At 73.4% G+C, this 56,145-nt stretch carries 53 protein-coding genes and 1 pseudogene (1 of these 54 cut by a window edge); 31 read left to right on the top strand and 23 right to left on the bottom strand.

The annotated features are described in order from the left end of the window. The first annotated feature begins 305 nt into the window (after positions 1–305). The 20 genes from AB0912_RS03815 (at position 306) to AB0912_RS03910 (ending at position 19,201) form a co-directional block, all read left to right on the top strand. Entirely contained in the window at positions 306–1,592 is a 1,287-nt protein-coding gene (locus AB0912_RS03815) for a LuxR C-terminal-related transcriptional regulator (RefSeq protein WP_366696323.1), read from the top strand. Positions 1,593–1,955: 363 nt separating this feature from the next. Continuing rightward, on the top strand, positions 1,956–2,468 hold the full coding sequence (locus AB0912_RS03820; RefSeq protein WP_366696324.1) for a nuclear transport factor 2 family protein: 513 nt from the start codon (positions 1,956–1,958) through the stop codon (positions 2,466–2,468). A gap of 11 nt (positions 2,469–2,479) precedes the next feature. Beyond that, positions 2,480–2,905, top strand: coding sequence for a hypothetical protein (locus AB0912_RS03825; RefSeq protein WP_366696325.1), 426 nt, complete (start codon positions 2,480–2,482; stop codon positions 2,903–2,905). A gap of 73 nt (positions 2,906–2,978) precedes the next feature. Continuing rightward, positions 2,979–4,160, top strand: a complete 1,182-nt coding sequence (locus AB0912_RS03830) for an acyl-CoA dehydrogenase family protein (protein WP_366696326.1) — start codon at positions 2,979–2,981, stop codon at positions 4,158–4,160. 40 nt (positions 4,161–4,200) lie between these two features. After that, positions 4,201–5,664, top strand: coding sequence for an FAD-dependent monooxygenase (locus tag AB0912_RS03835; protein WP_366696327.1), 1,464 nt, complete (start codon positions 4,201–4,203; stop codon positions 5,662–5,664). A gap of 34 nt (positions 5,665–5,698) precedes the next feature. Further along, a complete protein-coding gene (locus tag AB0912_RS03840) occupies positions 5,699–6,022 on the top strand; it encodes a TcmI family type II polyketide cyclase (RefSeq protein ID WP_366696328.1) in 324 nt (107 codons plus the stop codon). Continuing rightward, entirely contained in the window at positions 6,022–7,302 is a 1,281-nt protein-coding gene (locus AB0912_RS03845) for a beta-ketoacyl-[acyl-carrier-protein] synthase family protein (RefSeq protein ID WP_366696329.1), read from the top strand. The genes AB0912_RS03840 and AB0912_RS03845 overlap by 1 nt, the downstream gene beginning before the upstream one ends. Further along, complete coding sequence (locus AB0912_RS03850) at positions 7,299–8,543, top strand: ketosynthase chain-length factor (RefSeq protein WP_366696330.1); 1,245 nt, start codon at positions 7,299–7,301, stop codon at positions 8,541–8,543. The genes AB0912_RS03845 and AB0912_RS03850 overlap by 4 nt, the downstream gene beginning before the upstream one ends. Before the next feature lies 1 nt (position 8,544). Beyond that, positions 8,545–8,817, top strand: coding sequence for an acyl carrier protein (locus tag AB0912_RS03855; protein WP_366696331.1), 273 nt, complete (start codon positions 8,545–8,547; stop codon positions 8,815–8,817). A gap of 102 nt (positions 8,818–8,919) precedes the next feature. Then, the gene (gene fabG / locus AB0912_RS03860; RefSeq protein ID WP_366696332.1) at positions 8,920–9,705 is read left to right on the top strand and encodes a 3-oxoacyl-ACP reductase FabG; all 786 of its coding nucleotides are present in this window, start codon (positions 8,920–8,922) and stop codon (positions 9,703–9,705) included. 33 nt (positions 9,706–9,738) lie between these two features. Beyond that, entirely contained in the window at positions 9,739–10,677 is a 939-nt protein-coding gene (locus tag AB0912_RS03865; RefSeq protein WP_366696333.1) for an aromatase/cyclase, read from the top strand. Continuing rightward, a complete protein-coding gene (locus AB0912_RS03870) occupies positions 10,674–12,596 on the top strand; it encodes an SDR family oxidoreductase (RefSeq protein ID WP_366696334.1) in 1,923 nt (640 codons plus the stop codon). Before AB0912_RS03865 ends, AB0912_RS03870 begins: the two co-directional genes overlap by 4 nt. Before the next feature lie 36 nt (positions 12,597–12,632). After that, positions 12,633–12,833, top strand: a complete 201-nt coding sequence (locus AB0912_RS03875) for a hypothetical protein (protein WP_366696335.1) — start codon at positions 12,633–12,635, stop codon at positions 12,831–12,833. Positions 12,834–12,835: 2 nt separating this feature from the next. Beyond that, positions 12,836–13,849 carry an LLM class flavin-dependent oxidoreductase gene (locus tag AB0912_RS03880; protein WP_366696336.1) on the top strand — a complete coding sequence of 338 codons (1,014 nt, stop codon included), beginning with the start codon at positions 12,836–12,838 and terminating at the stop codon, positions 13,847–13,849. Then, positions 13,842–15,053 (top strand): MFS transporter, encoded by a 1,212-nt coding sequence (locus AB0912_RS03885; protein WP_366696337.1) that lies wholly within the window; start codon positions 13,842–13,844, stop codon positions 15,051–15,053. Before AB0912_RS03880 ends, AB0912_RS03885 begins: the two co-directional genes overlap by 8 nt. After that, a complete protein-coding gene (locus AB0912_RS03890; RefSeq protein WP_366696338.1) occupies positions 15,050–15,658 on the top strand; it encodes an NAD(P)H-dependent oxidoreductase in 609 nt (202 codons plus the stop codon). The genes AB0912_RS03885 and AB0912_RS03890 overlap by 4 nt, the downstream gene beginning before the upstream one ends. A gap of 31 nt (positions 15,659–15,689) precedes the next feature. Next, positions 15,690–16,577, top strand: a complete 888-nt coding sequence (locus AB0912_RS03895; RefSeq protein WP_366696339.1) for a TIGR03621 family F420-dependent LLM class oxidoreductase — start codon at positions 15,690–15,692, stop codon at positions 16,575–16,577. Between the two features lie 26 nt (positions 16,578–16,603). Further along, a complete protein-coding gene (locus tag AB0912_RS03900; protein WP_366696542.1) occupies positions 16,604–16,807 on the top strand; it encodes a ferredoxin in 204 nt (67 codons plus the stop codon). Beyond that, the gene (locus AB0912_RS03905) at positions 16,792–17,997 is read left to right on the top strand and encodes an FAD-dependent oxidoreductase (RefSeq protein ID WP_366696340.1); all 1,206 of its coding nucleotides are present in this window, start codon (positions 16,792–16,794) and stop codon (positions 17,995–17,997) included. The genes AB0912_RS03900 and AB0912_RS03905 overlap by 16 nt, the downstream gene beginning before the upstream one ends. Positions 17,998–18,007: 10 nt before the next feature. Further along, positions 18,008–19,201, top strand: coding sequence for a cytochrome P450 (locus tag AB0912_RS03910; protein ID WP_366696341.1), 1,194 nt, complete (start codon positions 18,008–18,010; stop codon positions 19,199–19,201). Between the two features lie 193 nt (positions 19,202–19,394). Here the strand turns inward: AB0912_RS03910 and AB0912_RS03915 are convergent, their stop codons facing one another. Then, positions 19,395–19,844 carry a leucine zipper domain-containing protein gene (locus AB0912_RS03915; RefSeq protein WP_366696342.1) on the bottom strand — a complete coding sequence of 150 codons (450 nt, stop codon included), beginning with the start codon at positions 19,842–19,844 and terminating at the stop codon, positions 19,395–19,397. A gap of 13 nt (positions 19,845–19,857) precedes the next feature. Next, entirely contained in the window at positions 19,858–21,330 is a 1,473-nt protein-coding gene (locus AB0912_RS03920) for an MDR family MFS transporter (protein WP_366696343.1), read from the bottom strand. A 201-nt stretch (positions 21,331–21,531) separates the two neighbouring features. Here AB0912_RS03920 and AB0912_RS03925 point away from each other — a divergent pair, with 201 nt between their 5' ends. After that, positions 21,532–22,179, top strand: coding sequence for a TetR/AcrR family transcriptional regulator (locus tag AB0912_RS03925; RefSeq protein ID WP_366696344.1), 648 nt, complete (start codon positions 21,532–21,534; stop codon positions 22,177–22,179). Positions 22,180–22,182: 3 nt separating this feature from the next. On the opposite strand, the gene AB0912_RS03930 is transcribed toward AB0912_RS03925, so the two are convergent. Further along, positions 22,183–23,061: an SDR family NAD(P)-dependent oxidoreductase gene (locus tag AB0912_RS03930; protein WP_366696345.1), complete on the bottom strand. Its 879-nt coding sequence runs from the start codon at positions 23,059–23,061 to the stop codon at positions 22,183–22,185. A 189-nt stretch (positions 23,062–23,250) separates the two neighbouring features. Continuing rightward, the gene (locus AB0912_RS03935; protein ID WP_366696346.1) at positions 23,251–23,679 is read right to left on the bottom strand and encodes a DUF6299 family protein; all 429 of its coding nucleotides are present in this window, start codon (positions 23,677–23,679) and stop codon (positions 23,251–23,253) included. A 264-nt stretch (positions 23,680–23,943) separates the two neighbouring features. Here AB0912_RS03935 and AB0912_RS03940 point away from each other — a divergent pair, with 264 nt between their 5' ends. Further along, a complete protein-coding gene (locus tag AB0912_RS03940) occupies positions 23,944–24,138 on the top strand; it encodes a DUF5999 family protein (protein WP_366696347.1) in 195 nt (64 codons plus the stop codon). Between the two features lie 25 nt (positions 24,139–24,163). Here the strand turns inward: AB0912_RS03940 and AB0912_RS03945 are convergent, their stop codons facing one another. Then, positions 24,164–24,598: a RidA family protein gene (locus AB0912_RS03945; protein WP_366696348.1), complete on the bottom strand. Its 435-nt coding sequence runs from the start codon at positions 24,596–24,598 to the stop codon at positions 24,164–24,166. Next, the gene (locus AB0912_RS03950; RefSeq protein ID WP_366696349.1) at positions 24,595–25,821 is read right to left on the bottom strand and encodes an acyl-CoA dehydrogenase family protein; all 1,227 of its coding nucleotides are present in this window, start codon (positions 25,819–25,821) and stop codon (positions 24,595–24,597) included. The genes AB0912_RS03945 and AB0912_RS03950 overlap by 4 nt, the downstream gene beginning before the upstream one ends. 138 nt (positions 25,822–25,959) lie before the next feature. Between AB0912_RS03950 and AB0912_RS03955 the strand changes: the two genes are divergently transcribed. After that, the gene (locus AB0912_RS03955; protein WP_366696350.1) at positions 25,960–27,681 is read left to right on the top strand and encodes an AMP-binding protein; all 1,722 of its coding nucleotides are present in this window, start codon (positions 25,960–25,962) and stop codon (positions 27,679–27,681) included. Positions 27,682–27,696: 15 nt separating this feature from the next. After that, positions 27,697–28,539, top strand: a complete 843-nt coding sequence (locus AB0912_RS03960) for a PaaX family transcriptional regulator C-terminal domain-containing protein (RefSeq protein WP_366696351.1) — start codon at positions 27,697–27,699, stop codon at positions 28,537–28,539. A gap of 28 nt (positions 28,540–28,567) precedes the next feature. Here AB0912_RS03960 and AB0912_RS03965 read toward each other — a convergent pair whose 3' ends face one another. Together AB0912_RS03965 and AB0912_RS03970 are read right to left on the bottom strand one after the other, a co-directional pair. Then, positions 28,568–31,015, bottom strand: a complete 2,448-nt coding sequence (locus tag AB0912_RS03965) for a bifunctional salicylyl-CoA 5-hydroxylase/oxidoreductase (RefSeq protein WP_366696352.1) — start codon at positions 31,013–31,015, stop codon at positions 28,568–28,570. Between the two features lie 7 nt (positions 31,016–31,022). Continuing rightward, complete coding sequence (locus tag AB0912_RS03970) at positions 31,023–31,850, bottom strand: enoyl-CoA hydratase family protein (RefSeq protein WP_366696353.1); 828 nt, start codon at positions 31,848–31,850, stop codon at positions 31,023–31,025. Between the two features lie 529 nt (positions 31,851–32,379). Between AB0912_RS03970 and AB0912_RS03975 the strand changes: the two genes are divergently transcribed. Then, the gene (locus AB0912_RS03975) at positions 32,380–32,832 is read left to right on the top strand and encodes an ATP-binding protein (RefSeq protein WP_366696354.1); all 453 of its coding nucleotides are present in this window, start codon (positions 32,380–32,382) and stop codon (positions 32,830–32,832) included. On the opposite strand, the gene AB0912_RS03980 is transcribed toward AB0912_RS03975, so the two are convergent. From AB0912_RS03980 to AB0912_RS03990, 3 genes are all read right to left on the bottom strand, one after another. Further along, positions 32,789–34,258 (bottom strand): amino acid permease, encoded by a 1,470-nt coding sequence (locus tag AB0912_RS03980; RefSeq protein WP_366696355.1) that lies wholly within the window; start codon positions 34,256–34,258, stop codon positions 32,789–32,791. The two genes, AB0912_RS03975 and AB0912_RS03980, sit on opposite strands and share 44 nt — an antisense overlap. A 105-nt stretch (positions 34,259–34,363) precedes the next feature. Next, entirely contained in the window at positions 34,364–35,371 is a 1,008-nt protein-coding gene (gene argF / locus AB0912_RS03985) for an ornithine carbamoyltransferase (protein ID WP_366696356.1), read from the bottom strand. Positions 35,372–35,598: 227 nt separating this feature from the next. Continuing rightward, a complete protein-coding gene (locus tag AB0912_RS03990) occupies positions 35,599–36,822 on the bottom strand; it encodes an arginine deiminase (protein WP_366696357.1) in 1,224 nt (407 codons plus the stop codon). 164 nt (positions 36,823–36,986) lie between these two features. Between AB0912_RS03990 and AB0912_RS03995 the strand changes: the two genes are divergently transcribed. Together AB0912_RS03995 and AB0912_RS04000 are read left to right on the top strand one after the other, a co-directional pair. Next, positions 36,987–38,066: an SPFH domain-containing protein gene (locus tag AB0912_RS03995; RefSeq protein WP_366696358.1), complete on the top strand. Its 1,080-nt coding sequence runs from the start codon at positions 36,987–36,989 to the stop codon at positions 38,064–38,066. Continuing rightward, positions 38,063–38,956, top strand: coding sequence for a hypothetical protein (locus AB0912_RS04000; protein WP_366696359.1), 894 nt, complete (start codon positions 38,063–38,065; stop codon positions 38,954–38,956). Before AB0912_RS03995 ends, AB0912_RS04000 begins: the two co-directional genes overlap by 4 nt. A gap of 367 nt (positions 38,957–39,323) precedes the next feature. Here AB0912_RS04000 and AB0912_RS04005 read toward each other — a convergent pair whose 3' ends face one another. The 3 genes from AB0912_RS04005 to AB0912_RS04015 form a co-directional block, all read right to left on the bottom strand. After that, positions 39,324–41,873 carry a polynucleotide kinase-phosphatase gene (locus AB0912_RS04005; RefSeq protein ID WP_366696360.1) on the bottom strand — a complete coding sequence of 850 codons (2,550 nt, stop codon included), beginning with the start codon at positions 41,871–41,873 and terminating at the stop codon, positions 39,324–39,326. After that, positions 41,870–43,447, bottom strand: a complete 1,578-nt coding sequence (locus AB0912_RS04010; RefSeq protein WP_366696361.1) for a 3' terminal RNA ribose 2'-O-methyltransferase Hen1 — start codon at positions 43,445–43,447, stop codon at positions 41,870–41,872. The genes AB0912_RS04005 and AB0912_RS04010 overlap by 4 nt, the downstream gene beginning before the upstream one ends. 343 nt (positions 43,448–43,790) lie before the next feature. Next, positions 43,791–44,480 carry a TetR/AcrR family transcriptional regulator gene (locus AB0912_RS04015; protein ID WP_366696362.1) on the bottom strand — a complete coding sequence of 230 codons (690 nt, stop codon included), beginning with the start codon at positions 44,478–44,480 and terminating at the stop codon, positions 43,791–43,793. A gap of 98 nt (positions 44,481–44,578) precedes the next feature. Between AB0912_RS04015 and AB0912_RS04020 the strand changes: the two genes are divergently transcribed. After that, positions 44,579–45,292, top strand: coding sequence for an SDR family oxidoreductase (locus AB0912_RS04020; RefSeq protein WP_366696363.1), 714 nt, complete (start codon positions 44,579–44,581; stop codon positions 45,290–45,292). A gap of 206 nt (positions 45,293–45,498) precedes the next feature. On the opposite strand, the gene AB0912_RS04025 is transcribed toward AB0912_RS04020, so the two are convergent. After that, positions 45,499–46,488: an alpha/beta hydrolase gene (locus AB0912_RS04025; protein WP_366696364.1), complete on the bottom strand. Its 990-nt coding sequence runs from the start codon at positions 46,486–46,488 to the stop codon at positions 45,499–45,501. Positions 46,489–46,808: 320 nt separating this feature from the next. On the opposite strand from AB0912_RS04025, the gene AB0912_RS04030 reads away from it, so the two are divergent. After that, positions 46,809–47,732 carry an LLM class F420-dependent oxidoreductase gene (locus tag AB0912_RS04030; protein ID WP_366696365.1) on the top strand — a complete coding sequence of 308 codons (924 nt, stop codon included), beginning with the start codon at positions 46,809–46,811 and terminating at the stop codon, positions 47,730–47,732. Between the two features lie 217 nt (positions 47,733–47,949). Here the strand turns inward: AB0912_RS04030 and AB0912_RS04035 are convergent, their stop codons facing one another. The 4 genes from AB0912_RS04035 to AB0912_RS04050 form a co-directional block, all read right to left on the bottom strand. Beyond that, a complete protein-coding gene (locus AB0912_RS04035) occupies positions 47,950–48,429 on the bottom strand; it encodes a DUF6099 family protein (RefSeq protein WP_366696366.1) in 480 nt (159 codons plus the stop codon). Positions 48,430–48,756: 327 nt separating this feature from the next. Continuing rightward, entirely contained in the window at positions 48,757–49,089 is a 333-nt protein-coding gene (locus AB0912_RS04040) for a nucleotide pyrophosphohydrolase (RefSeq protein WP_366696367.1), read from the bottom strand. Further along, a complete protein-coding gene (locus AB0912_RS04045; protein ID WP_366696368.1) occupies positions 49,086–50,285 on the bottom strand; it encodes an ATP-binding protein in 1,200 nt (399 codons plus the stop codon). Before AB0912_RS04045 ends, AB0912_RS04040 begins: the two co-directional genes overlap by 4 nt. A 184-nt stretch (positions 50,286–50,469) precedes the next feature. Beyond that, on the bottom strand, positions 50,470–50,859 hold the full coding sequence (locus AB0912_RS04050) for a cell division protein SepF (RefSeq protein ID WP_081219895.1): 390 nt from the start codon (positions 50,857–50,859) through the stop codon (positions 50,470–50,472). Between the two features lie 308 nt (positions 50,860–51,167). Between AB0912_RS04050 and AB0912_RS04055 the strand changes: the two genes are divergently transcribed. After that, a complete protein-coding gene (locus tag AB0912_RS04055; RefSeq protein ID WP_366696369.1) occupies positions 51,168–51,947 on the top strand; it encodes an SDR family NAD(P)-dependent oxidoreductase in 780 nt (259 codons plus the stop codon). Between the two features lie 316 nt (positions 51,948–52,263). On the opposite strand, the gene AB0912_RS04060 is transcribed toward AB0912_RS04055, so the two are convergent. The 3 genes from AB0912_RS04060 to AB0912_RS04070 form a co-directional block, all read right to left on the bottom strand. Beyond that, complete coding sequence (locus tag AB0912_RS04060) at positions 52,264–53,673, bottom strand: hypothetical protein (RefSeq protein WP_366696370.1); 1,410 nt, start codon at positions 53,671–53,673, stop codon at positions 52,264–52,266. Positions 53,674–53,940: 267 nt separating this feature from the next. Further along, complete coding sequence (locus AB0912_RS04065; RefSeq protein ID WP_366696371.1) at positions 53,941–54,522, bottom strand: hypothetical protein; 582 nt, start codon at positions 54,520–54,522, stop codon at positions 53,941–53,943. A 311-nt stretch (positions 54,523–54,833) separates the two neighbouring features. Next, the gene (locus tag AB0912_RS04070) at positions 54,834–55,475 is read right to left on the bottom strand and encodes a superoxide dismutase (RefSeq protein ID WP_366696372.1); all 642 of its coding nucleotides are present in this window, start codon (positions 55,473–55,475) and stop codon (positions 54,834–54,836) included. 63 nt (positions 55,476–55,538) lie between these two features. Between AB0912_RS04070 and AB0912_RS04075 the strand changes: the two are divergent. Then, a pseudogene (locus AB0912_RS04075) lies at positions 55,539–55,974 on the top strand (GNAT family N-acetyltransferase); the annotation flags it as partial. A 46-nt stretch (positions 55,975–56,020) separates the two neighbouring features. Here AB0912_RS04075 and AB0912_RS04080 read toward each other — a convergent pair. Next, positions 56,021–56,145, bottom strand: the 3' end of a protein-coding gene (locus AB0912_RS04080) for an endo-1,3-alpha-glucanase family glycosylhydrolase (protein WP_366696373.1). 1,384 nt of this gene lie beyond the right edge of the window; only the last 125 of its 1,509 coding nucleotides appear in the window; the start codon falls outside the window, past its right edge — the gene reads right to left on this strand; the stop codon is at positions 56,021–56,023.

Below are 56,145 nucleotides of genomic sequence, written 5' to 3' on the forward strand. Positions count from 1 at the left end.
GGCCAAGCACGTGACAATGCGGCAATATTGGCCGTGTACGGTCGATTCTGGTTCTGCCGCGAGCGTGTATCCCTTCTCGCTGTGCCCTTCCTCGCCCGATCAGGTCCGCCCGGACAGCGCCGTCCGTGTGCGACCCGACGGGATTCCCCGCGCCGGCGCACACCGCCGTGCGTCGGTCGCCACGGGACAGCCCGCCCCGCCCTCGTCCGAGCGCGCCGGGACGGCCTGCCCACCTGCACCGCACCGCCCGCCAGCGCGGACGGACACGCGCACCGGACGTCCGTATCCGATCCAGTGGGGGAATGATGAGCGAGACGGCACATCCGACCGAGTGGCCGGGGACCGGCGCGAGGCCCTTCCGGGAGGGATCCGCCGTCTACGTGCCGGGACGCCAGGAGGACGGCGAGCGGGTTCCCCCCGACGAGGTCTGCCTGTCCCTGCACAGCCTCGAACTCGCCAACCTGGGGGTGCGCCGCGCGCTCGTCCACGAACAGGTGGAGACGATCCTGGAGCCGCCCGACCGGCGCGGCCACCCGTACTGCATGTGGCTGGCGGTGCTCACGCTCCTCTACACCGGGGACCTGGTCTCCGCCCACACCACCTGCCGCCAACTGGCCATGGACCCGCGCTGGTCGGCGTCGCCACGCCACCGCGACCTCCTGACGCTCATGCGCTCCAGGATCAGCCTGCTGGCCGGCGACGGCGTCAAGGCGGCGGCGCTGCTCACCGAGGCGCTCGCCCGGGGACTGCCGCCGTCGCTGACCCCGCTCGCCGCGGCGTGGCTCGTGGAGGCCCGCGTGCTGTCCGGCGAGACGGAGAGGGCCGGTGAGGTCCTGCTGGCCCAGGGGCTCGCGGGGCAGCTCGACCCCACGCTTCCCGACGCCGCCCACGTCCTGACGGCCCGTGGCGCGCTGCACATGGCGGGCGGCCGGTTCCGGCAGGCGCTGGGCGACTTCATCGCCTGCGGGCGGGTGCTGACGGCGCAGAGCGTCGCCAACCCCGCGGTGATCCCATGGCGTTCGCGCGCCGCCTTCGCCGCGCTCGCCGTCCGGCGGTACGACCTGGCGCTCGCGCTGGCCAACGACGAACTGACCGCGGCGCGCACCTGGGGCGCGCCGCGCGGGATCGGTCTGGCCCTGCACGCCGTCGCCATGGCCGGCCGCGGAAAGGACGCCGAGGCGCTGCTGGAGGAGGCGGTGGAACTCCTCGGCGTCGGGCACGCGCACGGCGAACTCATCCATGCCCTCCACGACCTCGCCGTGCTCGGGGACGGGCGGGGCGATCCCTCCGTGGCCCGTGCCCGGCTGGAGACGGCCGCCGCGGTGGCGCGGGACAGCCGCAACGGCCTGTGGCGGGACCGGCTCGCCGGGGCTCTCGACCGGCCCGGCCAACCGGCTCTCACCAGCCAGGAGGTTCGCATCAGCGAACTCGCCCGTGCCGGGTACAGCAACCGGCAGATCGCGGAGACCTTGTTCCTGGCCGTGCGAACGGTCGAGTTCCACCTGTCCAGCGTGTACCGCAAACTCGGGGTGTCCGGCCGGCGGGAACTGCGCTCCACGCCGGGTTCGGCTTCGGGGTCCTCGCCCGCGTAATCACCCGCCGATTTCCGCGCACCGTTTCGAGGAACCACCGGACGGCGCGCCGTAAAGCGCCGCCGTAAAGCACAGCCGCACAGCACCGCCGTAAAGCACCGCCGCACAGCACCGCCGTAAAACGCCTCCGCGCAGCGCCGTTCCCCCTCGTCGGGGAGCGGCGCTTTCACGTTTCCGCGTACCCGCCCGCGTTTCCGTGTACCACCGCGGTGGACCCGCAGGAAACCCTACGGGCCGACCGTAGTTCGGCGGGGCAGACCTTGAAAGCGGGGGGAACGGTCTGCGACGGTCGTGGGGCGGGACGGCGCTCGCCGAATTCCCGCCCGGACGACCGACCCTGGACGGAAAGGGGCCTCTCCTGCCATGCCCGAGCAGACGGACCTCGCGGAACTCGTGAAATCGCTCGCCGAGCGCGTGCACACACTCGAAGACGTCCGGGAACTGACCCGACTGCGCGCCGAGTTGCCGCGCCGCGTCAACGACGGCCGGTGGGAGCGGGTGGGTGAGCTGTTCTCCCCGGACGCCCGTCTCGACTACCAGCACCTGGGACAGGCGACCGGACGGCCCGCCATCCAGGAGTACTTCGCGTCCCTGCCCGGCCTCATCCAGCAGGACCATCCCGAATCGGCGCTGCTGGTCAAGCAGTTCACGCACGGCCACGAGGTCGAGGTCGCCGGCGACCGGGCCACCGGCGTCTCCTTCTTCGAGGAGCGGGTCGTCTTCGACCACGAGAGCGCGATGGTGGCCGGCAAGTTCACCGACACCTATGTCCGCGAAAACGGCCGCTGGCTCTTCGAGCGGGTCGAACTCGACCTGTACTGGGTTCTCCCCCACCACGAGGGACTTGTCCGCACGGCACCGGCCGAGAAAGTCTGAGGTGTTTTCCCGTGCTCCAGAAGAACACGACGAAACGGCTCGGATACTGGCTTCTTCTTCTGCACCGCCTTTTCGACGAGGCGACCGGACGGGCGCTGGCCGAGGAGAATCTCGACCGGCGCCAGTGGCAGGTGCTGCACGCGATCAGCATCGGCCTTTCCGAAGTCTCCGAGATCGACGCCGCGTTCGCGCCCTTTCTGGCCGTGGACCGGGAGACCTCCTATCGTCCGGTGGCCGACGAATTCACCGCGCGGGGCTGGGTCGTGACGAACGGGGAGCACATCGTCCTCACCGAGTCCGGGCACGCCGCGCACGACCGCGCGGAGAAGCTCGTGAACGCGCACGCCGCCCGCTCCCTCGACGGCATCACCGAGGCGGAGTTCCTCGCCGCCAACGACGTCCTGGCCCGGATCGCGGCAAATCTCGAAAGCGAATGAGGAACGCCATGCGCGCCCGGACGAAGGGCGACGACGCGCTCTCGGCCACCGGCCGCCGACCCAGGAGGACCCGATGACGTCCACCACCGCGCCCACCCGCGACGAACTCGTCGCGGCCGCGGCGAAACTGGTGCCCCTGCTCCGCTCCCGCTCCCTGTGGATCGACGAGCACCGCAGGCTCCCGCAGGACGTCCTCACCGCGATCGAGGAGTCCGGCCTGCTGCGGATGCAGGTCCCCCGGCAGTACGGCGGATACGAGTCGGACGCCCGCTCGTTCGTGGACGTCCTCGCGGAGATCGCCAAGGGCAACGGCTCGGCCGCCTTCTGCCTCTCCGTCTACGCCTCCCTCGGCTGGATGGCCGCGCTCTGGCCCGACCGGGCACTGGACGAGGTCTTCGCCGAACCGCACGTACGGATCAGCGGGACCACCGCGGCGACCGGACGGGCCCGCCGGGCGGACGGCGGCTGGGTCCTCAACGGGAGCTGGGGTTTCAACAGCGGTGTCCTGCACAGCCATTGGAAGATCAACGTCGCCCTGCCCGAGGACCCCGCGGACGGCACGGTCCCGCTGTTCTGCCTCGTGCCGGTCAGCGACCTGCGGATCGTGGACGACTGGCACACCATCGGTCTTCAGGGCTCGGGCAGCGTCACCACGGTCGCCGAGGACGTCTTCGTCCCCGCCCACCGGGTCATCACCGGCGCCGACTTCTACCAGAACGTGTCCAAGTCCCGTGTCAACGCGCCCAAACCGCACTACCGCGTGCCGGTGCTCGTCACCACCAACGCGATCCAGAGCGGCCAGCTCGTGGGCGCCGCGCGCTACGCGCTGTCCAGCTTCCTCGAACGCCTCCCCGGCCGGCCGCTCACCTACACCGACTACCCCAGCCAGCGCGAGGCACCGCTGACCCACCTCCAGGTCGGCGAGGCCGCGCTGCTCGTCGAGGACGCCGAACAGCGCGCCCACCGCTTCGCCGGCCGTATCGCGGACAAGACCGCCCGCGACGAGCCGTGGACCCCGGACGAACGGGTCGCGGCCCGGGTGCAGATCGGCTGGATCGCCCGGCAGAGCAAGGCCGCCGTGGACATCCTCGCGGCGGCGAGCGGCGGTTCCTCGATCCACCGCGAGGTCCCCGTCACCCGGATCCAGCGCGATCTGCACGCGGCCACCCTGCACGCCATGATCACGCCCGGCGTCAACGTCGAGCTGTACGGCCGGTCCCTGTGCGGGCTCGCCCCCAACACGGCCTACCTCTGAGCCCACCCCATCCGGCACCACCGCGAGGAAGGGAACACGTATGGACGCCTCCGTCATCGTCGTCGGCGCCGGACCCGCCGGACTCATGCTGGCCGGGGAACTGCGCCTGGCCGGTGCCGACGTCCTCGTCCTCGAACGACGGGACCGGCCGAGCGGCGAGTCCCGCGGCATCGGGTTCACCATCCGCACGATGGAGGTTTTCGACCAGCGCGGACTGCTCCCCCGGTTCGGTGCCGTCGAGACCTCCGAGGCCGGTCACTTCGGCGGGCTGCCGCTGGACCTCGGTGTCCTCGGCGCCGGGCACGGCGCCGCCCGTACGGTCCCCCAGTCCCGTACCGAAGCCGTCCTGGAGGCGTGGGCGCGGGACCTGGGCGTGACCGTCCGGCGCGGGCAGGACGTCGTCGCGGTGACCGAGGACGCCCACGGCGTGAGTGTGAGCGTGCGCGGGTCCGAACAGGCGCTCAGGGCACGGTTCGTGGTCGGCTGCGACGGGGGACGCAGCACGGTCCGCCGGCTCGCGGGCTTCGACTTCCCCGGCACCCCCGCGACGACCGAGCTGTTCCTCGCGGACGTGCGGGGCGTGGACCTGCCGCCGAAGATGACCGCCGACCCGTCCGCGGGCGGGCTGGTGATGGTCGCCCCGCTGCCCGGCGGGATCACCCGGGTCATCGCCGGTGAGCGCGGCGCGCCGCCGGTCCGCCGGACCGGGCCTCCCGAGTTCCGGGAGGTGGCCGATGTCTTCAAGCGCCTGACGGACACCGACATCTCCGGCGCCGAACCGGTCTGGGTCAGCGCCTTCACCGACGCGGCCCGCCAGGTCACGGCCTACCGGCGCGGCCGGATCCTGCTCGCCGGGGACGCGGCGCACATCCATCTGCCGGCCGGCGGACAGGGCATGAACACCTCCGTCCAGGACGCGTTCAACCTCGGCTGGAAGCTGGCCGCCGTGCTGCGCGGCACGGCGCCGGAGGACCTTCTCGACACCTACCACGACGAGCGGCACCCGGTCGGCCGCCGGCTGCTGGCCGGCACGCGGGCGCAGAGCCTGCTCATCCTCGGCGGCGAGGAGGTCGCCCCGGTACGGGAGATCCTCACCGAACTGCTCGCCCACACCGAGGTGGCCCGGCATCTCGCCGCCCGGGTCAGCGGACTCGACATCCGCTACGACGTCGGCGGCGGCCGGCACCCGCTGCTCGGCGCCCGGCTGCCCGGACTCGCCCTGGACCGCGCCGGCCGGACCGTCACCAGTACCGCCCTGCTGCGCTCCGGGCGCGGCCTGCTCCTCGACCTCACGGACAACGCCACCCTGCGACGGCGCGCGCACGGCTGGAGCGACCGCGTCGACCTCGTCACGGCCGCCGCCCGCGACCTGCCCGCGGACAGTCCGGCGAACGCCACCACGGCCGTGCTGGTCCGGCCGGACGGCCATGTCGCCTGGGCGGCCCCCGGCAGCCACCACGACCTGCCGACCACGCTGGAGCGTTGGTTCGGCCCGGCCCGCTGAGCCGGCCCCGTCCCACCGACCACCAAGGAGAACGATGCACAGCACGCTGATCGTCGCCCGGATGGCGCCCGCCTCGGCGGCGCGGGTCGCCGGGCTCTTCGACGCCTTCGACCACACCGACATGCCGGACCGGATGGGCACCCGGCGCCGCCAGTTGTTCGAGTACCGCGGGCTCTACTTCCACCTCCAGGACTTCGACGAGGACGACGGCGCCGGGCGTATAGACGGGGCCAAGACCGACCCCCGGTTCGTCGCCATCAGCGAGGACCTGAAGCCGTACATCGAGGCGTACGACCCGCTGACCTGGCGTTCGCCGGCCGACGCGATGGCCCGCCGGTTCTACGAGTGGAGCGCCTGATGTCCGGCACCCCGCGACAGCGTGTCGTCATCACCGGCGTCGGGGTGACCGCGCCCGGCGGACAGGGCGCCAAGGCGTTCTGGAACCTGATCACCGACGGCCGTACCGCCACCCGGCGCATCTCCCTCTTCGACCCCGCGCCGTTCCGCTCCCAGGTTGCGGCCGAGGCCGACTTCGACCCCGAGCTGTCCGGCCTCACCCCCCAGGAGATCCGGCGGATGGACCGGGCCGCGCAGTTCGCGGTGGTCACCGCCCGCGAGGCGGTCGCCGACAGCGGGCCGGCCTTCGAGGACCTCGACCCGCGCCGCGCCGGTGTGACCATCGGCAGCGCGGTCGGCGCCACCATGGGCCTGGACCGGGAGTACCGCACGGTCTCCGACGGCGGCCGGCTCGAACTCGTCGACCACACCTACGCCGTACCGCACCTGTACGGCTACATGGTGCCCAGCTCCTTCGCGACGGAGGTCGCGTGGGCGGTCGGCGCGGAGGGCCCGGCCACCGTCGTCTCGACCGGCTGCACCTCCGGTCTCGACGCCGTCGGCTACGCCGCCGACCTGATCCGCGAGGGCACGGTCGACGTCATGGTGGCCGGCGCCTCCGACGCCCCCATCTCACCGATCACCGTGGCCTGCTTCGACGCCATCAAGGCCACCACCCCCCGCAACGACGACCCCGAACACGCCTCGCGGCCCTTCGACGCCTCCCGCAACGGTTTCGTCCTCGGGGAGGGGTCGGCCGTGTTCGTGCTGGAGAGCCTGGAGCGGGCCCGCGCGCGGGGCGCCCGGATCTACGCCGAGGTCGCCGGCTTCGCCACCCGCTCCAACGCCTTCCACATGACCGGGCTGCGCCCCGACGGCAAGGAGATGGCGGAGGCGATCCGGGTCGCCCTCGACGAGGCCCGGCTCAACCCCGAGGACCTCGACTACATCAACGCCCACGGCTCCGGCACCAAGCAGAACGACCGGCACGAGACCGCCGCGTTCAAGCGCAGCCTCGGCGAGCACGCCTACCGGACCCCGGTCAGCTCCATCAAGTCGATGGTCGGGCACTCGCTGGGCGCCATCGGCTCCATCGAGATCGCCGCCTCCGTGCTCGCCATGGTCAACGACGTGGTGCCGCCGACCGCGAACCTGCACACCCCCGACCCCGAGTGCGATCTCGACTACGTGCCCCTGACCGCCCGCGACCAGCTCACGGACGCCGTGCTGTCGGTGGGCAGCGGGTTCGGCGGGTTCCAGAGCGCGATCGTGCTGGCCACCCCCGACCGGAGGGCCCGATGACCGGGCGCACCCTCGTCACCGGCCTCGGCGTGGTCGCGCCCACCGGTCTCGGCGTCGAGGAGTACTGGGCCGCCACGCTCGCCGGGCGCAGCGCGATCCGGCCGATCACCCGCTTCGACGCCGGGCGGTATCCGGCGCGGCTGGCCGGTGAGATCACCGGCTTCGACGCGGCGGAGCATCTGCCGGGCCGGCTGCTGCCGCAGACCGACCGGATGACCCGGCTGGCGCTGGTCGCCGCGGACTGGGCGTTCGCGGACGCGGGCCTGGTCCCGGCCGAACTGCCCGACTACGACGTGGGGGTCATCACGGCCGGCCACTCCGGCGGCTTCGAGTTCGGGCAGAACGAACTCAGGGCGCTGTGGAGCAAGGGCGGCCAGCACGTGAGCGCGTACCAGTCGTTCGCCTGGTTCTACGCCGTCAACAGCGGCCAGATCTCCATCCGCGGCGGGCTGCGCGGGCCCAGCAGTGTGCTGGTCAGCGACCAGGCGGGCGGGCTGGACGCGCTCGCCCAGGCCCGCCGGCAGGTCCGGCGCGGCACCTCCGTGGTGATCGCGGGCGCGGTCGACGCCTCCCTGTGCCCCTGGGGCTGGGTCGCCCAGCTCACCAGCGGACGCCTCAGCACCTCCGACGATCCCGCGCGCGCCTATCTGCCCTTCGACGAGCGGGCGGCGGGACACGTCTCCGGGGAGGGCGGCGCCCTGCTCGTCCTGGAGGCCGAGGAGCACGTCCGCCGGCGGGGCGCGTCCCGTGTGTACGGCGAGATCGCGGGGCACGCCGCCACCCTCGACCCGCGTCCCGGCAGCGACCGCGCGCCCACCCTCCAGCACGCCGTCGAACTCGCCCTCGCCGACGCCGGGGCGGACCCCGGTGACATCGACGTCGTCTTCGCCGACGCGGCGGCGGTGCCCGAGCTGGACCGGGCCGAGGCGGAGGCGATCACCAAGGTGTTCGGGGTGCGGGGCGTACCGGTGACGGCTCCGAAGACGGCGACCGGGCGCCTCTATTCGGGGGCCGCTCCGCTCGACACGGCGGCGGCGCTGCTGTCCGTCCGGGACGGTGTGATTCCCCCGACGCCCGGCTCGACTCCCTCGCCGCACCTCGACATCGACCTGGTCACCGGCTCGCCCCGGCCGGCCTCGGTGCGCGCCGCGCTCGTCCTCGCGCGCGGGCACGGCGGCTTCAACTCGGCCTTGGTCGTGCGCGCCGCGCCGCCCGCCCCTACTCCCGTACGAAAGGCCTGACATGGCTGCCACCGCATTCACCCTGAACGACCTTCGGACCATCCTCCTGGAAGGGGCGGGCACCGACGAGGGCGTGGACCTCGACGGGGACATCGCCGACGTCGACTTCCAGGACCTCGGCTACGAGTCGCTCGCGCTGCTGGAGACCGCCGGCCGCATCGAGCGTGCCTACGGCATCAGCCTCGACGAGGAGGCCTTCGACTCCGCCCGTACGCCGCGTGCGCTCATCGACCTGGTCAACGCGCATCTGTCGGCCGGCTCCCACGTCTCCTGACAGCCGGCGGCCGGCGCGGCACGAAACCCCCGGTTCCCACCGGGTCCGCCGCCGGCGCCCGCCGCCGCCCTCCTGTCTGTCTCCCGGAAGGAACGAGTAGGCATGACCGAGCAGAATCCCCGGGTGGCGCTGGTCACCGGCGCCACCAGCGGCATCGGGCTCGCCACGGCACGGCTGCTGGCCGAGCAGGGACACCGGGTGTTCCTGTGCGCCCGCGACGCGACGGCGGTGGCCGACACCGTCAAGTCCCTGCAGAACGAAGGGTTCGACGTCGACGGCACCACCGGCGACGTGCGGTCCCGGGAGGCGGTCGCCGAGGTGGTGCGGGCGGCGGTGGCCCGCTTCGGACCGATCGACGTGCTGGTCAACAACGCCGGCCGGTCCGGCGGCGGCGTCACCGCGGACCTCGCCGACGACCTCTGGGAGGACGTCATCGCGACCAACCTCACCAGCGTCTTCCTGGTCACCCGCGAGGTCCTCACCGAGGGCGGCATGCGGCACAAGGACCGGGGCCGGATCATCAACATCGCCTCCACCGCCGGGAAGCAGGGCGTGGTGCTCGGCGCCCCCTACTCGGCGTCCAAGCACGGGGTGGTCGGCTTCACCAAGGCGCTCGGCAACGAGCTGGCCCCGACCGGCATCACCGTCAACGCCGTCTGCCCCGGCTATGTCGAGACGCCCATGGCCCAGCGGGTGCGGCAGGGCTACGCCGCGGCCTGGGACACCAGCGAGGAGGCGATCCTCGACAGGTTCCGGGCGAAGATCCCGCTCGGCCGCTACTCGACACCGGAGGAAGTGGCCGGCCTGGTCGGCTATCTGGCCTCCGACACCGCCGCGTCCATCACCGCCCAGGCCCTCAACGTGTGCGGCGGCCTCGGCAACTTCTGACCCCATGTCCCCCGCGACGAAGGAGAGTTCACGATGACCGTCCGCGAGGCCGAGCACGCGATCACCGTGCACGCCCCGGCCGCCGAGGTCTACCGCCTGCTCGCCGAGGTGGAGAACTGGCCGCGCCTCTTCCCGCCCTCCGTGTACGTGGAGTACCTGGAACGGGAGGGCAACCAGGAACGCATCCGGATCTGGGCCACCGCCAACGGCGAGGCCAAGAACTGGACTTCGCGCCGCGAACTGGACCCCGAGGGGCTGCGGATCACCTTCAGCCAGGAGGTGTCGGCGCCCCCGGTGGCCCACATGAGCGGCACCTGGATCGTCGAGCCGCTCGGCGAACGCAAGACCCGTCTGGTGCTGCTGCACTCCTACGGGGCGGTGGACGACGACCCCGAGGGGCTGGCCTGGATCGACCGGGCGGTGGACGACAACAGCCGCAAGGAGCTGCCGGGAGTGAAGGCCGGCCTCGAAGAGGCCACCAGCACGGCGGAGTTGACGCTCTCCTTCGAGGACTCGGTGGTCGTCGCCGGCTCCGCCAAGGACCTCTACGACTTCGTGGACCAGGCCGACCGGTGGACCGAGCGGCTGCCGCACGTCGAGTCCGTCACCCTCACCGAGGACACCCCCGGTCTTCAGGTGCTGCGCATGGACACCCGGGCCGTGGACGGCTCCACACACACCACCGAGTCGGTCCGCGTCTGCTTCCCGCACCAGCGGATCGTGTACAAGCAGACCACCCTGCCCGCCCTGATGTCCCTGCACACCGGCCGCTGGGTGTTCGCCACCGCCGAGGACGGCACGGTCACCGCCACCTCCCAGCACACCGTCGTCCTCGCCCCGGACGCCATCCCCCGGGTCCTCGGCACCGGCGCGGGCGTCCCCGAGGCACGGCGCTTCGTCCGCGACGCGCTCGGCGCCAACAGCCGCGCCACCCTGGAGCACGCCAAACGGTACGCGGAAGAACGGCGTTGACCGGGACGGTGGTCGTCGTCGGAGCGGGCCCCGTCGGACTGCTCCTGGCCGGCGACCTGTGCGCGGGGGGCGTGCCCACGGTGGTGCTGGAGCGGCGCGAGCGGCCCATGACCGAGACCCGGGCCTCCACCCTGCACACCCGCACCATGGAGCTCCTCGAAACGCGCGGCCTCCTCGGCCGGCTGGGACCGCCGCCCGAGGGCGGCCCGGGTCACTTCGGCGGGCTGCCCCTGGACCTGACCGCCGCCGACCCGGGCCACCGCCACGCCGGACAGTGGAAGTGCCCCCAGACCCTCCTGGAAGCGGTGCTCCAGGACCGGGCCCGGGAGCTGGGCGCGGACATCCGCCGGGGCACCGCCCTGACCGGACTGCGCGACCACGGCGGGCACGTCACCGTCGAGGCACGCACCACCGACGGCCGGCGCCTCGACCTCTCCTGCGCGTACGTCGTCGGCTGCGACGGCACCGACAGCACCGTCCGGCGGCTCGCGGGCTTCGAATTCGCGGGCGCCGACGCCCGCCGGGAGATGCTCCGCGCGGACGTCGCCGGTCTCGACATCCCCGGCCGGCGCTTCGAGCGGCACCCCGGCGGGCTGGCCACCGCCCACCGCTGGCCCGACGGCAGCACCCGGGTGATGGTGCACGTCTTCGGCACGGCTCCCGCGCGGCGCGCGGGGCCGCCCGGCTTCGAGGAGGTCGCGGCGGCCTGGCGGAAGGTGACCGGCGAGGACATCCGGCACGGCGAACCGCTGTGGCTCGACGCCTTCGACGACACCCGCCGGCAGGCCACCCGCTACCGCCGGGGCCGGGTGCTGCTGGCCGGTGACGCCGCCCACGCCCAGATGCCGGTGGGCGGGCAGGCCCTCAACCTCGGGCTGCGGGACGCCGCCGACCTCGGCGCCCGGCTCGTCTCCGGCGATCTCGACGGCTACGACCGGACGCGGCGGCCCGCCGGCGCCCGCACGCTGACCGACATCCAGGCGCAGTCGTATCTGCTGCTCGGCGGACCCGAGGTGGAGCCCCTGCGCGGGCTCTTCGCCCAGCTCCTCGCGTTGCCCTCGGTGCGCCGCCGGCTGGCCCGCCGGATCAGCGGCCTCGCCGCGCCCCCGGCCACCACCCCGACCGACCGACCGAAGGACAGGAGTTCCGCCATGAGCAGGCTCACGGGCAAGACCGCGCTGGTGACCGGTTCCAGCCGCGGCATCGGACGGGCCGTCGCCCGCCGCCTCGCCGAGGAAGGCGCGCTGGTCGCCGTCCACTACGCCACCGGCGAGGACGCGGCGCGCGAGACCGTCGAGGCCATCGAGGGCGACGGCGGCCGGGCCTTTTCGGTCCGCGCCGAACTGGGCGTCCCCGGTGACGCGCACGAGCTGTTCCTCGGCGTCGAGCGGGGGCTGAAGGAGCACACCGGGGAGGCCGCGCTGGACATCGTGGTCAACAACGCGGGCGTCACCACCCCGGCCGGGGTGCCGCCGGAGGACGTCACGCCCGAGGAGTTCGACCGGCTCTTCGCGGTCAACGCCAAGGCGCCGTTCTTCGTCGTGCAGCGCGCGCTGCCGCTGCTGCGCGACGGCGGCCGGATCATCAACATCTCCTCCGGCCTGACCCGGGTGGCCAACCCGGACCAGACCGCCTACGCGATGACCAAGGGCGCCGTCGAGCAGCTCTCCCTGCACCTGGCACGGCACCTCGCACCGCGCGGCATCACCGTCAACAGCGTGGCGCCCGGCATCACCGACAACGGCGGCCCCCTCTTCGACATCCCGGAGGCGGTCGAGCAGATGGCCCGGCTCTCCGCGTTCAAGCGGGTCGGCCAGGCGGTGGACGTCGCGGACGTGGTGACGTTCCTGGCCACCTCGGAGGCCCGCTGGATCACCGGCGCGTTCATCGACGCCAGCGGCGGCACGCTGCTCGGCTGACCGGCCGGCTCCGGCGTACGGAAGGACCCCTTCGCCATGACACCCGCGTCGTACCCCCGGCACACCTGCCCGCACCCCGACCACGACCCCGGGCCGCCCGACCCGCTCGACGACCGCGGCGAGCCCGGTGACCTGCGCGCGCTCGTCGCCCGCGTGCTGAGCCGGCCGCGCCGCCGGCCGCCCGCCCCGCCCGCCCGTCCCCCGGCCGTACGCCCGCCCTCGCGAACGGAGGTCTGACGATGGACGTCGGACTGCTCTTCGACCTGCGCAACCCCCAGGCCTGGCACCGGCCGTGGGCCGACCACTACGCCCGCTCGCTGGAGTACTGCGAGGAGGCCGACCAGCTCGGCGCGGACGGGCTGTGGTTCACCGAGCACCATCTGTTCGAGGACGGCTATCTGCCCCAGCCGCTCACCTTCGCCGCTGCCGCCGCCGCGCGCACCCGCCGGGCGCGGATCGGCACCGCGGTCGTGCTGCCCAACCTCCACCGGCCGGCCCAGCTCGCCGAGGACGCCGCGCTCGTCGACCTGATCAGCGGCGGCCGGCTGGAGATCGGCTTCGGCGCCGGGTACCGGCGCCCCGAGTACCGGCTGTTCGACGCCGACTTCGGCCGCCGGTTCCGCGACGTCGAGGCCAACATCCGCGAGGTGCGCAGGCTGTGGGAGGAGGGCGGCATCACGCCGGGGCCCCTCCAGTCGCCCGTTCCGCTGTGGGGCGGCTTCTACGGGCCGCGCGGGGCCCGTCTCGCCGGCCGGCTCGGCATCGGTCTGCTGAACATCAGCCGGCACACCTTCGGCCCCTACCGCGAGGGGCTAGCCGAGGGCGGCCACGACCCGGACACCGCCCGGGTGTCGGACCTGCTGCCGGTCATCCTCGCGGACGACCCGGAGGCGGCCTGGCCGCGCGTCGCCCCGCACGTGGCCCACCAGATGAACACCTACCAGCAGGGCTCGCTCGAGGGGACCGACCTGCCCCGGCCGCCGCTGCTGACCGCCGACGACTTCCCGCAGCGGCCGGCCGACGACGGCTCCTGGTCGCTGCTGGAGATCCTCACCCCCGAACAGGCCGCCGCGCGCATCCACGAGCGGACGCGGGGGCTGCCGGTCCGTCACCTGATCTTCTGGGCGAGCGTGGCGGGCATGCCGGACGACCTGGTGGTCCGCAACATCGAACTCATCACGGGACGGCTGCCCCGCCTGCTCGCGGAACAGGCCCGGGCGGACAGCGCCACGGCGGCGGCGGGCCGTGGCTGAGCCGGCCCTCGCGCCGGCCCCCGTCCGGGACGGCACCTGGCGGCTGCTCGCGATCCTGTCCGGGAACATGGTGCTCGACGCGATCGAGGTGTCGGTGGTGCTGGTCGCGCTGCCGTCGATCGCGGCCGACCTGGGCCTGTCGGTCTGGGGCGTGCAGTGGCTGATGACCGGGTTCGCCCTCGGCTTCGCGGCCGTCCTGCTCCTCGGTCCGCGCCTCACCGCCCGCTGGGGGCTGCGGCGTTGCTATCTCGGCGCGCTCGTCGTGTTCGCCGCGGCCTCCGTCGTCGGCGGGCTGAGCGGCACGGCGTGGGTGCTGGTCGCCGCGCGCCTCGTCAAGGGCGGCTGCGCGGCCCTGACCGCCCCGGCCGGCCTGGCGCTGATCGCGGCGACCTTTCCCGACGGCCGGCCGCTGCGCCGGGCGGTGTCGCTCTACTCGCTGTTCGGTGCCGCCGGGTTCACCCTCGGCCTGCTGCTGTCCGGGGTGCTGACCCCGGTGAGCTGGCATCTGACGTTCCTCTTCCCCGCCCCCGTCGCCCTGCTGCTGCTCGGGTGGGGCCTGAGGGTGCTGCCGCACACCGAGCGGCGTCCGCCGCCCCGGTTCCCGTGGGAGCTGCTGCGGCACGGCCCGCTGGTGCGCGCCACGCTGGGCGCGGCGACCCTCAACGGCACCTATGCCGCGCTGCTGCTCCTGGTCACCTTCCAGGCCGCCGACCGGTTCGGCTGGGAGCCCTGGCGGCTCGCGCTGGCGCTGCTGCCGGCGTGTGTGCCGCTGGCCCTGTCCGTGCCGTTCGCCGGCCGCCTGACCGGGCGGTTCGGCACGGCGGGGCCCGTCGCGGCCGGCGCCCTCGCGGCACTCGCCGGACAGCTCCTGCTCCTCGCCCGGCCCCGCCCCGGCGCCTATCTGCCGGGGCTGCTGCCCACGCTGCTGCTGGTGGGCCTCGCGTTCGTCCTGTCCTTCGCCGCCCTGAACCTCCAGGCCACCCGGAACATCCCGGCCGCAGCCCGCGGTTCGGCCGTGCCCGTCTACCAGACCGGCGTCCAGCTCGGTGGCGTACTGCTGCTCCCGCCGGTGGGCTTCCTGCTCGCCCACGGCTCCGGTTACCGGCCCGCCCTGCTGGCGATCACCTGCGCCGGAGCGGTGGGAGCGGCCGTCTCGCTCACCGGCCTGCGCACCCCTCCACCCAAGGGAGCGACCCCGTCATGACCACCCAACCTCTGTTCTCCACCGGGCCGTTGAACGTCGCCGTCATCATCGGCAGCATCCGGGAGGGCCGGCTCGGGCCGACCGTCGCCCGCTGGTTCGTCGGCCAGGCGGCCCGCCGCGACGACCTCGCCCTCGACCTGGTCGACCTCGCGGACTACCCGCTGCCCGTGGAGCGGGCGACCCCCGGCGACCCGCCCGACGAGGAGACCGCCGCGCTGCGCGGACGGCTGGCCGAACGGCTCGGCCGGGCCGACGCGTTCGTGGTCGTCACCCCCGAGTACAACAACACGCTGCCCGCCGCCCTGAAGAACGCCATCGACTGGATCTTCGACGAATGGGCGGCCAAACCCGTGGGGTTCGTCTCCTACGGAGGCATGAGCGGCGGTCTGTGGGCCGTCTCCCACCTGCGGCACGTCTTCACCGAACTGCACGCGGTGCCGCTGCGCGAGCAGCTCATCTTCCACCAGGTCTGGGAGCGCTTCGACGGTGACGTCCCGCGCGACGCCGAGGACAGCGAGGTCGCGGCCAAGACCCTGCTCAACCGTCTCGTGTGGTGGGGCGAGGCGCTGCGCGCCGCCCGCGCCGCACGCCCCTACCAGCGCTGATCCGGCGCCGCTTGCGACAGAAGGGTTCACCGTGACCAGCCCGCACACCCGGCCGCTGCGGTTCGGCCTCGTCCTGTTCAGTCCCTCCACCCGCGAGGAGTGGGTGGCCAAGGCCCGCCACGCGGAGAGCCTCGGCTACGACGTCGTGTCCGTCTCCGACCATCTCGGCATGCCCTCCTCGGTGGCGACCCTGGCCCTGCTGGCCGAGGCCACCGAACGGATCCGCCTCGGCACGCTGGTGCTCAACACCGTCTTCTACCAGCCGAAGGTCCTCGCCCGGGACCTCGCCACCGTCGACCACCACGCGGGCGGCCGGGTGGAGATCGGGCTCGGCGCCGGGTACGACAAGGCGCAGTTCGACCGGGCCGGCCTGCCCTGGCTACCGGCCCGGGAACGGGTCGACCACCTGGAGCGCACGCTGCGCGAACTGCGCGAGGTGTTCGCCTCCCCGCATGCCTCGCCGCCGGCCGCGCAGCCCGGCGGGCCGCCGGTCCTGGTCGCGGGCCGCGGGCCGCGGGTCCTGCGGCTGGCGGCCGAGCACGCCGACATCGTCGGCTTCACCGGCACCGTCCCCGTCCCGGACGGCGACGGGCTGCGCCTGGGCGGTCCCGAGGAGATCGCCGCGCGGGTGACGCAGGTGCACGAACTGCTCGGGGACCGGGCCCGCGACGTCGAACTCAACATCCCCGTCCACCGCGTGCTGCCGTCGGCGGCGGGCGGCACGGTCACCGACGTGTGGCAGAACGAACTGCCGCTCAGCGCGGCCGAACTGGCCGAACTGCCCTCCGTGCTCATCGGCTCGGCCCGGGAGTGCGCCCAGCAGGTCCTGGAGCGCCGCCGCCGCTACGGGCTGTCGTACTTCAGTGTGCTGGAGCCCGAGATGGAGGCGTTCGCCAAGGTCATCGAGGAGCTGCGGTGAGCGGCACCGCCGAGCGGCGGGAGTTTCTGGAGATCACGGTCGACCAGGACCGGTGTGTCGCCGCCGGGCACTGTGTGGTCGCCGCGCCGGACGTCTTCGACCAGCGGGAGGAGGACGGCGTGGTCGTCCTCCTCGACCCCAGCCCGCCCGCCGCCGCCCACGGGCCGGTCACCGGGGCCGCGCTGCTGTGCCCGGCGGCGGTCATCCGCGTGGCGTGGGCACCGTCGTGACGGCCGCCCGCGCCGTCGCCGATGTCCTGGTCGTCGGCGCGGCGGCGGCCGGGACCGCCGTCGCCGAGGGTCTGCGCCACGGTGGCTTCCAGGGCTCCGTCACCCTTGTGGACGCCGACCCCGAACTGCCCAGCGACCGGCCGCCGTTGTCGAAGCAGGTGCTCGCCGGCCGCTGGCCGCCCGAGCGGGCCCGGCTGCGTGAGCGCTCCGCGTTCGACGCGCTAGGCATCGACCTGCGGCTGGGCCTGCGGGCCGTCCGGGCCGACCTGCCGGGCCACCGGCTGGCCTTCGCGGACGGCTCCGTGCTCGGCTACCGCACCCTGGTCCTGGCGACCGGGCTGCACGCCCGGCTCTTGCCCGGCCGGCAGCGGCTCGCCGGGGTGCACACCCTGCGCGGCGCGGACGACAGCCGGCGGCTGCGCGCCGATCTGGCCTCGGCCCGTTCGGTCGTGGTGGTCGGCGCGGGGGTCCTCGGCTGCGAGATCGCGGCGACCGCGCGCTCCCTGGGCCCGGACGTCACTCTCGTGGAACCGGCGCCCGGCCCCATGGAACGCCTCCTCGGTCCCGGACTCGGCGCCCACATAGCCGACTTGCACACCGGACACGGCGTCCGGCTGCTCACCTCCACCACCGTGGCCGGACTGGTCGCGGAGGCCGGGCGGGTGACCGGCGTGCGGACCGGGACCGGCGAGGTGCTGCGCGCGGACACGGTGGCCGTCGCGGTCGGCGGCAGGCCCGCCACGGACTGGCTGACCGGCAGCGGCCTCACCCTCGACGACGGCGTGGTCTGCGACGCCCGCTGCCGGGCCGCCGAGGACGTGTACGCGGTCGGCGACATCGCCCGCTTCGGCGCCGGGCCGGGGCGCGGGGTCCGGCTGGAGAACCGTACGAACGCCACCGAACAGGGCCTGTACGTGGCCGCCGAACTGCTCGGCGCCGCGCAGGGCCCCTACCGGCCCGTGCCCTACGTGTGGTCCGACCAGTACGGGGTGCGCGTCCAGGTGTACGGCTCGGTGCCGGCCTCGGCCGCCGTCCGGATCGCCGAGGGGTCGGTGGCGGACCGCCGGTTCGTCGCCCACGCCGAGGTGTCCGGGCGGCTGGTCGGTGTCGTCGGCTGGAACAGCCCCGGCCGTGTCCGTACCGCGCGCGCCCTGCTCGACGGTGTCCCGTCCGCCCTGTCCGCCCTTTGAGAGGAGACCGATGACCTCCGCCGTACCGATGCCGCACAACCGGCGTCCGGCCCGCTGCCCCTTCCGGCCCGATCCCGATCTCGAACGGCTGCGGGACACGCCCGAGCTGCCCCGCGTCCCGACCTCCAATCCTCAACTCGGCACGTTCGACGCCGTGTTGGTGACCCGCTTCGAGGAGGTGCGCCAGGCGCTCGCCGATCCCCGGCTGGAGGCCGGGTTCGCCTTCGACCGCACCGGCCCGCGCACGGTGATGAACCAGCCCGGGATCCTCCTCAACTACGACGGCGCCGAGCACACCCGCTACCGCCGCATGCTGTCGGGCGCGTTCACGGTCAGGCGGGTCCGCTCGCTGGCGCCGGCGATCCACCGGGTGGTCGAGGAGCGGCTGGACGCCCTCGAAGCGGCCGGTCCCGGCAGCGATCTGATCGAGGCATTCGCCGGTCCCGTTCCGCTGCTGGCCATCTGCGAACTCCTCGGCATCCCCGCCGAGGACCGCGACGGCATCCGGCGGCGCAGCGCCACCGGCACGGATGCCGCCAACTCGCTGGAGACCCAGTTGGAGAACTTCGCCGCGATGGCCGCCTACATGGGCGAGCTGGTCCGGCGGCAGCGCGAGCACCCCGGGGACGACATCCTCGGCGACCTGATCCGCCGGCACGGCGACGAGCTGAGCAACGACGAGCTGGTCGGCATGGGCAACAGCATCCTGGTCGCCGGGCACGAGACGGTGACCAGCATGATCGGGCTGAGCACGCTGGCCCTGCTGCGCGACCCGGAGCAGTTCGCGCTGGTCCGGGACGACGACACGCTCACCGCCGGCGCCGTCGAGGAACTGCTGAGGCTGCTCGCGGTGGCGCCGCCGCTGGTACGGCAGGCGGGCGCCGATCTGGATCTCGGTGGGCACCCGGTGAAGGCCGGCGAACGCGTCCTGCTGTCCACCCTCGCCGCCCATCACGGCACGGATCTGGTGACCGGCGATCCCGGCCGCCTCGACGTACGCCGCACCCCGGGGGCACATCTGGCGTTCGGCTACGGCGCCCACCAGTGCATCGGGCAGCAGCTCGCCCGGCTGGAACTCCAGATCGCGCTCCCCGCCCTGCTACGGCGCTTCCCCGGCCTGCGGCCCGCCGTCGGCTTCGACAGCGTGGAGTACCGGGACGACGCCCTGGTGTTCGGGGTGTCCCGGCTGCCGGTTACCTGGTAGCGGGCGGTACGGGGCGGGCGGGGCGGCTGCGGTCGCTACGGCGGCGGGCGGGGCGGCCGGGCTCGTACGAGGTGAGGCGGCCGGGCTCGTACGGCAGCGGGTGGGGCGGCCGGCAAGGTCGCCCCACCCGTTCAGGCGCGCGCCGAGCCCTTCAGGCGCCCGGCCGCCCGGCCGCCCCGGCCGCCCCGGCCGCTCAGCCGCCGGGCCGTCCGTTCGGCACCGCACCCGCACCCGCCCCCACACCCACGCTCGCAGCCGCGTTCGCAGCCGCGTTCGCACCGGCCCCCAGCAGGCCGTGGCGGCGCAGGATCGCGTGGACGGTCGACACCGCCGGGACGCCAGGCACCTCGCGTCGCAGCAGTTCGTTGTGGATCCGCTGGGCGCCCCAGCGGGGCTGCGCGGCGCGGATCTGGACGACGAGCGACTCGATGGTCCGGGCGGTGCGCCGGGGGGAGTTCTTCGGGCGGCGCGAGCGGGGCGCGAGTCCGGCGGGCCCCTCCGCGCGATAGCGGGCGAGATAGACGTAGTACGTCTTGCGGGAGATGCCGTGCCGGCGACAGACCTCCGCCACGGTCAACCGGTCCCGCTCGGGCGCCAGCAGGATGTCCATCCACTGCTCGGACAGGGCTCTCACCTCTTCCACGACTTCACCCGGTTCACGGCCGGCCGGTGTTCCCCTCGGAACCGACGTCCGCCGTGGGCCGCTCGACGTCCGGGTCGGCGGGCGACTGCGGCGCGGCGGCGGGCGTCCGTCCCGGCACGAACAGGCAGGCGACGATCATGACGGCGAGCGCGGTCGCCACCGCCAGGTACGCGGCGTGGAAGCCCGACCCGGGATCGGCGCCCGCGTGCTGCATGAGCAGGGCGACCAGCGCGATGCCGATCGAGGCGCCCAACTGGTTGAGCATGTAGAGCACGGAACTGCCCTGCGGGACCAGCGCGGCGGGCAGCGTCCGGTAGACCGAGCCGATCACCGGCGCTCCCGCCGAGCCCGTGCCGACGCCGAGGGTGAACGCCGCGAGCAGCGGCCACAGTTCGGCGGTCTGGGCGTCGAACCGGCTGAACGCCAGCGAGCTGAGCAGCGCGATCGCGGCGCCGGTCATGGCCAGGCTCCGCGAGCCGAGCCGGTCGGACAGCCGGCCGGCGAGCGGCATCACCAGCGCGGAGCCGACGCCAAAGGGCGCGAGGCGCAGCCCGGACTCGAACACGCCGAGCCCGCGCACCTGTTGGTAATAGAGCGGGATCACGAAGATGCTCGCGAAGGTGGCGAGGCCCAGCACCGCGGCGGCGACGACGCTGGCGCTGAAGCTGCGCCGGGTGAACAGCCTGAGGTCGATCAGCGGCGGGGTCTGCCCGACCCGCAGCGCGTGGGCCGCGTACCCGGCGAGCAGGGCGGCGGCGAGGCCGAGCGGCAGCAGCACCTGCCAGGTGACGAACGAGCCGCGCTGGGCGACCTCGGAGAGCGCGAGGACGCCCGCCGCCGCGCCGGGGCCGATCAGCGCGAAGCCGACGACGTCGAGCCGGCCGGCCGCGCCGAGCGCCTCGGGCGGGTCGGCGGGCAGGGTGCGGCGGGCCAGCACGAAGGCGACGATCACGATCGGGACGTTGACGAAGAACATCCAGCGCCAGTCCAGCCCCTGGAGCAGGGCGCCCCCGACGATCGGGCCGAGGACGGGTCCGGTCGAGCCGACGATGCCCATGACGCCCATCACCCGGCCGATCCGGGCGGGACCGGCGGCGCGGGCCAGCAGGGTGAGCATCAGCGGGTCGAGGATGCCGGCGCCGAAGCCCTGCACGACCCGGAAGAGGATCAGGCTGCCGATGTTCCAGGCCAGTCCCGAGGCGACGGATCCGGCCATGAACAGCACCAGCCCGGACAGCCACAGCCGCCGGCCGCCGATCCGCTCCACGGCCCAGGCGGTGACGGGGATGGTGACGGTCAGCGCGAGGAGATATCCCGTGGACACCCAGCCGGTGGTGCTCAGCGAGGCGTGGAAGCGGGAGGACAGCGTGTCCACGGCGACGGCGGTCATGGACCCGTCGAGGATCCCCATGATCCCGCCGATCAGGATCACGCCGATCATCCGCCGTAACGCGGGATCGAGGCTGTCGTGCGCGGGGGCGGTCATCTGAAGTCTCCCAGGGGGTGCGCGAACTGAGGTCGGGGGCCCGTGCCGGCCCGGCGGGTCCGGTACGGGCCTCACTGAACCGGCGGGTTCAATACTGAACCAGCGGGTTCAATTTATCAATCCCGTCGGTAGAGACCCGGCCGGGTTCAGGGGACTGGTTCCGCCGGTTCGTTCGAAGGCGCGGGCGACTACCCTGGAGGCATGACATCAGCAGCGACAACGGCGGCACCGGCCTCCTCACGCGGGCGTCTGGACAAGCGGCGCGCGATCCTGGAGGCGGCCTTCGACGTCTTCGCCGAGCGCGGCTACATGCAGGCACTCGTCCAGGAGATCGCCGAGCGGGCGGGCGTCGCCAAGCCGACGGTCTACAACCACTTCGCGGACAAGGAGACCCTGTTCCGGGCGACCCTGACCGCCACGGCGCAGACGGTCATGGACGCCAACATCGCCGTGCTCGACCGGATGCGCTCGCCCGGCGACGATCTGCGCGCGACGCTGGAGGGCGTGGCCTACCAGCTGGTCCGGTCCTGTTGCGACAGACGCTCCCGTTCCCTGCGCTGGCTGACCTACGCGCAGGTGGCCCGCTTCCCCGACCTCATCGAGGCGGTGCAGGGCTGTACGTCCGTCCGGGTCGCCGAGGCGATGGCCGACCGGCTCGCCCGCCTGACCGTCTCCGGCCATCTGCGCCCCTGCGATCCGGCCGTCGCCGCCGAGCAACTGCTCGCCCTCGTCACCGGCCCGCTGGAGACCCGCTCCCGGCTGGGCACGCGCAAGGTGACCACCGCCGAGATGCGGGCGCTGGCCCGCTCGGCGGTCGACACCTTCCTGCGCGCCTACGCCGCCGGCTGAACCTCAGCGGCGGGCGCCGTCCGCCCCGTCGGCCGCCGCTCGGTGCCGGGCCAGGAAGTCCGCCGTGAACGCGTCCAGCCGGTGCGCGGCGGCGGCGTCGAAGTCCTTGGTGTCCACGGGCAGTTCGCGTCCTTCGACGAAGGCGCTCAGCGGCCGTGGCGGAGGGGTGTCCAGCGCGTCCCGCACGGGTCCCAGGGCCTCGGAGACCGGTTTGGCGGTGCGCTGGAGTTCCCGGATGTACCGGAGGGTGGGCTCGTCGTACTGTCCGGAGATGCCGGTCCGGGTCGCCCCGGGGTGGATGAGGACATAGCGCAGTCCGGCGCCGCCGTACCGCTCGGCGGAGGAGACGCCCAGCAGGTCGTTGAGCTTGCCGCCCTGTCCGAGGGCCGCCCCGCCCTGGTAGTCCGCCCGGAACTCCAGGTCGTCCCAGCGGACCAGGCCGAGATCAGCGCCCGGCCCGGCCACGTTGACGACTACCGGCCGGTCGGCCCGCAGCAGCGCGGGAGCTAGCCCGTGGCCGAGCACGTACCGGCTGAGATAGAAGTGCGCGAAGGTCTCCTCGATGCCCTCGGCGGTCTCCGCCCGGTCGGAACGGTAGTGCCGGGCGCACAGGACCAGCGCGTCGATCACCGGGAACCCGGCCAGGGCCTCCAGCACCCGTTCGTTGTCGGCGAGCAGGCCCAGATCGGCGCGTACGAAGAAGGCCCGCTCCCCGGCGCCGAGTTGGCGGGCCCGCCGGCGGAACGCCTCGCCCTTGCCGGCGTTCCGCGCGACGACCACCACCGTGTCGCCGCGCTCCAGCAGCTCGTCGGCGAGCGCGCGGCCGATGCCGTCGGTACCTCCGGTGATCACCACGGTCCTGCCCGGCCGCGATCCTGGCACGTCTCCTCCTCCACCCGGCGCGGCACCGCGCGCCGCCGTGATGCCGCCTGGACGTCCAGAGTCGCATCCCCGGCGGGCGGTTCGTGGCCGTTCGCGTCCACCCGCCGGTCCTGCGCGGCGCGCCGGTCTCGCCCGCCCGGCGGGACCGGCGCCGCGCTTCTCGCCCGGTCGCCCGGGATGCTCAGCCGCTCAGCCCTGGGTGACCGTGACGTCCTGCCGGCGGCTCGCGTGGAAGGTGGGGAGCGGCAGGCCGGTGCCGGCCAGCTCCAGCAGGGTGGCCTCGACGTGCGCGGCGCCCGGGACCAGGGTGCCCGCCTCGCGCTTCTCGGTGTTGGTCCAGCGGTGCTCGGCGCCGTCGCAGACCGCGGAGGAGCCGCCGATGCCCTGCTTGACCCGGGGGTCGCCCTGGGACACCGACGAGGACACGAACACGGGTCCGGAGGCGGCGGCGCAGCGGTAGGTGCCGGAGAGAGTGATGGTGCCGTCGGCGGCGACCGTGGCCGTCGGGTCGACGGTCACCTCGTCGAGCGCGGCGGACCGGGCGACGGCGGAGGGGGCGAGCAGCAGCAACAGGGCCGCGGCGGCGGCCGTACCGAGGGTCTGGCGGACGAACAGCATGGGGATACCTCCTGGAACGGGGCCCGCTGAGGGCCCGGGAAAGAGCGCTCAACAGGTACCGGTCCGGCGCCCCCGAACCGGTGATCATCACCCCATTGGTGGCGAGTTGACCACACCCGTCGCGGCCGCGTCCGGGAGTTGTCCCCGTCCTGTCACGCTTGACGACCGGGTGTTCCGGTGCGTTCTCCGGGCGCGCATGGTCTGGGTATGCGAGGGCGACGACAACACCGCCGGCGCTCCCCGCATCCGACGTGGAGGTGCGCCATGTGTTCTCACCAGTCTTCCTGCCCGGCCCTGGACTCCGTCGCCCCGCACATCGTCTCGGCCCATCCCGAGCAGGGCTGGCACCTTCTGTGCGACGGCGTGATCGTCTTCGACGACAGTGGTGAACTGCGCCCCGACGGCAGCGTGGTCGCTCCGCATCGGGTGTTCGCCGAGCGGCTCGTCACCGCCGCCTGACCCACGCTCGGTCCTTGGCGCGGGGCTACGGGAGCACGGCGAAGCCGTCGAGTTCGACCAGGGCTTGTTCGTCCCACAGGCGGGTGACGCCGACGACGGCCATCGCCGGGTAGTCGCGGCCCGCCAACCGGTGCCAGATCCGGCCGAGTTCGGGGGCGTTGAGCCGGTAGTCGGCGACGTCCGTGGCGTAGACGGTGACCCGGGCGAGGTCGGCCGGAGTGCCGCCCGTCGCGCGCAGCGCGGTCAGCAGGTTCGTCAGCGCCCGCTCGAACTGGAGCGGCAGGGTCTGCCCCGCCACCTTTCCGTCGCCGTCGAGCGCGGTCTGCCCGGCCAGGAAGACGAGCCGGGAGCCGGTGGCCACGACGGCGTGGGAGAAGCCGGTCGGCGGCGACAGCTCGGGCGGATTGACGCGCTCGGATCGCCGGCCGCGCTCGGGCGGATCGACGTGCTCGGCGGTCATGCGGGCTCCGTTCCCGGGGCGGCGCTCATACGGTCTCCGGTCCCGGGGCCGTTCCCGTTCCGGCCCTGTCCCGCTCCCGTTGCGGGTCCGGCTGTCGGCGTCGGCGCCGCCTCGCGGTACAACTCCCTTGCGATGACGGCCCGTTGGACCTCGCTGGCGCCCTCGTAGATCCGCGGCGCCCGCACCTCGCGGTAGAGGTGTTCGAGGAGGTGGCCGCGTTCCAGGGCGCGCGCTCCGTGGAGCTGGACGGCGGCGTCGACGACGTACTGGGCCGTCTCGGTGGCGAGGAGCTTGGCCATCGCGGCGCGGCGGGGGACGCCGGTGGCCCCGGAGTCGTGGGCGGTCGCCGCCGCGTAGACCATGAGGCGGGCCGCCTCGGTGCGCAGGGCCATCTCGGCGACCTGGTGGGAGACGGTCTGGAGGTCCTTCAGGGGGCCGCCGAACGCGGTGCGCCGCGCGGTGTGGGCGAGGGTGGCGTCGAGGGCGGCCTGCGCCATGCCGACGGCGAACGCGCCGACGCTGGGCCGGAAGAGGTCGAGGGTGGCCATGGCGACCCGGAAACCGTGGCCGACCTCGCCGAGGACGTCGTCCGGGGTGACGGGGACGTGGTCGAAGGCGAGGGCGCCCACCGGGTGCGGCGAGAGCAGGTCGAGGGGGGTCCCGGTGAGGCCGGGGCGGTCGGCCGGGACGAGGAACGCGGTGACTCCGCGCGCTCCGGGGGCGGGTCCGGTCCGCGCGAAGACGGTGTAGAGGTCGGCCTCGGGGGCGTTGGAGATCCAGCACTTCTCGCCGGTGAGCAGCCAGCCGCCCGAGCCGTCCTCGTCGGCGCGCAGGGTCAGCGCGGCGGCGTCGGAGCCGGCGCCGGGCTCGCTCAGCGCGAAGGCGGCCACCGCCTCGCCGTCCGCCACCCGGGGCAGCCAGTGCTCGCGCTGGGCGGCGGTGCCGTGGGTGTGGACGGGATGGGCGCCGAGCCCCTGGAGGGCGAGCGCGGTCTCGGCCTCGGTGCAGACCTGGGCGAGCGACTCGCGCATCAGACAGAGGTCGAGGGCGCCGGAGGTGAACAAGCGGGCGAGCAGGCCGAGTCGGCCGAGTTCGGCGACCAGCGGGCGGTTGACGCGGCCCGGCTCGCCCTTGTCGGCGAGGGGACGCAGATGGTCGGCGGCCAGGGCGCGCAGCTCGGCGCACCAGGCGGTCTGTCCTGGTTCAAGTGAGAATGCGGTCATGGCCGGTCCCTCTCCCCGTCGGACACCGTCCCACGTTATCGCGAACAGTTGACTGTCGTCACCGACACGATACGCTCCTTGGGCGAGCCCACCAGGACGCCCAAGAGGCAGCCCACGAAGGCAAGGGGGCGAACGGCCATGCATCCCGTGGATCCCGCGGACCCGTCGGCGCCGGCCCACCCGGCCCCCGCCCGACCCGCCGCCCCACCCCCGTACTCGGCCCACGTCGACACCTTCGCGCGTGACCATCTCCCGCCCCCGGACCAGTGGCCCGAGTTGTGCTTCGGTCTGCCGGGGCTGCGTTACCCCGAGCGGCTGAACTGTGCCGCCGAGCTGCTCGCCGGGCCCGACCCCGGGCGCCCCGCCTTCCGTACGCCGTCCGGGCCGCCCTGGTCGTACGGGGACCTGCGCGAGCGGGTCGACCGGATCGCCCATGTCCTCACCGGCGAGCTGGCCGTGGTCCCGGGCAACCGGGTGCTGCTGCGCGGACCCACCACGCCGTGGCTGGCCGCGTGCTGGCTGGCGGTGCTGAAGGCGGGCGCCGTCGCGGTCACCGTTCTCGCGCAGCAGCGGGCGCACGAGCTGCGGACCATCTGCGGGATCGCCCGGGTGACGCACGCGCTGTGCGATCTGCGCTCGGTCGACGACCTGGAGCGCGCGGGCGTCGACGGGCTGCGGATCACCCCGTACGGCGGTGACGCGCCGGACGATCTGCTGCTGCGCATCACCGGCGCGCCCGCCGAGCCCTTCGAGCCGGCGGACACGGCCGCCGACGACGTGGCGCTGATCGCCTTCACCTCGGGCACCACCGGCCGGCCCAAGGGCTGTGCGCACTTCCACCGGGATCTGCTCGCTACGGCGGACACCTTCTCCGAGCACGTGCTGCGCCCGCGCGCGGACGACGTGTTCGCGGGCAGCCCCCCGCTGGGCTTCACCTTCGGACTCGGCGGTCTGGTCGTCTTCCCGCTGCGCGCGGGCGCCAGTGCGCTGCTGCTCGAACAGGCGGGCCCTGGGCAGTTGTTGCCCGCGATCGCCGAGCACCGCGTGTCCGTGCTGTTCACCGCGCCGACGGCCTACCGGACGATGCTGGCGGACCTGGACGGCCACGACACCGGTTCGCTGCGGCGCTGTGTGTCGGCGGGCGAGAACCTGCCGGCCGCGACCTGGCGGGACTGGTACGAGCGCACGGGGCTGCGCATCATCAACGGCATCGGCGCGACCGAACTGCTGCACATCTTCATCTCCGCCGCCGACGGGGACATCCGCCCCGGCACGACCGGGCTGCCGGTGCCCGGCTGGCAGGCGCGGGTGATCGGCGCCGACGGGAGACCGGCGGCGGACGGCGAGCCGGGGCTGCTCGCGGTGCGCGGCCCGGTCGGCTGCCGCTATCTCGCGGACCCCCGGCAGCGGGAGTACGTGCGGGACGGCTGGAACATCACCGGCGACACCTATGTCCGCGACCCCGACGGCTACTTCCGTTATGTGGCCCGCGCCGACGACATGATCATCTCGGCGGGGTACAACATCGCGGGCCCGGAGGTCGAGGAAGCGCTGCTGCGGCACCCGGACGTGGTCGAGACGGCGGTCGTCGGGCGGCCCGACGCGGCACGCGGCCAGGTCGTGGTGGCCCATGTGGTGCTCAGGGAGGGCGCCGCCCGGGACCCGGAGGCGCTGCGCGTCTTCCTGAAGGCCGAGCTGGCGCCGTACAAGTGCCCGCGCGAGATCGTCTTCCTCGACGCCCTGCCGCGCACCGCCACGGGCAAGCTCCAGCGGTTCCTGCTGCGCGCCGCGCCCTTCGCTGACGCACCGTCACCGGACGCACCGGAGGGTGATACGTCCTCCCGGCCCGGCCCCAAGTGATCTTCGAGCACTAGAGTGATCACCGTGTCAGAGCACCACGCACCCCGGTCCCTCATCGTCACGTTCTACGGCGCCTACGGCCGCTTCATGCCCGGTCCGGTGCCGGTGGCCGAGCTGATCCGGCTGCTCGCGGCGGTCGGCGTGGACGCGCCCTCCGTACGTTCCTCGGTGTCCCGGCTCAAGCGGCGTGGGCTGCTGGAACCGGCGCGCACGGCCGGGGGCGCGGCGGGGTACGCGCTGTCGTCGGACGCCAGGCAACTGCTGGAGGACGGCGACCGCCGGGTGTACGCGTCGACCGCGCCCGAGGACGAGGGCTGGGTGCTCGCGGTCTTCTCGGTGCCCGAGTCGGAGCGGCAGAAGCGGCACGTCCTGCGCTCGCGGCTGGCCGGTCTCGGTTTCGGCACGGCGGCCCCCGGGGTGTGGCTCGCCCCGGCCCGGCTGCACCAGGAGACCCGGCACACCCTGGAGCGGCTGGGCCTCGACCCGTACGTGGAGCTGTTCCGCGGCGAGCATCTGGGGTTCGCGGCGACGGCGGAGGCGGTCGCCCGCTGGTGGGACCTGGCCGCGATCGCCAAGGAGCACGAGGCCTTCCTCGCCGAGCACGAGCCGGTCCTGCGGGCCTGGGAGCACCGCGTGGACACACCGCACGAGGACGCCTACCGCGACTATCTCCTCGCCCTCGACTCCTGGCGCCACCTCCCCTACGCCGATCCGGGGCTGCCCCCGGCCCTGCTCCCCGACGACTGGCCGGGCTCGCGCTCGGCCCGGGTCTTCGAGGCGCTGCACGCCCGGCTGCGGGACGCGGGCGCCGAGTTCGCCGGCGTCTCGCCGGGCTCGGGGCACCCCGAGCCCCAGTGACACCGGCCGTCTGCCGCCCCGGCCCGCCTCATCTCCCGAGCGTAAGGCGGGGTTTGGGCGCGTCCGCGCGGCCGGTCTGCGGGCGCCGGCTGCCCGCGCGGTAGGGCTCCGGCCATGTGACGCCCGGCCCCTCGTAGCCCTGTTCGGCCGCCGCGTGCAGGGTCCAGTTCGGGTCGTAGAGGTGCGGTCGCGCGAGGGCGCACAGGTCCGTACGGCCCGCGAGGATCAGGGAGTTGACGTCGTCCCAGGAGGAGATCGCGCCGACGGCGATCACCGGGACGCCGGCCTCGTGCCGGATCCGGTCGGCGAACGGCGTCTGGTAGGAGCGGCCGTACGCGGGCTGTTCGTCCGCCACCACCTGGCCGGTCGACACGTCGATCGCGTCGGCGCCGTGCGCCGCGAAGGCCCGGGCGACGGCCACCGCGTCGTCCCCGGTGGTGCCGCCCTCGGCCCAGTCCGTGGCGGAGATCCGCACGGTCATCGGCCGCTCCTGCGGCCACACGGCCCGTACCGCGTCGAACACTTCGAGCGGGAACCGCAGCCGCTTCTCCAGCGAACCGCCGTAGCCGTCGGTGCGCCGGTTGGTCAGCGGTGAGAGAAAGCCGGAGAGCAAGTAGCCGTGGGCGCAGTGCAGTTCGAGGAGGTCGAAGCCGCAACGCGCGGCACGGCGGGCGGCCTCGGTGAACTGCTGGCGCAGATCGGTGAGTTGGGCCCGCGACAGCTCGCGGGGGGTCTGGCTGTCCGGGCGGTACGGGAGCGGGGAGGCCGCCACGAGCGGCCAGTTGCCGTCGGGCAGGGGTTCGTCGATGCCCTCCCACATCAGCCGGGTCGAGCCCTTGCGGCCCGCGTGTCCGAGCTGGACGCCGATCGCGGTGCCGGGCGCCTGCCGGTGGGTGAAGTCCACGATCCGCCGCCACGCCACGGCCTGCCGGGGTGTCTGGAGCGTCGCGCAGCCCGGCGTGATCCGGCCCTCGGCGCTGACGCACACCATCTCGGTCATCACCAGCCCGGCACCGCCGAGGGCGCGCGCCCCCAGGTGGACGAGGTGGAAGTCGCCGGGCACGCCGTCCCGCGCCGAGTACATGTCCATCGGCGAGACCACGACCCGGTTGCGCAGGGTCAGACCGCGCAGCCGGAACGGGGTGAACATCGGCGGGGTGCCGGGCGGGCAGCCGAACTCCCGCTCCACGGCGGCCACGAAGCACGGGTCGCGCAGCCGCAGGTTGTCGTGGGTGACCCGGCGGCTGCGGGTGAGCAGGTTGAAGGCGAACTGCCGTGCGGGCAGGCCGAGATGACGGTCGATGTTCTCGAACCACTCCAGACTGGCGCGGGCGGCCCGCTGGGTGGAGGCGACGACGGGGCGCCGCTCCTCCTCGTAGGCGGTCAGCGCCCGGTCGAGCGTGGGCTGCTCCTCCAGGCAGGCGGCCAGGGCGAGCGCGTCCTCGACGGCGAGCTTGGTGCCGGAGCCGATGGAGAAGTGCGCGGTGTGCGCGGCGTCGCCGAGGAGCACCAGGTTCCGGTGCGACCAGCGGGCGTTGACGACCGTACGGAAGCGCGTCCACGCCGAGTCGTTGGAGACGAGCGGCCGTCCGCCGAGCGCGTCCGCGAAGATCTTCCCGCACCGCTCGACGGACTCGCTCACGTCGAGGTCCGCGAACCCCGCCGCCCGCCAGACCTCTTCGCGCATCTCCACGATGACGGTCGAGGCGTCGAGCCCGTAGGGGTAGCCGTGGAGCTGCGTCACGCCGTGTTCGGTCTCGGCGATCTCGAAGCGGAAGGCGTCGAAGGCGAAGTCGGCGGCCAGCCAGATGTAGCGGCAGCGGTGCTCCTCGACGGACGGCCGGAACACCTCCTTATGGGCGGCGCGGGTGGGGCTGCGCACACCGTCGGCGGCCACCACCAGGTCGTACGAGGCCATCAGGTCGGCCACGGGCGGGGCCTCGGACCCGAAGCGCAGGTCGACGCCGAGGGAGCGGCAGCGTTCACGCAGGACCGCGAGGAGCCGGCGGCGGCCGAGCGCGGCGAAGCCGTGGCCGCCCGAGGTGTGCCGGACGCCCCGGTGCACGATGTCGATGTCGTCCCAGCGGACGAACTCCTCGCGCAGCGCCGCGTAGACCACCGGGTCGGCGTGTTCGATGCCGCCCAGGGTCTCGTCGGACAGGACGACACCGAAGCCGAAGGTGTCGTCGGGGGCGTTGCGCTCCCAGAGGGTGATCTCGCGGGCCGGGTCGAGCCGTTTGAGCAGGGCCGCGGCGTAGAGGCCGCCGGGTCCGCCGCCGATCACCGCGACACGTGCCGCCGCCGGGCCTGACTGCCGACCGCGCGGGGCGCCCGCGCCACCGGCGTCCGCCGTACCGCAGTCCACCGCGCCGGAGTCCACCGCGCCGGCGTCCGCTCTTCCGGCGTCGGCGGTTCCCGTGTCCGCGGTCCGGCCGCCGGGTCCGTCGGGCCTGTCGGGCCTGTCGTCCGTGGGCATCGGCCGGTCACCTCCCCCGCCACTTCAGGGCCCGCTTCTCGGTGAAGGCGGCGTGGAACTCGGCGTAGTCCTCGCCGTTCATCAGGAGGGCCTGGGTCGCGGCGTCCAGTTCGACGGCGGCGGCCAGCGGCATGTCCAGTTCGGCGGTGAGCAGCGCCTTGGTCTGGGCGTACGCGAGGGCGGGGCCCCCGGCGAGCCGGCGGGCCAGCGCCAGCGCGGCCTGGTCGGCGTGCCCCTCGTCGGTGAGTTCGCTGATCAGGCCGATGCGCTCGGCCTCGGGCGCGCGCACCGGTTCGCCGAGCATCAGCAGCCGGGTGGCGTGGCCGAGGCCGACCACCCGGGGCAGCAGATAGGCGGCGCCCATGTCGCCGCCGGACAGGCCGACGCGGGTGAAGAGGAAGGCGAACCGGGCGCTCGGGTCGGCGACCCGGAAGTCGGCGGCCAGGGCGAGCACGGCTCCGGCGCCGGCCGCGACGCCGTGCACCGCCGCGATCACCGGGAACGGGCACTCCCGCACGGCGCGGACCACCTGCCCGGTCATCCGGTTGAAGTCGAGCAGCTGGGCGGTGTCCATGGCGAGGGTCGCGCCGATGATCTCGTCCACATCGCCGCCGGAACAGAATCCGCGCCCCTCCCCGGCCAGGACCAGGGCGCGGACGGAGCGCTCCCGGGACAGCTCGGCGAGCAGGTCGCGCAGGTCGGCGTAGGCGCCGAAGGTGAGCGCGTTGAGCTTCTCGGGGCGGGCCAGGGTGACCGTGGCGACGCCGTCGGCCACCTCGTGGCGAAGGTGCTCCCAGCGCGGGGTGCGGGCGGCGGAGCCGGTGAAGGGACTCATGACGTGCGGCCTCCTCGGGCGGGGGCGACGCTGCGACTGCCCTCCGAAGTTATCACCTATCTGTGACTGTCGTCACGAGTGCGCGATAGCACGGCGGGTACGCGTCGGCCCCGGGGCCGGGGCCCGAGGGGCGGCGGGGACGGGCGGGCCCGGAAGGGACGCGGGAGGAGTCCGGGCGCCGGTCACCGCGTCACGGATCTTCGATAGCCGTGTAACGGCGGGAGCACACACGGGAGGGCGCCCGTCTCCCTGGGTACACAGGCCGGTGAGCCACGGCCCCGGACGGGCCGGTGCGCACACGGGCCCGCACGATTCAGTGAGCACACGGGCCGGTGTCGCGCAGGCCCGTGAAACACACGCCGGCGGGGCGCGCGACCCCTCGACCGGACCGCACGCGCCGGAAGGAGTCACGGAAGGAACCCCGGGCGGCCCGGGGACAGAGTGGTGGATGTCCGGAGAAAGCCCGCCGGGCACGTTCGCCCGACAGCGCCGTACCATTCCTAAGGTTGTAAGCAGGACAGCCTGCTCCATGAACGGACCCGCCTTGCACGACACCCCCGCCCCCGCCTCCTGGCGCATCGCGCTGCCGCACTCCGTCGCGGCCGTGCCCGTCGCCCGTGCGCTGGTCCGCACCGCCCTCGCCGAGCTGGAACACGCGGCCGACAGCGACACCGCCGAGCTGCTCACCGCGGAGCTGGTCGCGAACGCCGTCGAGCACACCGCGGGCGACGGTCCGATAGAGCTGGTCGTGGAGCTGCTGCCGACCGGCTGCCAGGTCGAGGTGCACGACCCCGACCCGGCGCCGCCCGGCGATCTCACCGTGCCGCACCCGGCCGAGCCCGACCCCTGGCAGGAGCACGGGCGCGGGCTGCTGCTGATCCGCACCCTCAGCTCGTCCTGCGGGCACCGCCCCACCGGCTCCGGCAAGGCGGTCTGGTTCAGACTGCCTGTGGTTCCCGCTCAGCGGCGTCCGCTGCCGTGACGGCCTCGGCGTCCGGCCCGGCGCCGGCCCCGGTGCGGGCCAGCCGGGAGTTGCGGCGCCCGTAGGCCACGTACACCAGGAGCCCGGCCGCGAGGAACGCGGCGAACTGGAGCCAGGTCGTCCAGCCGGTCTCGTACATCAGGTAGAGGCAGAAGCCGACGCCGAGCACCGGTACGACGGGGTAGAGGGGCACCCGGAAGGTGCGGGCGAGGCCCGGTTCGCGGCGGCGCAGGGCGATGACCGCGATGTTCACGGCCGCCATCACGGCCAGGGTGCCGATGGTGCACAGGTTGACCACGGAGTCCAGGGACGCGAAGGCCGCCGGGAGCGCGAAGACGAGCGCGACGATCAGGGTGCCGGCGACCGGTGTCGAGGTCTTCGGGGAGACCTTCTCGAAGACGCGCGGGACCAGGCCGTCGCGGGACATCGACAGCAGGATGCGGGTCTGCCCGTACATCACGGCGAGCACCACGGAGGCGATGGCGACGACCGCGCCGAAGGCGATCACTCCGCCGCCGACGGTGGAGCCGGTGACCTCGTTGACGACGTAGGACAGTGCGGCGGGCCGGCCGCCGACCTTGTCGCCGCCGATGGCGCCGATCGCGGCGAGGGCCACGGCGCAGTAGAGCAGGGTGACCACGCCGATGCAGACCAGGATGGCGATGGGGATGTCGCGGCGGGGATTCTTGGCCTCCTCGCCGGCCGTGGTGATCGCGTCGAAGCCGATGTAGGAGAAGAACGCGGCCGTGGTGCCGGCGCCGATGCCGCCGAGTCCGGCGGGCGAGAACGGCGTGAGGTTGCCGTCCTTGAAGGCGCTGAACCCGATCGCGCAGAACACCACGAGCACGACGAGCTTCAGCACCGCCATGGCGGCGGTCGCCCGGGCGCTCTCCCGGACACCGCGCACCAGCAGGACCGAGGCGAGCGCGATGACGACGACGGCGGGCAGGTTGACGATCCCGCCGTCGGAGGGACCGGCGCAGAGCGCGCCGGGGAGCTGGTGGCCGGTGAGGCTCTGGAGCAGTTCGTTGACGTACTGGCTCCAGCCGACCGCGACGGCCGACAGGGAGACGCCGTACTCCAGGAGCAGGCACCAGCCGACCAGGAAGGCCGCGCTCTCGCCGAGTCCGGCGTAGGCGAAGGAGTACGAGGAGCCGGAGACCGGGATGGCGCCGCCCAGCTCCGCGAAGGCGAAGGCGGTGAAGACGCAGGTGATCGCGGCGAGGACGAAGGAGACGACCACGGCGGGTCCGGCCTGGGCGACCGAGTCGGAGAGTCCGACGAAGATGCCGGTGCCGACGATGGCGCCGACGCCGAAGCAGATGAGCTGGAAGAGCCCCATGGTGCGCTTGAGTCCGTTGCCTTCGAGGTCGGCGCCGGACTCGGCTATCAGGTGAGCGGGGGACTTGACGCGGGGAGCGGGCATGCGGGGTGGTGCTCGTTTCTGGTGGTGCGGGTGCGACGGGGTGGGTCGCGCGACAGGCCCCGGAAGGGATGGTTCCGAGGCCCGCCGGACATCGTACGGAGGATTTCAGGCCAGCGTGGCGACCAGGACGGCCTTGATCGTGTGCAGCCGGTTCTCCGCCTGGTCGAAGACGACGGAGTACGCGGACTCGAAGACCTCGTCGGTGACTTCCAGCGAGTCGAGGCCGTAGGTCGCGTGGATCTCGCGGCCGATCCCGGTGCCGAGGTCGTGGTAGGCCGGGAGACAGTGCAGGAAGCGGACGTCGGCGTTGCCGGTCAGGCGCAGGACGTCCATGGTCACGGCGTACGGGGCGAGGGCGGCGATGCGCTCGGCCCACACCTCCTTGGGCTCGCCCATGGAGACCCACACGTCGGTGGCGACGAAGTCGGCGCCCCGCACCCCCTCGGCGATGTCCTCGGTGAGGGTGACGCGGCCACCGCTCTTTTCGGCCAGCTCGCGGGCCTGCGCGACGATCTCCTCGGCCGGCCAGTAGGCGCGCGGGGCGGCGATCCGGACGTCCATGCCGAGCAGCGCGCCGGTGACCAGGTAGGAGTTGCCCATGTTGAAACGGGCGTCACCCAGATAAGCGAAGGCGGTCTCGCCGAGCGGCTTGGTGCCGTGCTCGGACATGGTGAGGACGTCGGCCAGCATCTGGGTGGGGTGCCAGTCGTCGGTGAGGCCGTTGTAGACGGGCACGCCGGCGTAGGCGGCCAGTTCCTCGACGGCGGCCTGGCTGTCGCCCCGGTACTCGATGGCGTCGAACATGCGGCCGAGCACCCGCGCGGTGTCCTTCACGGACTCCTTGTGGCCCATCTGCGAGCCGGAGGGGTCCAGGTACGTCGTGGAGGCGCCCTGGTCGGCGGCGGCGACCTCGAAGGCGCAGCGGGTGCGGGTGGAGGTCTTCTCGAAGATCAGCGCGATGTTCCGGCCGGTCAGGTGCCGGGTCTCCGTCCCGGCCTTCTTGGCGGCCTTGAGCCCGGCGGCCAGCTCGACCAGGCCGAGGAACTCCTCGCCGGTGAAGTCCAGCTCCTTGAGGAAGTGGCGGCCGGCGAGGGCGGTCGGGACTGTCGCCATGGGGGCGCTCCAGGGATCACGGGACGGACGGGGACAGGGACGATTGGAATTCTATACGACGCCTGACATTTATATACGGCCCGGTGTTCGACCTCACCTGTGGCCCCCGCCCGGGGAGGACCGGCCCGGGGAGGTCCGGCCCAGGGAGGTCCCGCCCGGGGAGGACCGGGCCGGAGAGGACCGACCCGGAGAGGTCCCGCCGGGAGGCCCCGCCCGCGAACGGCCCGCTACACGGGGTCGCGTTCGACGGGGCAGCTCATACAGCGCGGGCCGCCCCGGCCCCGGCCCAGTTCGCTGCCCGGGATCTCGATCACCTCGATGCCCTGCTTGCGCAGATGCGTGTTGGTCGTGGCGTTGCGCTCGTAGGCGATCACGACGCCCGGTTCGACGGCGAGGACGTTACAGCCGTCGTCCCACTGCTCGCGCTCGGCCGCGTGCACGTCCTGGGTGGCGGTCAGGACCCGGATCGCGTCGAGGCCGAGCGCGGCGGCGACGGCGCGGTGCATGTGCTCCGGCGGGTGGTCGGTGACCTTCAGCTCCTTCTCCCCCACGCCCGGCTCGATGGTGTACGAGCGGAGCATGCCGAGGCCGGCGTACTGGGTGAAGGTGTCGCCGCCGACCATCGTCATCACGGTGTCGAGGTGCATGAAGGCGCGCCGCTTCGGCATGTCGAGCGCCACGATGGTGGTCGCCGAGCCGGCCGCGAACAGCTTGTGCGCGAGCATCTCGACGGCCTGGGCAGTCGTGCGCTCGCTCATGCCGATGAGGACCGCTCCGTTGCCGATGACGAGGACGTCGCCGCCCTCGATCGTGGACGGGTAGTCGGCCTGCCCCTCCGACCAGAGGTTGAAGCCCTCGTCGCGGAAGAGCGGGTGGTGCCGGTAGATCGCCTCGAAGTGCACGGTCTCGCGCTGCCGGGCCGGCCAGCGCATCGAGTTGATGGAGACCCCGTCGTATATCCAGGCGGAGGTGTCCCGGGTGAAGAGGTGGTTGGGCAGCGGGCCGAGCAGGAAGTCGTCCAGGTCCATCACGTGGAAGCGCACGGAGGTGGGCTCGGGGTGCGCGTCGAGGAACTCCCGCTTGGTCATGCCGCCGACGAGGGCCGAGGCCAGCTCGGGCGCCGGCAGGGTCTCGAAGGCGGCGCGGAGATGGTCGGTGGCGAGGGGGCCGTACTCCTTCTCGTCGAAGACCCGGTCGAGGACGAGCGACCGGGCCGCCGGGATCGCCAGCGTCTCGGTGAGCAGGTCCCCGAAGAGGTGGACGGCGACCCCGCGGTCGCGCAGCACGTCGGCGAACCCGTCGTGTTCGGCGCGCGCCCGGCGTACCCACAGGACGTCGTCGAAGAGGAGGGCGTCCTTGTTGCTGGGGGTGAGCCGTTTCAGTTCGAGGTCGGGCCTGTGCAGGATGACGCGGCGCAGCCGCCCGGCCTCGGAGTCGACATGGAATCCCATGACTCCATCCTGACCATCCGGACGCGCGTTCACCCGCGGATCGCCGTGAGGCGCGTCGCATTCATTTCGTCCCCTTGACGATAAGCACTCCTCCGTTTATCGTCTCAGTGACGACAACAGGGAACGAGAGGTCGCCGGAACCCTCCGGCGCCGAGGGGGTACTCATGGCCGACATCACCCGTCGCTTCGGCTGGCGCCATCTGCGCGGGGGCCCGACGGCCCACGTCCGGCACCACCGGTCGGGACAACTGGTGCACGACGGCCCGGGCCTGAGCTTCTGGTACCGCTCGCTGACCGCCGCGCTCTCCGAGGTCCCGGTGGACGACCGTGAGCTGGCGATGACCTTCCACGCGCGGACCTCCGACTTCCAGGACGTCGCCGTGCAGGCCACCGTCACCTACCGGATCAGCGACCCCGCCCTCGCCTCCGCCCGCCTCGACTTCTCCATCGACCCCGACACGGGCGCCTGGCGCGGCACCCCGCTGGAACAGCTCGGCTCGCTGCTCACCGAGACGGCCCAGCAGCACGCGCTGGACGTCCTCGCCCGTACGTCACTGGCGTCCGCCCTGGTCGACGGGGTGGCGGCGGTCCGGGAGCGGATCGCGGGGGGCCTCGCCGCCGAACCCCGGCTGCCCGCGACCGGCATCGAGGTGGTCGCCGTACGGGTCGTCGCGCTGCGCCCGGAGCCCGAGGTGGAGCGCGCGCTGCGCACCCCGGCCCGCGAGCAGATCCAGCAGGACGCCGACAAGGCGACGTACGAACGCCGGGCGGTCGCCGTCGAGCGGGAGCGCGCCATCGCCGAGAACGAACTCGCCAGCCAGATCGAACTCGCCCGGCGCGAGGAGCAGTTGGTCGACCAGCGGGGTACGAACGCCCGCCGCGAGGCCGAGGAGCACGCGGCGGCGGACGCGGTGCGGGCCGGCGCGGAGGCCGCCCGCACGGTGCGGCTGGCCGAGGCGGAGGCCACCCGGTCGCTGCGGCTCGCGGAGGCAGAGGCGAGCCGCAAGGTGCGCCTCGCCGGGGCCGAGGCGCAGGCCGAGCGGGAGGTCGGCGCGGCGCGGGCCGAGGCACAGGCGGCCTGGCTGCGGGTGCACGGCGAGGTGGACGTGGCCACGCTGCACGCCCTCACCGGCACCCGGCTCGCGGAGAACCTGCCGCGGATCGAGAGCGTCACGGTGTCGCCGGACGTGCTGACCGGGCTGCTCGCCAAGCTGGGCAGCGGAGCGGGCGGAGAGCGGGCGTGAGCCTCGCGCCCCGGGTCGTCCTCGTCCATCGCACCAGCGAGTACGAGGAGTTGGTGGCCCGGCACGGTACGCACGGGCAGGCCGCGTTCTTCCTGTCCTCGCGCGGCCGGGACATCGCCGAGGTCGCCGAGCGGCACCGGCGGGCCCGGGAGGCACTGGCCGAGGTGGTCGCCGCGATTCCGCTGACGTGGCGTCAGGCGCGGGTGGAGCGGGCCGATCTGGACCGCTTCCTGTTCGCGCCGGAGGACGTCGTGGTCGTCGTCGGGCAGGACGGGCTGGTGGCGAACGTGGCCAAGTACCTGGCGGGTCAGCCGGTCGTGGGCATCGACGCCGAGCCGGGGCGCAATCCGGGTGTCCTGGTGCGGCACCGGGCCGGGGACGCGAAGGCGCTGCTCGGCTCCGCGTTCACGGGGACGGCGGACGAGCTGACCATGGTCGAGGCGGTCGCCGACGACACACAGCGGCTGGTCGCCCTGAACGAGATCTACCTCGGAGCCGCGGGCCATCAGACGGCCCGCTATCGGCTGGGGCTCGACGAGTACGGGGGTGCCGTCGAGCCCCAGGCCTCCAGCGGGGTGCTGGTGGGGACGGGGACGGGGGCGAGCGGGTGGTTGCGGTCGGTGTGGCAGGAGCGGGGTGGTGGGCCCGCGCTGCCCGGGCCCACCGACCAGCGCCTGCTGTGGTTCGTCCGCGAGGCGTGGCCCTCGCCGGCCACCGGGACGTCCCTGGTGGCCGGCGAACTCAACGGCACCGGGCGCCTGTGCCTCACCGTCGAGTCGGACCGGCTCATCGCCTTCGGGGACGGGATGGAGGGCGACGCGGTCCAACTGACGTGGGGCCAAACGGTCCGGGTTGGCGTCTCCCAGACCCGCCTCCACCTCCTGAACTGAGACCCGGTCACCCGGAGGAGTTCCTTGACCGCGACCCGGCGGGGGCTGGCCAACTACCGGCCTGGTCGCCCCACCAGGGGCGCGGGGAACTACGCGCTCACCCCCCACCGCGAGCCAGCCAACTACCGACCGGCCGCCCCACCAGGGGCGCGGGGAACTGCGCACTCAGCCCCCACCCACGGGCCAGCCAACTACCGACCGGTCACCCCACCAGGGGCGCGGGGAACTGCGCGCTCACCCCCCACCACGGGCCAGCCAACTACCGACCGGCCGCCCCACCAGGGGCGCGGGGAACTACGCGACCAGCCCCCCACCCCCGGCCGACGGCCGACCCGCTGCCCCCGGCCGGGGTGAGGAGCGGTACCCGCTACAGGCGGGGATCCACCGGCTCGGACTCCAGCGCCAGCGTCGCGAACACCGTCTCGTGGACGCGCCAGAGCGGCTCCCCCTCGGCCAGCCGGTCCAGGGACTCAAGCCCGAGGGCGTACTCACGCAGGGCGAGCGACCGCTTGTGGTTGAGGAACCGCCCCCGCAGACGGGCAAGGTTCTCCGGCCGGGTGTACTCCGGACCGTAGATGATCCGCAGGTACTCCCGCCCCCGGCACTTGACGCCGGGCTGCACCAACCGCCCCTGCCCGCCGCCACTCCGCACCAGCGCCCCCGCCGGCTTGACGACCATGCCCTCGCCTCCGCGCCCGGTCATCTCCAGCCACCAGTCGACCCCGGCCCGCACCGACTCCGGGTCCCCGGTGTCGACGAAGAGCCGCCGGGTGGTCTGTAGCAGCCCGCTCCCGTCGTGCTCCACGAGCCGGTCGATCAGGGCGAGTTGGTCCTCGTGCGGCAGCGCGGCGAGGCTGCGCCCCTGGACGGCCAGGATCTGGAACGGCGCGAGACGGACCCCGTCGAGGCCGTCCGTGGTCCAGCAGTACCGACGGTACGCCTCCGTGAACGCGCCCGCGTCCAGGGCCCGTTCACGCTGGCGCGTCAGCAGGTCCCCGACGTCGATCCCCCGGGCGGCCGCCCCTTCGAGCGCCGCCAGGGCACCCGGGAACACCGCCCCGGACGCGGCGCCGACAGCGGCGTACTGACCACGCAGCAGCCCGGACGCCTTCAGCGACCACGGCATCAACTCGGCGTCCAGCAGCAGCCAGTCGGTGTCCAGCTCCTCCCACAGTCCGGCCTCCGCCGCGGCGGCCCGCACCCGGCCGAGGATGTCCTCGGTGACGGCGGCGTCGTCGAAGAAGGGCCGGCCGGTGCGGGTGTAGAGGGACCCGGTGGGACCGTCCACGCCGAACCGCTCGCGCGCCGCGTCCGCGTCCCGGCAGACCAGGGCGACCGCCCGCGACCCCATGTGCTTCTCCTCGCACACGACCCGCCCGACACCGTCCTGCTGGTACTGGGCGAAGGCCTCGAGGGGGTGCTCCAGGTAGCCGTCGACGTGCGAGGTCGCGGTGGGAGCCATGGTCGGCGGCAGGTACGGGAGCAGCCGCGGGTCCACGGCGAAGCGGCTCATGACCTCCAGAGCCGCGGCCGCGTTCTCCTCCCGGACGGCCACCCGCCCGGCGTGCCGGGTCTCGACGGCGCGTCGGCCGTACACGTCCGCGAGGTCCAGCGGCCGGCCCTCGTGCCCGCCCGGCGCCTCGGTGGCGAGCGGCTTGGCCGGCTCGTACCAGACCTTCTCGGCCGGTACGTCGACCAGTTCACGCTCCGGCCAGCGCAGCGCGGTCAGCTTGCCGCCGAACACGGCGCCCGTGTCCAGGCAGATGGTGTTGTTGAGCCAGGTGGCGGTGGGTACGGGCGTGTGGCCGTAGACGACGGCGGCGCGGCCCCGGTAGTCCTCGGCCCACGGGTAGCGCACCGGCAGCCCGAACTCGTCGGTCTCGCCGGTGGTGTCGCCGTACAGCGCGTGCGAGCGCACCCGGCCCGAGGTGCGGCCGTGGTACTTCTCGGGCAGGCCGGCGTGGCAGACCACGAGCCGCCCGCCGTCGAGGACGTAGTGACTGACCAGCCCGTCCACGAACTCCCTCACGGAGGCACGGAACTCCTCGGTCTCGGCGTCCAACTGCTCGATGGTCTCGGCGAGTCCGTGCGTGGGCTGGACCGCGCGGCCCTTGAGGTGGCGGGCGAGCTTGTTCTCGTGGTTGCCGGGCACGCACAGGGCGTTGCCCGAGCCGACCATGGACATCACGCGGCGCAGCACGCCCGGGGTGTCGGGCCCGCGGTCGACGAGGTCGCCGACGAAGACGGCGGTACGGCCCTCGGGGTGCACGCCGTCGACGTAGCCGAGCTTGCCGAGCAGGATCTCCAGTTCGGAGGCGCAGCCGTGGATGTCGCCGACGATGTCGAAGGGTCCGGTGAGGTGGGTCAGGTCGTTGAACCGCCTCTCGGTCACCACCGAGGCGTTCTCCACGTCGGCCACACCGCGCAGGTGGTGCACCTTGCGGAAGCCCTCGCGCTCCAACTGTCTGATCGAGCGGCGCAGTTCGCGGATGTGGCGCTGGATGACACGGCGTGGCATCGCGGCGCGGTCGGCGCGGGCCGCGTTGCGTTCGGCGCACACCTCCTCGGGCACGTCGAGGACGATCGCGATGGGCAGCACGTCGTGCTCGCGGGCGAGTTCGACAAGCTGACGTCGGCTGTCCTGCTGCACGCTCGTCGCGTCCACGACGGTCCGGCGGCCGGCCGCGAGACGCTTGCCGGCGATGTAGTGGAGCACGTCGAAGGCGTCGCCGCTGGCGCTCTGGTCGTTCTCGTCGTCGGCGACCAGGCCGCGGCAGAAGTCGCTGGAGATGATCTCGGTGGGCTTGAAGTGCCGCCGGGCGAAGGTGGACTTGCCGGAGCCCGAGGCGCCGATCAGCACCACGAGGGAGAGGTCGGTGACGGGCAGGACACGCCCCTGGTAGGTCTCGTCGCTCATGCCGCCTTCTCCTCCTTCGCGGTCGGGGTGGCAGTGGTCGGGGTGCGGGTTGTCGGGGTGCGGGTTGTCGGAGTGCCGGTTGGCGGAGTGCCGGTTGGCGGGGTGCCGGGCGTCCCGGCCTTGCCCGGGGTGGGGCCGGTCAGGGTGAACACGGCCATCTGGGTCGGCGGGCCGACCTCGGGGTCGTCCAGGCCGACGGGGGTGAACTCCACGTCGTAGCCGTGCCGTTCGGCGACCGTACGCGCCCAGGAGCGGAACTCCTCGCGGGTCCACTCGAAACGGTGGTCGCCGTGCCGGGCGTGTCCGGCCGGGAGGGTCTCCCAGCGGACGTTGTACTCGACGTTCGGCGTGGTCACGAGGACGGTCCGGGGGCGGGCGGAGCCGAACACCGCGTACTCCAGGGCGGGCAGCCGGGGCAGGTCGAGGTGTTCGATGACCTCGCTGAGCACGGCGGCGTCGTATCCCTTGAGCCGGCGGTCGGTGTAGGCGAGCGAGCCCTGTGTGAGCCGGACGCGGGCGGACTGCCGCTCGCCCATGCGGTCCAGCTTGAGCCGGCGCGCGGCGATGGTGAGCGCGCGCACCGACACGTCGACGCCGACGATCTCGGTGAACCGGCTGTCCTTGAGCAGCGCGTGCACCAACTGGCCCTGTCCGCAGCCGAGGTCGAGGACACGGCTCGCGCCGGACGCGTGCAGCGCGGCGAGGATCGCCTCCCGGCGCAGCACGGCGAGCGGCACCGGCTTCTCCTCGGTGTCGGTCTCCTCGTCCACCGCGTTGTCGATCTCCTCGACGTCGGTGTCGTCGGTCTCGGCGAGGCGGACGAGTTCGAGCCGCTCCAGCGCCTCCCGGGTCAGCGACCAACGCCGCGACAGGTAACGGCTGGTGATCAGCTTCTGCTCCGGGTGGGCGGGCAGCCAGCCCTCACCGGCCCGCAGCAGCTTGTCGACCTCGTCGGACGCCACCCAGTAGTGCTTGGCGTCGTCGAGCACCGGAAGCAGGACGTAGAGGTGCCGCAGCGCCTCGGCGACCGTCAACCCCTCCGACTCCAACTCCAGCCGTACGTAACGGGATTCACCCCACTCCGGGAACCGCTCGTCCAGCGCGATGGGCTCGGCCGACACGGTCCAGCCGAGCGGTTCGAAAAGCGCGCGGACCAGGTCGGCGCCACCGCGTGCGGGCAGCGCCGGCACCTCTACGCGCAACGGCCGCGCCTCGGCGGGCAGTTCGGGCCGGGCCGCGCACTGGCCCCTCATCGCGCTGGAGAAGACGGCGCTCAGCGCGACGGCGAGCAGCGAGGAGGCGGCGTACGGGCGGTCATTGACGTACTGCGCGAGCGCGGCGTCGGACGCCCCGCCGCGCCCCTTGCCCTTGCCGCGCCGGACCAGTGCCACCGCGTCGACCTCCAGCAGCAGCGCGGCCGTGCACCGCTCGGTGGTCGCCTCGGGGTAGAGGACGTGGGCCGTGCCGTAGGACGTCGAGAACTTCTGCGCCTTGTCGGGATGCTTGTGCAGCAGGAAGCCGAGATCGGTCGCCGGGCGCTCTGGGGTACCGCTGGTGCTGATCGTCAGGAACACTGTCGTCTGCCTCGAAACGTCTTCTGGGCTGCGGAAATCCAGGCGGATCGGCGGATGGGCACGCACGGGTGCGCGCCTCTCCGGCGGCGGCTGGTCACAGCGCTTGGCCGACGCGCCTCGGGGATCGCCACCGCGTGCCGTCCCCGGCCTCGCGGCTCCTGGCCACGCCGCGCCGCGGTCGTCCGCAGGGGCGACGCCGGTCTCGGCGCGCCCCCACAACGTACCGCCGACGCCGCAGGTGGGCGCGGGTATTTTTCCGCCGGCGGGTGGGGCGGCGTCGATGGCCGCGCCTGTGACCGGCGGGCGTGGCGACCCGGCGAGGCGGGGCCCGCGAGGGCGGGAGTCAGCCGGAGGTTTCGGAGCTTGCCGACGTGCCCGGCGGGGTGTCCGCCTCCTCGCGTAGGCCTGCCATGTCGAGGAGAGCGCGGGCCATCGTGACGGCGAGGCCGTCGAGTCCCCGGCCCTGCATGACGGCGCGGACGCCCGATCCGTCGAAGGTGACGGTCAGCTCGCGGGCCAGCAACTCGGGGTCGGCGGCGCCCCCGCGCTCCGCCTCCTGCCGGAAGAACGCGGTCAGCGCGTCCTTGCAGCGGCGGGCCACCAGGCTCGCGGGGTGGTCCGGCGCCTTCAGCTCGGCGGTGACGGACACGAAGGGACAGCCGTGGAAGTCGGGGCGCTCGGCCAGTTCCTCCAGGCGCTCGAAGACGTACAGGATGCGCGCCCGCGGCGACCGGTCCCCGGCATCGGCCCCCGCGTACGCGCCGGCGTCGGGCATGAGGAACGACTGGTAAGCGGGCGCGCCGCGCTCCAGGCTCGCCGCCAGCACCTCGTCCTTGCTGCCGAAGAGCTGGTACATCGAGCGCTTGGAGACCCCCGCCTCGCGGCACAGCGCCTCGACGCCGATGCCGACCCCCTCGCGGTAGAAGAGCCCGGCGGCGGCGTCGAGCAGTCGGTCGCGGGGGGTGGCGGCGGCCCGGTGCGTGGCGGCGGTGGCCGGGGAGGACCCCGCCGTGGTCGGTGTCGCCTGTGTCATGTGCCCAGCCTACGGCCTTCGATTGCATTGTGGAAACCGATCGGTTTACAGTTCCCGGAGACGCAGGAAACCGATCGGTTTCCGAAAGGGGAAAGCTCATGACCAGCATCGAAGGTTCCGTGGCCCTGGTGACCGGCGGCAGCCGCGGCATCGGCAAGGCGCTCGTGCGGTCCCTCTACGAACGCGGCGCCGCCAAGGTGTACGCGACCGCCCGCGACCCCAGGACGGTGACGCACCCCGACGCGGTGCCGCTGGCCCTGGAGGTCACCGACCCGGCGTCGGTCGCGGCTGCCGCCGAGCGGGCCCAGGACGTCACGATCCTGATCAACAACGCGGGCGGATCGGGCTCGACCTCGTTCCTCGACTCTCCCGTCGAGGACGTGCGGCGCGAGTTCGACATCAACTTCTTCGGCCCGCTGCTCACCACCCGGGCGTTCGTCCCGGTCCTGGAGCGCAACGGCGGCGGGCACATCCTGACCGTGCACTCGGTGCTGTCCTGGGTGACGGTCCCCGGCACGGACGGCTACAGCGCCTCCAAGTCCGCCCTGTGGTCGCAGAGCAACGCGCTGCGCCTGGAGCTGCGACCGCGCGGCGTCAAGGTCACCGGCCTGCACGTCGGCTATGTGGACACCGACCTGACGGCGGGTCTCGACGTGCCGAAGGTCTCCGCGGACAGCGTCGCCACGGCGGCCCTCGACGGCATCGAGACGGACGCCCACGAGGTCCTCGCCGACGCGTTCACCCGCCAGGTCAAGGCGGGCCTCTCGGGCGACCTCAGCGGCCTGTACCCGCAGCTCGCCGCCCAGCCGTAGGCCACGCGGAGCGGGGCAGCCGCTCGGAGCCGAGACCCACGCGGAGCCGAGACCCACGCGGAGCCGAAGCCCGCGCGGAGCCGAAGCCCGCGCGGAGCCGAGACCCACGCGGAGCCGAGACCCACGCGGAGCCGAGACCCACGCGGACCGGTAGCCCGCTCGGAGGCGTCGCTCATACGCGGCGGCAGCGGCTCGGGCCGTCGTCGCTACGCCGTGACGTCACCGATCGCGTCCAGCCACTCGGTCAGCAGCCGGCCGGTCTCCTCGGGGCGCTCCTGCTGGGTCCAGTGGCCGCAGCCGTCGAGGAGGTGTGAGGAGACCAGGCCCGGCAGGGTGACGGGGAAGGCCTCGATGGCGTCGGCCAGCCAGGTGGTGGAGGCGTCGAGCGCACCGCCGACGAACAGCGAGGGCTGGGTGATCGGGGCACCGTCGTGACCGGCCAGGTCCTCCCAGTCCCGGTCCATGTTGCGGTAGCGGTTGAGCGCCCCGGTCAGGCCGGTGCGCTCGAACTCGGCCGCGTAGACGTCGAGTTCGTCCTCGCCGAGCCAGGCGGGGCGGACACCGGCCGGGAAGCGGTCACGGAGTGTGCCGCCGGGTGCGGCGAAGTGCGGGTCGGGCGCGCCGGGGCCGGGCATCGTGTCACCGGACAGGGCGGCGTAGAAACCCGCGAGCCAGCCGCGTACGTCCGGCTCGATCTCGGCCTCCGCGCGGCCGGGACGCTGGAACCGGGAGACGTAGAACTCCTCTTCGCCGCCCATGCCCGCGAAGATCTCGGAGGGGCGGGGGCCGCCCCGGGGCGCGTAGGGGACGCTGAGCAGTCCCACGGCGCGGAACACGTCGGGGCGCAGCAGCGCCGAGCCGGCCGCGATGTTCGACCCCCAGTCGTGCCCGACGATCACCGCGTGCCGCTCGCCGAGCGCCCGCACGACGGCCACGTTGTCCTCGACCAGCTCGGTCATCCGGTACGCCTCGACGGCCGCCGGCCGGGACGAACGGCCGTAACCGCGCACGTCGACGGCGACCGCGCGGTAGCCGGCGGCGGCCAGCACCGGCAGCTGATGCCGCCAGGAGTACCAGAACTCCGGAAAGCCGTGCACGAGGAGGACCAGGGGCCCCTCGCCCTGCTCCACGAGGTGGATCCGTCTGCCGGGTCCGGGGACCACTCGGTGCGTGAGGTCCGGTGTCTGCTGCGGCATGAGTCCTCCAGGGGCGGGTCCTGCGGCTACGGGCACGAGGGCGGGGCCGTGCGTCGGCGCCTGTGACCGAGCCCGTGCCGACGCCGGAGCTGACGCCGACACCGGAGCTGATGCCGGTGCCGGCCCTGATGCCGACACCGGCGCCGGTGTTGACGCGGGCGTGCGCCAAGATCGCTTTCGATCCTGGTGGAACGCCCCGCCCGGAGCGAGCGATGTTGCCGCTTCGGCAAACGGGACGCGCGGGCCCGCGCGCCGACCCGGTACGACAGGGACAGCGGTTCGCGGCGGGACGGCTGAAGTGACCGGTGCATGATGGATACATGGATCTTCGAGTCTTCACAGAACCGCAGCAGGGCGCGACCTACGACACGCTGCTCCGCGTAGCCAAGGCCGCCGAAGACCTTCGCTACGACGCCTTCTTCCGCTCCGACCACTATCTGCACATGGGTTCCGGCGACGGCCTCCCCGGCCCCTCGGACGCCTGGATCACCCTGGCCGGCATCGCCCGTGAGACGAGCCGCATCAGGCTCGGCACGCTGATGACGGCGGGCACGTTCCGGCTTCCCGGTGTCCTCGCCATCCAGGTCGCGCAGGTCGACCAGATGTCGGGCGGGCGCGTGGAACTCGGCCTGGGCGCGGGCTGGTACGAGGCCGAGCACGCGGCGTACGGAATCCCGTTCCCGAAGGAGAAGTTCGGCCGCCTCGAGGAGCAGCTCGCCATCGTGACCGGGCTGTGGAACACGCCCGTCGGCGAACGGTTCGACTTCGACGGCACCTACTACCAGTTGAAGGACTCCCCCGCGCTGCCCAAGCCGGCGCAGCCGAAGGTGCCCGTGCTGATCGGCGGGCACGGGGCGAAGCGCACCCCGGCTCTCGCGGCGCGCTACGCGGACGAGTTCAACATCCCGTTCGCCTCCGTCGCGGACACCGAGCAGCAGTTCGGCCGGGTGCGGGCGGCGGTGCAGCAGGCCGGCCGCAAGGCCGACGAACTCGTCTACTCCAACGCCCTCGTGGCGTGTGTCGGCCGCACCGACAGTGAGGTGAAGCGCCGGGCGGACGCCATCGGCCGGGACGTGGACGAGCTGAAGGCCAACGGTCTCGCGGGGTCTCCCGCCGAGGTGATCGAGCGGATCGGCCGGTACCAGGCGGTCGGTTCACAGCGGATGTACCTCCAGATCCTGGATCTGGACGACCTGGACCACCTGGAGCTGATCGCCACCGAGGTGATGCCGGGCCTCGACTGACTGGCCCGGAGCCCCGGCCTGGAACCCAGACCCGAGACACGGGACCGAGACACAGGGACCGAGACACGGGACCGAGACACGGGGACCCGAGCCTCCGGAACGGCCCCGGTCACTCCCCGGCACGGTCCGGCCGTCGAGCGGCAGCACCCCGCTCCGGTCGGACCGCCGGCGGCCGGGTCGATCCCGGTCGCCGGAAAGGGGAATCACCGGACCTCCGCTACCCCATCGCCGACCCCCGCTCCACCACCCGTTTCTCGTCCCGGACCGCGAGACGTCTGAGCATTTCCAGGACGCGGTCGCGGGACTCGTCGGCCGCGTCGATCGCTTCCATGCACTGCCAGTACGTGCCCTCGTCGTCCGCCGCGCAGGCGACGCCGACCAGGGCCATGCCGACCTCGCCCAGGAGGGCGCCGAGGCACAGGAGCGACTCGCGCGGGTCGCCCAACTCGGTGAGCCGGGCGGCGCGTAAGCCGCCGGTGCCGAGGGCGGGGGCGCCCAGGATGCCGCAGCCCCGGCCCGCCAGTTCGGTCAACCCCAGGGCCTCGCCCCGGAGTTCGGGCGGCCCGGAGACGGCGAACCGGCTGCCGATCGCCTGGGCCAGGGAATGCGCCTGCCACGCCTCCGCCATCACCTCCGGGGTGTCCCCGCTCTCCGCCAGGGCCCGTCTGCTCGTCACGATGAGCCGCACCGCTTCCATGCGCTGCCCCCGTCTGTCGCGACGCGATCGCACGCGTCCGCCCGAACTCACTGGTTCACTACCCAGAGTGAAGTCGGTTGAGACGAAAAGCCAGAGGAAGCCCGAAATCTGTGGACAACCAGCGAAGAGTTGACGACTGAACGACTCCGGAGAGTGACGAGCGGCTTGGGTGGGCGGGCGCGGCTTCCGTACGGTCCCGGTCCGTACGCCCCGATCCCCGCCCCCGGGTCTCCAGCAGTCCCCTATCCCCGGTCCGCAGGACCCCCGCTTCCCGGTCCGCAGGAGCCCTCGCCCCCGGTCCGCAGGAGTCCCCGATCCCCGGTTCGCTCAGGAGTCGCCGGACGCGGGGAACCTCAGCTCGTTGCGGTCGATCTTCGCGTCGAGCGCGGCCAGCGGGTCGACGCCCAGCACCGCGCAGAACTGGAGCAGATACGCGAGGACGTCCGCCACCTCGTCACGGACGCGGTGCGCCCGGTCCGGGTCGTCCATCACGCGGGCCGACTCCTCCGGGGTCAACCACTGGAAGATCTCCAGGAGTTCGGAGGCCTCCACGCTCAGGGCCGCGACCAGGTTCTTGGGGGTGTGGTACGGCTGCCAGTCGCGGGCGGCCGCGAAGTCGGCCAGTCGGCGTTGCAGCGTCGCTACGTCCAGTTCACTCACGGCGTCAGGTCTACCACCGTCACCCCGGCCGCCCCGCCCAGGCCCGCCACGCCCGCACCCGGCACCCCGGCCGCCCCGAACGCCCGGGCCCCGTCGCTCAGCGCGGCCACCAGCCGGATGTGCCCCCGCTCGCACATCCGCGCCGCCAGCCGCAGCAGTTCGGCGCTCTGCCGCGCGTCCAGCCCGTGGTCGAGGCCGTCCGCGAGGACCGTCAGCGACTGGAGCGCGGCCGGCACCTCGCCCGCCGGGTCGACCTCCAGGACGCCGGGTCCGGTCAACAGGACGAGGGCCAGCGCGAGATAGCGCAGTTCGCCGTCGCCGAGCAGTTCCAGGGGCGTACGGACGCCGTCGCCGCGGTCGAGGAGCCCGCGCACCCGGCCTTCGCCGACCACCTCGGCGAGGACGTCGGTGATGGTCCCGGCGCATCCGGCCCGGACGGCGGCGACGAGGTGGGCGTAGCGGTGGGCGCACTCCGAGCGGGTGCGCCACAGGACGTCGGCGAGGTTCCCGCAGTTCCGCAGGAGCCGTCCGGTGCCCAGCGGGACGGGCAGGCGCATGGCGTGCGGGCTCGGCTCGCAGGCGTAGACGGAGCGCAGCGCGAGGACCGTCTGCTCGGCGGCGGCGAGGACCCGGCACTCCCCCGGGGTACGGCCCGCGACGCGCAGCGGCAGCAGCGCGGTGCCGAGGCGGTCGTCGGGGAGCGGGCCGCGGGTCACCGCGGAGGAGCCCCCGGTGTGCCAGGCCGCCTGCACGGACGGGCGGCCCGGGTCGCGCAGGGCCGTCTCCAGCAGGGTCTGCCCGCCGGCCGTCAACCGCTCGCCCACGATGCGCAGTTCGGGTTCGGCCTGGACGGCGATGTCGAGCCGGACCGGGCCCTCGGGGCCGTCCACCGTGCAGCCGATACGGAAGCCGCGGCGCTGCTGGGCGTCCGGCCGGGCCCGCTCGGGCACGCAGGCGACCGGGTCCGGGAACACCTCCCGGAGTTCGGCGCCGCCGCCGAGCCGGGCGAGCGCCTCGTACGCGCGCAGGGCGGCCGTCTTGCCGCTCCCGCTCGGGCCGGTGACGAGGGTGAGCGGTCCGAGCGGGAACCGGACGCGACGGTGGGCGGCGAACGCGGCGAGCCGCAGCTCGGTGAGGCCCGGGCGCTCGGGGCGGGCCTGCGCCACCGTGGGCGCTTCCGGTGTGGACAGGGTCATATGCGGACGGTAGGGCTCCGCCGGCGGACGAACCGTTCCACTTGGGGAACCTTCCTACGATCGGGGGACGAATCCACCGGTTTGCAGGAGGGGTTCACCGGCAGCCTGGACCGATTCGTCCGGAAACGGGGCCCGTTCACCGGCGTACCGCCGCCATCTTCCCGCCCGTCCGCTCGGCGCGGGATCAGATCCCGGGGACCCCCGCTTCCTCCATCAGTCCGCGCACCTCTGTTCCGGGCGGGGTCAGCAGGAAGACGTTCCGGTCGACGCGGTGCATTCCGCTCGCGAGGCCGAACACCACGCCCGTACTGAAGTCGAGGACGCGCTTGGCGACTTCGCTCTCCGCGCCGGTCAGATCAAGGAGGACCGGGATGCCCGCCATCAGGGTCTCGGCCACATCGCGGGCGTCCGCGAAGACGTTGACCCTCAGGACCACGAAGCGGCGCCGCGCCTCGGTGGGGGCCTCGGGGATCGACCGGTGGCCGACCGAGGAGGGCCAGGCGTCCCGGCCACGCAACGGAACGACCTGGGCGAGCCCTCTCCACTGTTCATCGGTGACGTCGTGGCTGTTCATCGATCCACCCCGTCCTGGCTCGCACTCGTAGTCTGCACCGGGCAATTCTTACGCATGGTCACCCGTTCGGCCCAACAGCGACACGGTCCGCGACCCGGTTCACGTACGCCCCGCCCATCCTCTTCCGCCGCCGTGCCCCTGTTCGTCTACGGCTCCGCGTGCTGCAATACCCGCTCGCCGTCCGCCCGTTGACGGACGCGCGTCTCCCGGCACCGCGCCGGCAGCTGACAGACCGTAAAGGCCGGAGAAGCCGGAGAGGCCGGAAAGCCCGGAGAGGCCGGCATCCTCCGAACCCTTGGGAGACCGTGATGGCTCGGACATCGGATTTCTCGCGGCGCGCGGGTGTCGCGTTCGTCGCGGGCGGCACCGGCGGCATCGGCTCGGCGATCGTACGGACGCTCGCGGAGCGGGGCAGCGACGTGGTGTTCACCTACCGCTCCAGCGGCTCGGCGGCCGACGCGCTCGCCGAGGAGATCGCCGGGCTGGGACGCCGGGTCCGCGCGCTGCGGCTCGACCTGACGCAAGAGCGGGCGGTTGCCGCCGCCGTGTCCGAGTCGACGGCGGCACTCGGCGGCCTGCACACTCTCGTCCACGCGGCGGGACCGCACGTGCCGATGGTTCACCTGAGCCGGGTCACACCGAGTCAGTACCGCACTCAACTCGACGCGGAGGCGGGGGCCTTCTTCAACCTGGTGCACCCCGCGCTGCCGCCGCTGCGGGAGAGCCGAGGCAGTGTCGTCGCGGTCACCACCGTGGCCACCCGCCGCTTCCCGGTCCGCGACGGGCTCTCCTCGGGCACCAAGGGCGCCGTCGAGGCGGTCGCCCGCGCCCTCGCCGCCGAGGAGGGCCGCTACGGCGTCCGCGTCAACTGCGTCGCCCCCGGCATGCTGACCGACGGCATGGCCGCCCGCCTCATCGCCTCCGGCGAACTCGCCCCCGACGCCCTGGAGATCGCCCGCCGCAACATCCCCCTACGCCACTTCGGCACCGCCCAGGACATCGCCGAAGCGGTCGCCTTCCTGGCCTCGGACCACGCGTCCTTCATCACCGGCCAGGCGCTGGGGGTGGACGGGGGGTACAGCGTGTAGGGAGGGAGTGAGGGTCGACCGGGCTGTGTGGGACGGGCGCCGGCACGAGTACCGGGAGCGTGAGGAGCGGGAGCGCCCCAGGAGTACGGGGTCGTGCCGCACGGAGTACGGGGTCGTGCCGCACGGCGTACGGGGTCGTGCCGCACGGAGTACGGGGTCGTGCCGCACGGAGTACGGGGTCGTGCCGCACGGCGTACGGGGTCGTGGCGCCGGGAATACGGGTACGGCCTCGCGACCGGCGCACGTCCACGGTACTGGCGTCCCGGCTGACGGCCCCCGTAGGCTCTCGCGGCTCCGCCCACCCTCGGCCGGCCCGTCAACCGATGTCGCCCGCACCGCCCGCCGCGTCGGCCGGACGCGGGCCCTCCTCGCTGTCCATGTACTCGATCACGGCCAGTACCAGCAGGGCCACCACCGCGGTCCAGACGGTGACGGCGGCGGTGGGGTAGGGCCAGGTGAGAAGGGTGGCGGCGGCGACGGCCACCACCGTCCAGTCGAGCCAGGTCTTGGTGCGGTGCACCCAGGCGCCGGGGGCGCCCAGATCCAGGCCGACCGCGTCGCGTACGGCGCCGATGCCGCCGCGCCAGGCGGCCAGGACCCGGGTGGCGGCACGGCCGTCGCCGGTCAGCCAGGCGGCCAGGGCCACGACGACACCGAGGGTGATCACCATCCGTACCGTCGTCCGTAGATAGCGCACGAGGGTGTCGAAGACCGAGCCCGCGGCGGGCTGGGAGACCCCCGAGGGGAGGCTGTCGAGGTAGATCCCCCGGAAGATCCACAGCGCGATACCGAGGACGGCGGCCCCCGCGGCCACCGCGAGGGCCGCCGTGACCAGGGCGCGGCGCCTGCGGATGGCGAGGAGTACCCCGCCGGCCGCCAGCAGCAGGGTCAGCACCGGCAGCCAGAACCCGACGATCTGGAGGAGCCGGTAGAACTTCTTGGCCTTGCCGATGGATTCGGAGTTCATGACCGTGAACTCGGCGTGCACCTCCGGGATCTTCGCGGCGAGGCCGAGTCCCCTGTCGACGAGGGCCTGTTTGACGCGGGCGATGACGGGGGCGAGGTCGATGACGACGGCGTCGTGGGTGAGTTTGACGGCTCCGCCGCCGCTTCCGGTCAGCGCCTTGTTGGCGGAGGCGTGGGCCGTCCTGTTGAGGTCGGTCCACAGGGTGGCGAACGCGTCGCCGGCGACGAACCTCTCCGCCGTGCTGTGCACGAAGTCGGTGAGCCCGCTGGTGATCGGCCCGCTCAGCGGCCCCAGGGCCTTGGTCAGCCGGGGCCGGTCGTCGGGGGCGACGGAGGTGAGCAGCGACCGGATGTCGACGTACTGCATGACGGCGGTGGTCACCCGGTCGGCGACGGCGTTCTGGACGTCGGGGTCGGAGGCGAGGGGCTTCATGGTCGAGACGTAGCGGTCGGTGTCCCCGATCAGGTCGCTCGACCAGGCCGCCACGGCGCCGAGCGGGGTGAGCACGGCCGCCACGAGGATCAGGAGGACCGCGAAGAACGGGCGCACCCAGTGCCGTTGGGCAGTCGGGCGCCGGCGTCGCTCCAATTCCGCGACCCTGGCCCGCAGTTCGGCGAGTTCCCGGGCAGCGCCGCTGCCGTATCCATATCCGTGACCGTCGTCGTTGCCATTGCCATTGCCATTGCCATTGCCCTTGCCGCTGCCGCGACCCGGACCGTTCGCATGGCCTTCGCGGGGCAGTCCGTCTTCGCCGTTCATACGATCTCCGCGACAGCGACCGCGACCGCGAGGCCGGGCGCCGGACGCGGGTTCCGGCGCCCGGCGGGCTGTCCGGCCGGCTCTTCGGACCGCTGACAGGCCCCTGCGCCGCCGCCGCGCTGGCCGGCGGGTGTCCGGTCGGTCACGTCATCCATGGCACGTCTCGTTCCGCTCGGCCGCTCGTCCGCTCGGTTCCGGCGTCCTGCGCCGCGCCCCTGCCCCCTCGCGTCGGGACGGGGCAGGGGCGGGGGCAGAGCGAGTGGCAGGTCAGCGCGCCTGGGGTTGGCGCGGCGACCGGGGCGAGGACCGCGGCCCGGACGGTGGCCGTTGTGAGTGCGGCCGGTAAGTGGCGAGGGCCCAGATCACGAAGATGTCGATCGCGATCATGATGACCGCCCAGATCGGCGCGTACGGCAGGAACATGAAGTGGAACAGCATGCTCACCGCCGCCAGCGCGATACCCGTCAGGCGGGCCCATTCGGCGCCCTTCAGGATGCCCGCGCCGACGGCCGCCGCGATCACGCCGACGATCAGCAGGATCCAGCCCCAGCCGGTGAGGTTGATGCGGTACACGTAGTCGTCGACGCGGGTGTACACATCGTCCTTGGCGAGGGCGGAGATGCCCTGGAGGATGTTGAGGAAGCCGTTGACCAGCAGGAGGACACCGGCGAAGGTGACTCCGCCCGCGGCCCAGGCGCTGTCGCCCGACGGGGGCGGCCCGAACTCTCCTCCGGCGGGCGCCGCGCCGGACCACTGGTCTCCCCACAGCGGCATGTCGCCGCCGCTCGGCTGGGACCCGGTGCCGCCACCCGGCGGCGGGGTCGGGGGCTGCGAAGCGTCCTGGCTCATGCTCGACCACCTCGATGTACTGTCGGCCGTTGGCCGTCCCGGTGCGGGAGCAGCGGGGAATTCGAGCCTCCGCCGCCACTCCCCCGCCCGCCACGGGGGCTCCGCCAACCGGGTGACGCCACGACGCCGGGCCGCACCACCCGAGGGCCCACCCGCCCCCGGGGCGCCCCCGGCCCGGAGAGCCCCACCCGCACTCTCGGGAAGTCCGGGCTCCGGACCCTGGAGAGCCCCCTGCGCGTGACGCTCGCCCTCGCCGGCGCCCGGCGAGTAGACGGTCACGCGCAGGGGGCACCCGTCGCGCGCCTACGACCTCACGGCGCGAGCAGCAGACTGTCGCCGCGCTCCTTGGCCGCCGCGTAACGCCGGGCCACGTCCTGCCAGTTGACGACGGCCCACATCGCCTCGATGAAGTCGACCTTCTGGTTCTTGTACTGGAGGTAGAAGGCGTGCTCCCAGGCGTCGAAGACCAGGATCGGGGTCGAGCCCTGTCCGACGTTGCCCTGGTGGTCGTAGACCTGCTCGACGATCAGGCGTCCGCTCAGCGGCTCGTAGGCGAGGACGCCCCAGCCGGAGCCCTGGGTGGTCGCGGCGGCCTTGGTCAACTGCGCCTTGAAGCCGGCGAAGGAGCCGAACGACTCGGTGATCGCGTCCGCGAGGTCGCCCACGCCGTCGGCGGCCAGGGGCTCGCCGCCGCCGTCGCCGGTCATGTTGTGCCAGTAGATGCTGTGCAGGATGTGCCCGGAGAGGTGGAAGGCCAGGTTCTTCTCCAGGCCGTTGATCGACCCCCACGCCTCCTTGTCCCGGGCCTCCGCGAGCTGCTCCAGCGTGTCGTTCGCGCCCTTGACGTACGCCGCGTGGTGCTTGTCGTGGTGCAGCTCGATGATCTGCGGATTGATGACCGGTTCGAGCGCCGCGTAGTCGTAGGGAAGCTCCGGGAGCGTGTACACCGCCATGTTCAACATCCTCCGCCATAATTGCAATCAATGTGCAGTTGCACACTAACAGCAAGAGGTGGACGAGTGCAGGAAGATGTACGCCGGCCGGGGTTCACCGCCGTGACCGCCGTACGGGACGGGGAGGTGCTCGGGTTCGGGACGGCCTGGACCACCGGGGCGCCGTTCCCCGCCGGCCGGTGCCATCCACAGGCCGCCGCCGGACTCGGCGCCGCGCGCACCGCCGCGTGGCTGTGCGGGGCCCGGGAGATAGACGAACTCGCCGTCCGCCCCGCCGAGCGCGGCACCGGTCTCGCGGGCCGCCTGCTGGACGCGGTCACCGCCGGCGCGCCGGGCGGCCGTGCCTGGCTGCTGGCGTCCGTACGGTCGGGCCGGGCCCCGTCCTTCTACCGCCGCCAGGGCGGGCTGGACCCAGGCCACGCGTCCGTCCCCGGACGGCACGGGTGTCGCCGTCTTCCTCGGCCCGCGCCATCCCGCGCGCACGCGGGCCGCGCTACCGCCCCGAGAACCGCCGGCCGGCCGAACCGCCGCCCAGGAGGCGGACGTCACCTCCCGCTGGAGACCCCGTAGTACTGCAAGTCCTGCACGGCAGACGTCCGTTGGGCCGGGTAGCGGGTGGTGACGGCCGCCGCGGTGTCACCGGCGCGGCGGGCGATGACCTGGGTGCGGC

Origin of the sequence: Streptomyces sp. NPDC007084 (assembly GCF_040703595.1) — a bacterium.
Lineage (GTDB): Bacteria > Actinomycetota > Actinomycetes > Streptomycetales > Streptomycetaceae > Streptomyces.

Bases quoted from the DNA above. Each gene is read 5' to 3' on its own strand.
- AB0912_RS03865 (WP_366696333.1), top strand. From the start codon at position 9,739: ATGACCGTCCGCGAGGCCGAGCACGCGATCACCGTGCACGCCCCGGCC.
- AB0912_RS03965 (WP_366696352.1), bottom strand. From the start codon at position 31,015: ATGCCCACGGACGACAGGCCCGACAGGCCCGACGGACCCGGCGGCCGG.
- AB0912_RS03940 (WP_366696347.1), top strand. From the start codon at position 23,944: ATGTGTTCTCACCAGTCTTCCTGCCCGGCCCTGGACTCCGTCGCCCCG.
- AB0912_RS04055 (WP_366696369.1), top strand. From the start codon at position 51,168: ATGGCTCGGACATCGGATTTCTCGCGGCGCGCGGGTGTCGCGTTCGTC.
- AB0912_RS04050 (WP_081219895.1), bottom strand. From the start codon at position 50,859: ATGAACAGCCACGACGTCACCGATGAACAGTGGAGAGGGCTCGCCCAG.
- AB0912_RS04070 (WP_366696372.1), bottom strand. From the start codon at position 55,475: ATGGCGGTGTACACGCTCCCGGAGCTTCCCTACGACTACGCGGCGCTC.
- AB0912_RS03980 (WP_366696355.1), bottom strand. From the start codon at position 34,258: ATGCCCGCTCCCCGCGTCAAGTCCCCCGCTCACCTGATAGCCGAGTCC.
- AB0912_RS04045 (WP_366696368.1), bottom strand. From the start codon at position 50,285: ATGACCCTGTCCACACCGGAAGCGCCCACGGTGGCGCAGGCCCGCCCC.
- AB0912_RS03925 (WP_366696344.1), top strand. From the start codon at position 21,532: ATGACATCAGCAGCGACAACGGCGGCACCGGCCTCCTCACGCGGGCGT.
- AB0912_RS03955 (WP_366696350.1), top strand. From the start codon at position 25,960: ATGCATCCCGTGGATCCCGCGGACCCGTCGGCGCCGGCCCACCCGGCC.
- AB0912_RS03950 (WP_366696349.1), bottom strand. From the start codon at position 25,821: ATGACCGCATTCTCACTTGAACCAGGACAGACCGCCTGGTGCGCCGAG.
- AB0912_RS03835 (WP_366696327.1), top strand. From the start codon at position 4,201: ATGGACGCCTCCGTCATCGTCGTCGGCGCCGGACCCGCCGGACTCATG.
- AB0912_RS03970 (WP_366696353.1), bottom strand. From the start codon at position 31,850: ATGAGTCCCTTCACCGGCTCCGCCGCCCGCACCCCGCGCTGGGAGCAC.
- AB0912_RS04025 (WP_366696364.1), bottom strand. From the start codon at position 46,488: ATGCCGCAGCAGACACCGGACCTCACGCACCGAGTGGTCCCCGGACCC.
- AB0912_RS03850 (WP_366696330.1), top strand. From the start codon at position 7,299: ATGACCGGGCGCACCCTCGTCACCGGCCTCGGCGTGGTCGCGCCCACC.
- AB0912_RS03880 (WP_366696336.1), top strand. From the start codon at position 12,836: ATGGACGTCGGACTGCTCTTCGACCTGCGCAACCCCCAGGCCTGGCAC.
- AB0912_RS03975 (WP_366696354.1), top strand. From the start codon at position 32,380: ATGAACGGACCCGCCTTGCACGACACCCCCGCCCCCGCCTCCTGGCGC.
- AB0912_RS04030 (WP_366696365.1), top strand. From the start codon at position 46,809: ATGGATCTTCGAGTCTTCACAGAACCGCAGCAGGGCGCGACCTACGAC.
- AB0912_RS03935 (WP_366696346.1), bottom strand. From the start codon at position 23,679: ATGCTGTTCGTCCGCCAGACCCTCGGTACGGCCGCCGCCGCGGCCCTG.
- AB0912_RS03830 (WP_366696326.1), top strand. From the start codon at position 2,979: ATGACGTCCACCACCGCGCCCACCCGCGACGAACTCGTCGCGGCCGCG.
- AB0912_RS03845 (WP_366696329.1), top strand. From the start codon at position 6,022: ATGTCCGGCACCCCGCGACAGCGTGTCGTCATCACCGGCGTCGGGGTG.
- AB0912_RS03815 (WP_366696323.1), top strand. From the start codon at position 306: ATGAGCGAGACGGCACATCCGACCGAGTGGCCGGGGACCGGCGCGAGG.
- argF (WP_366696356.1), bottom strand. From the start codon at position 35,371: ATGGCGACAGTCCCGACCGCCCTCGCCGGCCGCCACTTCCTCAAGGAG.
- AB0912_RS03820 (WP_366696324.1), top strand. From the start codon at position 1,956: ATGCCCGAGCAGACGGACCTCGCGGAACTCGTGAAATCGCTCGCCGAG.
- AB0912_RS03990 (WP_366696357.1), bottom strand. From the start codon at position 36,822: ATGGGATTCCATGTCGACTCCGAGGCCGGGCGGCTGCGCCGCGTCATC.
- AB0912_RS03840 (WP_366696328.1), top strand. From the start codon at position 5,699: ATGCACAGCACGCTGATCGTCGCCCGGATGGCGCCCGCCTCGGCGGCG.
- AB0912_RS04035 (WP_366696366.1), bottom strand. From the start codon at position 48,429: ATGGAAGCGGTGCGGCTCATCGTGACGAGCAGACGGGCCCTGGCGGAG.
- AB0912_RS03890 (WP_366696338.1), top strand. From the start codon at position 15,050: ATGACCACCCAACCTCTGTTCTCCACCGGGCCGTTGAACGTCGCCGTC.
- fabG (WP_366696332.1), top strand. From the start codon at position 8,920: ATGACCGAGCAGAATCCCCGGGTGGCGCTGGTCACCGGCGCCACCAGC.
- AB0912_RS04060 (WP_366696370.1), bottom strand. From the start codon at position 53,673: ATGAACGGCGAAGACGGACTGCCCCGCGAAGGCCATGCGAACGGTCCG.
- AB0912_RS03910 (WP_366696341.1), top strand. From the start codon at position 18,008: ATGACCTCCGCCGTACCGATGCCGCACAACCGGCGTCCGGCCCGCTGC.
- AB0912_RS03995 (WP_366696358.1), top strand. From the start codon at position 36,987: ATGGCCGACATCACCCGTCGCTTCGGCTGGCGCCATCTGCGCGGGGGC.
- AB0912_RS03855 (WP_366696331.1), top strand. From the start codon at position 8,545: ATGGCTGCCACCGCATTCACCCTGAACGACCTTCGGACCATCCTCCTG.
- AB0912_RS03920 (WP_366696343.1), bottom strand. From the start codon at position 21,330: ATGACCGCCCCCGCGCACGACAGCCTCGATCCCGCGTTACGGCGGATG.
- AB0912_RS04065 (WP_366696371.1), bottom strand. From the start codon at position 54,522: ATGAGCCAGGACGCTTCGCAGCCCCCGACCCCGCCGCCGGGTGGCGGC.
- AB0912_RS03875 (WP_366696335.1), top strand. From the start codon at position 12,633: ATGACACCCGCGTCGTACCCCCGGCACACCTGCCCGCACCCCGACCAC.
- AB0912_RS04015 (WP_366696362.1), bottom strand. From the start codon at position 44,480: ATGACACAGGCGACACCGACCACGGCGGGGTCCTCCCCGGCCACCGCC.
- AB0912_RS04005 (WP_366696360.1), bottom strand. From the start codon at position 41,873: ATGAGCGACGAGACCTACCAGGGGCGTGTCCTGCCCGTCACCGACCTC.
- AB0912_RS04020 (WP_366696363.1), top strand. From the start codon at position 44,579: ATGACCAGCATCGAAGGTTCCGTGGCCCTGGTGACCGGCGGCAGCCGC.
- AB0912_RS03945 (WP_366696348.1), bottom strand. From the start codon at position 24,598: ATGACCGCCGAGCACGTCGATCCGCCCGAGCGCGGCCGGCGATCCGAG.